The organism is Streptomyces sp. CT34 (assembly GCF_000805335.1).
Lineage (GTDB): Bacteria > Actinomycetota > Actinomycetes > Streptomycetales > Streptomycetaceae > Streptomyces.
Map to the genome: position 1 here is coordinate 4482911 of NZ_KN708638.1, position 56997 is coordinate 4539907.

Consider the following 56997-nt stretch of genomic DNA (forward strand, 5'->3'; position numbering starts at 1 on the left):
GCCCCGGTTTTACCCCTTCGGCTTCACATGCCTGCGGGCGAAGTCGAGTTCCAGGCGGACCTGCTTGATGCGTTCCTCCACCACCAGGGAGCCGTGGCCGGCGTCGTAGCGGTAGACCTCGTGGGGGTGGCCGCGGTCCTCCAGGCGCTGGACGTAGTTCTCGACCTGCTGGATCGGGCAGCGGGGGTCGTTGACGCCGGCGGAGATGTAGACGGGGGCGCGCACCGCGTCGACGTAGGTCAGCGGGGAGGACGCCTCGAAGCGCTCGGGGACCTCTTCCGGGGTGCCGCCCATGAGTGTGCGGTCCATGGCCTTGAGGGCTTCCATCTCGTCGTTGTAGGCCGTGACGTAGTCCGCCACCGGGACCGCGGCCAGGCCCACCGCCCAGGCGTCCGGCTGGGTGCCCAGGCCCAGCAGCGTCAGATAGCCGCCCCAGGAGCCGCCCGCGAGCACCAGCCGCTCCGGGTCCGCGAGGCCGGAGGAGACCGCCCACTCGCGCACCGCGGCGATGTCCTCCAGCTCGATCAGCCCGACACGGTGCTTGAGCGCGTCCGTCCAGGCGCGGCCGTAGCCGGTCGAGCCGCGGTAGTTGACGCGGACGACCGCGAAGCCGTGGTCGACCCAGGCGGCCGGTGAGGAGGCGAAGGCGTCGCTGTCGTGCCAGGTCGGGCCGCCGTGGATGTCGAAGACGGTCGGGAAGGGGCCCTTGCCGGGGGGCTGCTGCACCAGGGCGTGGACACGGCCGCCGGGCCCGTCCACCCAGGCGTCGGTCATCGGGACCGATCCGGGGGCCTTCATACCGGGCGGGTCCAGGACCACGGCGCCGCTCGTCGACCGGACCTCCGGGGGCCGGGCCGCGGACGACCAGAGGAACTCGACCGTCCCGTCCGGGCGGGCCGTCGCGCCGGAGACCGTGCCGGTGGGGGTCTCGACCCGGGCCATCACGGGCCCGCCGGTCCGGGCGCCGTCCGCGCTGCCCGGTGTGCCCAGGTCGTAGCGCCAGAGTTCGCTGCGGGCCTGGTATTCGTGCTCGATCAGCAGCGCCGATCCGTCCGGATACCAGTCCGCGCTCACATCGCCGGGGAGGTCGATGTCCAGGGCGGTCTCCACGCCCGTCAGCGGATCCCAGATCATCGGCTCCCAGTGGCCCCGCCGCTGATGCCCCACCAGGAGCCGGCTGTCACCGTCCACCGGCGCGAACCCCATTACCGACAGGCCCAGTTCCTCGGTGCCGCCGTGGGTGTCGTCCAGCTCGGCGACGGTCGAGCCGTCCGGGCGGACGACGCGGATGGCGGAGTGCATCGCATCGCCGTGCTCGGTGTGCTCCACGGCGATCAGCGAACCGTCGTGGGAGAGGTCGCCGACACCCGCCGATTCGCGGTGGCGGTAGATCTCCACCGGCGGCTCCCCGGGCCGTACGAGGTGGACCGTCGAGCCGTCCTCGTCCGTGGAGCGGCCGATGACCGCCGTGCCGTCGCGGCCGATGGCCAGCCCGCCCGGATACGAGGGGGCGAGCCCCGGCGCGGCCGGTTCGTCCGCGCCGCCCGCGAACGGCTGCCGCATCCACACGCCGAACTCGTCGCCGTCGGTGTCGGAGAACCACCAGATCCACTTGCCGTCCGGCGACAGCGTCCCGTCCGTGGTGCCGTGCGGGCGGTCGGTGGCCTGCCGCTGGCCGCCGGTCGTGCGGTCCCAGGCGTAGAGCTCGAAGGTGCCGGTGGCGTTCGAGACGAACAGGGAGCGGTCCGGGGCGTACTCGGCCCATTCCGGCAGCCCGATCCGCGGGGCGCGGAAGCGCTTCTCCCAGTCCGGCAGGCCGGCGGCCGGACCGGTCGACCCGGTCGAACCGTCAGCTGCGCCGCCGGCGCCACCCGGAGTCCTGTCCGCGGCGGTGGCGGCGGAATCGGGGGCGGGCGGGGGCGGATCGGCGGGGGTGTGGCCGGGGCCTGTGGTCTCGTCAGTCATGGGGCCATTCTGCGCCCGCCGCAGAAAATGCGTTGGCGGGGTCGACAGGCTGTGGATAACTTCGCGCTATGCGACATCACACGCCCGATGACTGGCGCGAGGTGAACCGTGCGAGATGGGACGAGCGGGTGCCTCTCCACACCGCGAGCGACTTTTACGACCAGGACGCGTTCCGGCGGACCCGGGACGTCATTCGCGATTTCGAGGCCGCGGAGGTCGGTGACGTCACCGGCCGGAGCCTGCTCCATCTCCAGTGCCACTTCGGCCAGGACACGCTGTCGTGGGCGCATCGCGGGGCGGACCGCGTCGTCGGCCTGGATTTCTCGGTACCGGCGATCGAGGCGGCCCGCGAACTGGCCGCCGAGTTCGGCTACGGCCCGGACCGTGCGTCATTCGTGGCCGCCGACGTCCATGACGCCGCGGAAGCCGTCCCCGACGCCGCGTACGACATCGTCTACACCGGCATCGGCTCGGTGAACTGGCTTCCGGACCTGGTCCGGTGGGCCGGGACCGCAGCGTCGCTGGTCGCCCCCGGCGGGTTTCTCTATCTCGCCGAATTCCACCCGTTGTGCGATGTGCTGGACGACAAGACCGGATCGCGGGTCAGCCATGACTACTTCCGCCTGGAGGCGTGGGACGAGGACGCTCCTGGCAGCTACACGGACTCCGGTGCGGTGACGGTCCACAACAGGGCCGTCGAATGGCAGCATTCGCTCGGGGATGTCATCAGCGCGGTGGCGGGTTCCGGACTGCGTATCGAATTCCTGCATGAGCACGACATGACGATGTTTCAGCGGTTCGACGAACTGCGAAGGGACGACGACGGGTTCTACCGGTTTCCGGAGGGCCGGCCCCGCATTCCGCTCATGTATTCCCTGAAGGCGACCAAGGCGACCAAGGCGGTCTGAGGCGGTTTGCGACGCGGTCTGCCACGTGTTCTGCGATGCGCTTCGCGACGTGTTCTGTGACGTGTTCTGTGACGTGTTCTGCGGGGCGGTTCGTGACGTGGTCGGTGGCGGTGGAATGCGCTGCGGGATGCTGCCCGTGGTCTGCCCCCGGGGGGTACCGGAATTGCTCCGGTGCCCGCCGGATACTGTGGTGGACGCCCCGGTCGGGTTTGTCCGGCCGCCGACAGCGGAACAGGACCGTCAGCGGATCAGGGCCGTGGGTGAGGCAGGACCGTCAGCGGCCGTGAGTGGGGCAGGACCGTCAGCAGGGCAGGGCGCGCAGGACGGTGCCCGCTCTGCGCGGCCGGCCACGCCGACGCCGACGGGCACTTCAGACAACCCCTTCGGACGACGGCTCCGAAGGACGACTTCACGGGGGTTCAGGTGCGCGTGCGCAGAGGGATGGCCGGTGCCGCGGGGGCGAGCGTGCTCATGCTGCTGGCCGCGGGATGCGGCGGCGCGTCCGCCGGCAAGGCGGCACCGGGGGCGTCGTCGCCCGCCGTCGTCCCCGCCAAGCCGCTCCCCATGGAGTCCGCGGCCCGTACGGCAACCTGGACCGATACCGACCACAAGGCGCACCCGCTGCAGCTCAAGCCGATCCGCCTGGCCCGCGGCGACCAGTCCGACCTCGCGCACATCCGGCTGGACGACGGCCTCAAGGGGAAGGTGCCGTACTACCTCACCTTCTCCTACTCCAACGCCGGCAAGGAGACCGTGAAGGGGCTGTACCCGGAGCGGAACATCTCGGTCACCGGGGCGGACGGCCAGGACGGCCGGCAGGTCTCGCTGTTCCGGACCAACCCGTTGGCCACCGACTCCGGCCTGCCGCCTGAGTGCCGGGAGCCGGGGAAGGCGGAGCTGGCCGCCGGTGAGACCACGGCCGAGTGCGTGATCTTCATGCTGTCCAAGGGCCAGAAGCCGGCAAACGTCTCCTACAAGGACGACGGCGGCGACACCGTGCTGTGGCAGATCGGCGGCGCCCAGGGGGGCGCGGCCGGCGTGCTGCCCGCCAACAAGCCCGCCGACGCGGCCACGACGGACAGCGAACGGCATACGGTCACGGTCCTGGCCACCCCGAAGAGCGTCCGCGCCGGGTCCCTGGCCGATCTGAGCCGCTTCAACCTGGACGCGGACCAGAAGAAGCTCGTCCCGTACTACGTGACGGTGGAGTACAGGAACACCGGCAAGTACGACCTGCTGCCGAGCATGAACGACAGCCTGACGCTGACCAGCGTCAGCCGTCAGCAGGCGCGGAAGATGATCCTGCTGGACATCGGCGGCCCCGGGGTCGCCCAGTGCCCCGAGGCCACGCCCCACAAGATGGTGAAGCCGGGTGCCACGGTGACCGAGTGCACCATCCACATGCTGCCGAAGGGCGATCCGCCGGCCTCGCTGACCTTCCAGGGGAACGGGGACGGTGACCAGCCGGTCACCTGGCGGGCGACACCGGACGGCGCGAAGTAGCGGAAAGAGAAGGAAAAGAGAAGGAGAAGCAGAGGGAGAGGGAGAGGTAGAGAGGTAGAGGGAGAAAAGTAGAAGGGTCCGTTCCGCCGGCCTCCCTGCGACGCCTCCGCCCTCCCCCTACTCCCCCCGGCTCTCCCCCTTCTCCCCCCCGGCTCTCCCTCTATTTCCCCTCCGCTACCCCTCAGCGCCCCGCCTCGCCAGCAGTGGTCCGATGTCCGGGGCATGGCCGACCACCGAGTGGAAGGCCGCCATCGGGTCGACGCTGTTGCCCCTGCTGAGCAGTTCGCGGCGGAAGATCTCGCCGCTCTCGCGGACCGTCCGGCCGTTCTCCCGGAACCAGCGGACCGTGTCCGCGTCCAGTACTTCCGCCCAGCGGTAGCCGTAGTAGCCGGCCGCGTAGTCGCCGCCGAAGACATGGGCGAAGTAGCCGGTCCGGTAGCGCGGGGGGATCGCGGGCCGGGCCAGGCCGTGGCGCTCCAGAGCGGCGGCCTCGAACGCCGCGGTGCCGTCCTGGTCCGGCAGTTCGGTGGCGGGGAGGGTGTGCCAGGACCAGTCCAGCAGCGCGGCGGCCAGGTGCTCGACGCTGTCGAAGCCCTCGCCGAACCGTTCCGCCTCGCGCAGCCTGGCCGGCAGTTCGGGCGGCATCGGCTCGCCGGTGCGGTGGTGCCGGGCGTAATGGGCGAGGACCTCGGGCCACTCCGCCCACATCTCGTTGACCTGGGACGGGAATTCGACGAAGTCGCGCGGCACCTTGGTGCCCGCCAGCAGCGGGTAGCGGACGTCGGAGAACAGCCCGTGCAGCGCGTGCCCGAACTCGTGGAAGAGCGTGATGACTTCGGGCCAGGTCAGGAGCACGGGTTCGCCGGCCGGCGGCTTGGGGATGTTCAGGTTGTTGACGACCACGGAGCGTTGGTCCAGCAGCCGGGACTGGAGCACCAGCTCGTTCATCCAGGCGCCGCCCCGCTTGGACTCCCGGGCGTGGAAGTCGCCGATGTACAGGCCGACGGGGCTGCCGTCGGCGTTGTGCACCTCGAAGACCCGGGCATCCGGGTGGTATGCCACCAGATCGGGGCGCTCGGTGAAGGTGACCCCGTAGACCAGGGTGGCGGCGTGGAAGACGCCGTCGCGCAGGACCCTCTCCAGCTCCAGATAGGGGCGCAGCGCGGCGGCGTCGAGGTCGAACCGCTCCTTGCGGACCCGCTCGGCGTAGTACTGCCAGTCGGCCGCGCGGATCTCCGGCACGCCCGCCGCCTCCGCCAGCGCGGCGCCCTCGCGCTCGGCGTGGGCCAGGGCCGGGCCGATCAGCCTGCCCAGCATCTCCTCGACGGCTTCGGTGGTGCCGGCGGTCTGGTCGGCGACCTGCCAGGCGGCGTGGTGCGGGTAGCCGAGCAGCGCGGCGCGCTCGGCGCGCAGCCTGGCCACCGCGACGGCGAGGGGCCCGTTGCCGGTGAGACCGCGCTCCAGGGAGGCGGTGAGCAGCCGCTCGCGCAGTGCCGGGTCCTCCAGGGAGGCGAGCTGCGGCGGGTTGCTGAAGTTGCGCAGGCCGAGGACGTAGTGGCCGTCGTGGCCGAGCTCCCGGGCGCTCTGGGCCGCGGCGGCGATCTCGTCCTTGGGCAGCCCGGCCAGCTCCTCGGCGCGTTCCACCACCAGCGCCGCCGCCGCGGTGTCGGCCCGCAGGTTCTTCCGGAACGCGGCACACAGGGTGGCGATCTCGGCGTTCAACTCCCGTAGCCGGCATTGCTGTTCGGGTGCCAGCCGGGCCCCGGCCCGGACCCGCAGGGTGTGGTGGCGCTCCAGCAGCCGCCGCTGCTCGCCGTCCAGCCCCAGGTGGTCGCGCTGCTCGTGGAGCGTCTCCAGCCGGGCGAACAGGGCGGCATCGAGGAGTACGGCGTCCTCATGGGCGGCCAGCCGCGGGACGATCTCGGCCTCCAGCGCCTGCGTGGCGTCATCGGTGTCCGCGTTCGCCTTGTTGAAGAACACCCGCGACACCCGGTGCAGCACCGCGCCGCTGCGCTCCAGCGCCTCCACGGTGTTCTCGAACGTCGGGGGCGCGTCGGCGCACCCGATGGCGGCGACCTCGGCCAGCTGGTCGGCCATGCCGCGTTCGAAGGCGGGCAGGTAGTGCTCGTGCCGGATACGGGCGAACGGCGGGAGTTCATAGGGAAGTTCACTCGGCACGAAGAAAGGGTTCGGCATCGGGGGAGCGGCATCGGCGCCCGCCGGCGCGGGGGCCGCGGAAGCCGGCGGGGAACTCTTCGCGGAAGTCATGACACGCGACACTACGCGCGGGAGCGGCGGCCGGTGGGGCGGTTGTGCACCGGCAGTTGGCGGCGCGTCGCGGGTCACCGGGGCCACCGGGACGGGGGCGGCCGGAGCGAACCCGTGGGCCGGGACGGCGGCGCCGTCCGGGGTGGCCACCGGGCGGGCGCCCCAGGGCGGTGGCGGCCAACACGCTTACCCCGGGGCTCGGTTCGGCCGCTGCGGCCGTCCTTTCCCTCCGACGGCGCGCAGCAGCGGCAGCTGCGTCGCGAGGACGAAGAGGCAGAAGAGCGTGATGGGGGTCAATCCGACGGGATGCAGCAGCAACGCCGGATCCCGGTGCACCTGCGGCCAGTTGAGGATCCAGTTCGCGGTGGCGTCCAGCACCATGACGCCGCCGGCCAGCGGCACGCCGGCCGGCCGCACCCGCGCCACCAGCACCACGAGCAGCGGATCGAGGACCAGCAGGCAGGCGAAGAACACCCGCAACGGGAGCGGGGCGAAGGCCGCATAGCCATGGATCCCGTCGCGCGCCAGGCCGACGATGTGGAAGCAGGCGGCCTGGAAGAAGCCGATCCCGTACACCGCGAGCGTTCCGCGCACCCACCGCGGCTGCTCCCGCCACCGTTCGCGTATCCCAGGTCTCACCGGGCCAACGTACCGGGCCAACGGACGGTATGCGGCTGCCGGGTGGGGCCGTCAGGCCGGTGGGCGGCCCTCCGGCGGGAGCAGGGTGGCGAGCCCGTCGAGGAGCCATTCCAGGACCTGCTCGAAGGACTGGGGTTCCGGGGCGTGGCGCCGCGGATCGGTGGCCCAGCTGATGAAGTGGGGGTGCTCGCCCGCGGCTGCGATGCGTTCGATGTAGGGGGCCGCGGCGGCCTCCAGGTCGCTGTCGGAGTGGAAGCCCACCCGGGCGCGCATGGTCTGTTCCTCCAGCAGCGCGAGCCCGGAACCCAGGACGTGGCCGAGCACGGTCTTGACGAACCCCATGCGGGTGGTCGCGTCGAGTCCGAACGGTGCGAGTTCGGCGAGCGCGGTGTCGTAGAGGCGGAGGGCGTTGGGCCCCATGGGGGGACGGCTGAAGGCGAGGCGGGCGAACCAGGGGTGGCGCTGCACCGCGTCCCAGCCGGTGCGGCCGAGTCCCTGGAGCGCGCGCCGCCAGCCGTGTCCCCGCGGCACCGTGATCTGGCCGTAGACCCGGTCGGTCATGAGGTCGACCAGGCCGTCCTTGCTGCCGACGTAGCGGTACAGGGCCATGGGGCTGCGGACGCCCAGCCGTGCGGCGAGCGCCCGCATGGTGATCTCGGCGGGCACCTGGTCGTCGGCCAGCTCCACCGCGGCGTTCACGATCCGCTCACGGCTGAGCTGCTCGGTGGCGCGCGGGGGCGCGGGCTCGTCGAACCACACCGGCCCGCCAGGAACGGGCCGGCGCTCGGAAGAAGTCATGGTGCTCCACTCTACCGTTGGTGTACGTTGTCCACCATGAGTGGACAACGTACACAGACTCGTGCACAGGCTCGTACGCGGACTTCTGAGGTACTCGTGGTGGGCGGCGGACTGGTCGGCCTCACCACCGCGTTGGTGCTGCGCCACCACGGGGTGGCGGTGACGGTGGTGGAGAAGCGGTCGACCACCTCGCCGCAGCCCAAGGCCCGCCGCTTCCACATGCGCAGCATGGAGATCTTCCGGGAACTCGGACTGGCCGAGCTGGTCCACCACGCGGCACGCGATCTCGCCGGCCACGACCGCATGGCCGCGGGACGGACACTCGCCGAGGCCGAGCAACTGCCGCCGTGGCAACCGGCGGGCCCGAACGGGGGCGTCGTCGACGTCAGTCCGGAGGGCGCCTGCCTGATCGCCCAGGACGTACTGGAACCGGTACTGCGCGAGGCCGCGGCCGAGGCCGGGGCCTCGGTGCGCTTCGACACCGAGCTGGTCGCCTTCGAGCAGCACGACGACGAGGTGGCCGCCGACCTTCTCGACCGCGGCAACGGGGACCGCTCGCGACTGCGGGCACGCTACGTGGTCGCCGCCGACGGCGCCCGCAGCCCCATACGCCAGGCACTGGGCATCGCCCGCTCGGGCCGCGGGCCCATAGGCGACCCGAGCGTGAACGTCTACTTCCACGCCGACCTCGGCGAGGTCGTCCGCGGCCGGGAGTTCAACCTCTGCCAGATCGAGCACCCCGACGCGCCCGGCGCACTGGCATCGGTCGACGGCCGGCGCCGCTGGGTGTTCATGGGCAGCGGCAACGCCACCGACCGGGACTGGCCCGCCGTGCTCCGCGCCGCCCTCGGCGTGCCCGCCCCGGACCTCGAAGTCCGCAGCGTCCTGCCGTGGCAGGCCGAAATGCTCGTCGCCGACCGCTACACCGCCGGCCGCGTCCACCTGGCCGGCGACGCCGCACACGTCATGCCGCCCTTCGCCGCCAGCGGTGCCAACACCGGAATCGCCGACGCACACAACCTCGGATGGAAACTCGCCGCGGTCCTCCGCGGCCACGCGGCACCGGCGCTGCTGGACAGCTACGACGCGGAACGCCGCCCGGCCGGCTGGTTCACCGCCGACCAGTCAAGTCGCCGCACTCTGAACCTCCGTGACTGGGCGTCGGCTCCCGACCCCGCACTCGCCCACCCCTACGTGCTGACCGTGGGCGGATTCCAGTACACACACGGGGCCCTCTTCAGCGCCCCCGAGCAGACCAACGACCCCGAACCCATCACCGAGTTCAGCCCCGCCGGCCGCGTCGGCACCCGCATACCCCACCGCTGGCTCGACCGAGCCCGCACCCGGTCGACACTCGACCTCGCCGGACCCGGCTGGGCCCTGCTGACCGGCAACCGCAGCCCGCAACCGCACCCCAAGCCCGGAAATCCCGGGCATCCCGGCCACCCCGGCCTCACCGTGCACCGCCACGACGTGGACTTCCTGCCCGCCGGACAGTCCCTGCTCATCAGGCCGGACCAGATCATCGCCTGGCGGGGCACGGACCCCGCCGCGGCCACCGAGGCGCTCACCGCCCTGCTGAACGGCCGGAGCAACGCACCCGAGCAGCTCGCCGGAACCCAGGCCCATGCGTTCGGCCACCCGTTCGCATCCCGGGCCAGGGAGGAAGAGCCGTGCGCCGAGTAACTCAGCCAGAGGGGAGGCGGCCAGGCGCTCTATGACGGAGGCGGGGCCCTTACCCGTTCCCGTGCCCCGAGGCGGGTCTCTGCCTGTTGGTAGAGGCGGGTCGTCCGTAAGGTGCAGGGGATCCCCGTACGAAGCCGCCGATAATCGACGGCATGTCGTCCAGCGCATCACCAGCTGCCGAGAACCGCCTGGCCCGCGGTCCCTTCGCGGGGCCCGATGAGCGGGGGTGGCAGTCGTGGCGGGCTGGGGGTGAGGCGGTTCTGGCCGCGGTGGTGGTGCTGCTCACCTACCTGGGCGAGTCGTGGATCGAGGCCAGGCTGGCGGGTCGGGTGCCGGCTCTGGCGGTCGTCGGCATCGCGTTGGTGGTGGTGCGGCGCCGTTTTCCGGTGGTCGGTGTGGTCGGGCTTGCGGCGCTGATGGGGGTGGCGCCCGCGGCGGCGTTGCTGACCGCGGTGGCGGCCTACACCGCGGCCCGCCAGCGGGAGACGCCGCGGCGGCGGGTGGGGCTGCTGCTCGGGGCGGCCGGGGGGGCGATGGTGGCGTGTGCGGTGTCCGCGCCGGTGCTGGGGGTGGGCAGTTGGGTGTTCGGTCTGGCGCTGGGTGCGGTGCTCGCGGTGACCACGGTCGTGTTGCCCGGCCTGGTGGGTACCGCCGCGGGGCAGCAGGACCGGCTGTTGCGGGCGTTGCGGGAGCGTACGGCCGCCGCGGAGGAGGCGCGGCGACTGGCGGACAGCGAGGCGCGGGTGCGCGAGCGGTCGCGGATCGCCGCGGAGATGCACGATCTGGTCGGGCACCGGCTGAGCGTGGTCTCGCTGTACTCGGACGGGCTGGAGCTGGCGCTGCGCAAGGAGGCGCCCGGGCTGCGGGACGAGGCCGTCGTGGTGGGCCGTGCCGCCCGTGAGGCGATGCGGGAGTTGCGGGAGGTGCTGGGGGTCCTGGGCCCGGTGGGGCGGGACAGCGGAGCCGACGCGCTGACGGATGCGACGGGTACGCGTGAGGACGTCGAGGCGCTGGTCGAGGAGTCGCGCCGCGGCGGCATCCCCGTCGAGTTCTGCTGGGAGGGGCCCGATCTCGATGGGCGGCCGGCCAGGGTGCGGCGGGCGGTGCACCGGGTGGTGCGCGAGGCGCTGACCAATGTCCACCGGTACGCGGTCGGAGCCCATGTGACCGTTTCCGTCCGCCACGCAGGTGAGCGGGTGGAGGTGCGGGTGCGCAACGGTGTGCCGCCCGTGGCGACCGCCGCGGTGACCGGGCTGGGCACCGGGCGGGGGCTGATCGGGCTGCGGGAGCGGGTGGCGCTGCTCGGCGGTGAGCTGGAGGCGGGGCGGACGCCTGGTGGCGGCTTCGCCGTGACCGCCGGCATCCCCGCCGAGCCCGCGCCCGGTGCGGAGCCCCCGGCGGCCGGGCCGTATGAGGAGGCGCCGGGCGCTGCGGTCGGGGAGTCCGGCCGCGGGCTGACCGCCTTCCAGCGGCGCCTGGGCGGTGCCGTCGTCGGGCTGGTCGGCCTGGCGGGGGTGGGCGTGATGATGCTGTTCGGGCTCGTTCTGGTACGCGGTGCACAGCTCGGTGCCCAGTATCGGAGCAACGAAAAGCCACGGGTGGGGATGGAACGGGAGCGGGTGGAGCGGGCCGTGGCCTTCGACTCCGGTACGGTGCGCGCGGCCGCCGCCGGGCGTGAGCCGGCGCGGCCGGCCTCCGCCACGGACTGCCTGTATCCGTACGTGGACGGCGAGCCCAGTGCCGGGCGGCTGGAGATCGTCCGCTACTGCTTCCGGGCCGACACGCTGATCGCGATCGACCGGTTCACCGTTCCGATGGTCACGGAGAAGTGACCGAACCGCCGCAGGGGAGAAGGACACATGACCGACCAGGCCAACTCCGCGGGCTCCGGGGCGGGTTCCGCGATCCGGGTGCTGCTCGCCGATGACGAGGAGATGATCCGGCACGGCATCCGGCTGATCCTCCGGCACACCGACGGCATCGACGTGGTGGGCGAGGCGGTCAACGGTGCCGAGACGGTCCGGCTGGCCGCCGAGCACCGGCCCGATGTGGTGCTCCTCGACATCCGTATGCCCGTCCTCGACGGGTTGGCGGCCATCGAACCGCTGATCGCGCTCGATCCCAGGCCGCAGGTCGTCATGCTCACCACCTTCGGCGACGAGGAGAACGTCACCCGGGCCCTGCGGGCGGGTGCCACCGGATTCCTGCTGAAGGACGAGGGTTCGCAGGAGCTGATCCGCGCGGTGCGGGCGGCGGCCGCGGGGGATGCCGTGCTCTCGCCCGGTGTCACCGGGATGGTGATCCGGCGGATGCTGAGCGGCGGCGGGGCCGGGGCCGCTGCTCCGGAGAGCCGGGTTGTGGGGCTGACCGGCCGGGAGCGGGAGGTGCTGGTCATGCTGGGCGAGGGGCTGTCGAATCCGGAGATCGGCAGGCGGCTCGGTATCGGTGTCGGGACGGTCAAGAGCCACGTCCGGTCGATCCTGGAGAAGACGGGGTGTGGCGGCCGGGTGCAGGCGGGAATGCTGGCGCATCAGGCCGGGCTCATGGGCTGAAGCACCGGCCGGGCTCATGGGCTGAAGCACCGGGCCGGGGCCGCCTGCTCTGCCAACAGACAGAGCAGGCGGCTCTGTCTGTTGGCAGAGGGGCCGTGGTCCGCGAGGGCGAGGCAGCGGCGGCCGTCTGCCCTGTTGACAGGCGGCGTATTCACGACCTCAGGGCGACGGATTCGGGTGGGTGCCGCGGCCACGATGGTCGGGAGTTCGCACCCCTTCCAGGAGCACCTATGCCGCAGCATGCCACGGCCGCCACCGGCCTCCGCGCCCCGTCCGTTGCCGCCCGCGCGACGGGGCTGACCAAGGTCTACGGCGAGGGCGAGACCCGCGTCATCGCCCTGGATACGGTGACGGTGGAGTTCGGGCGGGGCCGGTTCACCGCGATCATGGGCCCGTCCGGTTCGGGCAAGTCGACGCTGATGCACTGCATGGCGGGGCTCGACGCCATCTCCGGCGGGTCCGCTCGGATCGGTGACACCGAGCTGTCCGGGCTGAAGGACCGTCAACTCACCAGGCTCCGGCGGGAGAAGATCGGCTTCGTCTTCCAGTCGTTCAACCTGCTGCCCACGCTGGACGCCCTGGAGAACATCACGCTGCCGCTCGATATCGCCGGCCGCAAGCCCGACCAGGAGTGGCTGGAGCTGATCGTGGGGACGGTCGGTCTGGCCGGGCGGTTGCGGCACCGTCCGTCGCAGCTGTCCGGTGGCCAGCAGCAGAGGGTTGCCGTGGCCCGTGCGCTGGCCGGGCGTCCGGAGATCGTCTTCGCGGACGAGCCGACCGGCAACCTCGACTCCCGGTCCGGCGCGGAGGTCCTGGGCTTTCTGCGGGATTCCGTCAGGGAGTTGGGGCAGACGGTGGTGATGGTCACCCACGATCCGGTGGCCGCCTCCTACGCGGACCGGGTGGTCTTCCTCGCCGACGGACGCGTCACCGACGAACTGTCCGACCCCACCCCCGAGACCGTGCTGGACCGGATGCGGCTCTTCGACGCCCAGGGGCGGACGAGCTGACGCGGCCCGCAGCCGCTCACCGCCCCGTAGCCCGCAACCCGCACCCGCGCTCTGCCCCTCGCACCCAGGACGGAACCGACCACCATGCTGCGTACCGCCCTGCGCAACGTCCTTGCGCACAAAGCCCGATTGATCATGACCGCGCTCGCGGTCCTGCTCGGCGTCGCCTTCGTCGCTGGCACCCTCGTCTTCGCCGACACCACCGCGAACGCCTTCCGCAACGCCTCCGCCCAGAGCCTCAAGGGCGTGGCCGTCTCGGTGCGGGCGGATGAGGCCACCACCGCTCCCGACGTGGCTGTCCCCGATACGGCAGGCGGCAAGCCGACCACCGCCCTCGACACCGCGCTGGTGCGGAAGATCCGCCAACTGCCCGGCGTCGACTCGGTACGCCCCACCGTTCACGGCCAGGCCACCCTGGCCGGCAAGGACGGCCGGCCGGTCAACGCCGACACCAACGGGCAGAAGCTGGCCACCAATTACCAGCCCGGCCGGGACGGCAATGACGGCCACTACCCGCTGAAGGAGGGCCGCGGCCCCACCGCCGAGGGCGAGTTGGCGCTGGACGCCAAGACCGCCGCGAAGGCCGGCTACCGCATCGGCGACACCGTCCGCTTCGCCACCGACGGGCCCGCGCTGACCAAGAAGCTGGTCGGCATCGTCTCCACCGACGACCCCCAGGTCACCGCCGGCGGCACCCTCACCCTCTTCGACACCCGGACCGCGCAGCAACTGTTCCACCATCCCGGCCAGTTCGACGAGATCACGGTCTCGGCCACCCCGGGGACCGACGAGCATGCGTTGACCGACCAGGTCCGGGCGCTGCTCCCCGGCAACGGAGCCAGGGCCATCAGCGGCGCCGAACTGGCCGCCGAGCAGTCCGCCCAGATAGCCAAGAACACCGGTTACCTGACCAAGACGCTGCTGGTCTTCGCCGGAGTCGCGCTGTTCGTCGGCGTGTTCCTCATCGCCAACACCTTCACCATGCTGATCGCCCAGCGCAGCCGGGAGATCGCGCTGCTGCGGGCGGTGGGCGCCGCACGTCGCCAGGTCGTCCGCTCCGTCCTCATCGAGGCCGCCCTTCTCGGACTCGTCGCCTCCGCCGGCGGGTTCGTGCTCGGCCTGGGCATCGCCGCCGCCATGCGCCCACTGCTCAACACCACCGGTGCCGCGCTGCCCGACGGACCGCTGGTCATCACGCCCGCGGCCCCGCTGGCCTCGCTCGCGGTCGGCGTCGTCATCACCGTTCTGGCGGCCTGGCTGCCGTCCCGCAAGGCCGCGAAGATCGCCCCCGTGGCGGCGCTCAGCAGCGTCGACCAGGCACCGCCCGCCCGCGCCCTACGGGTCCGCAATGTGCTCGGCACGCTGCTCACCGGGGCCGGGGTGCTGGTGATGCTCTACGTCTCCACGCTCAAGGGCACCAAGGAGTCGAACCTGATGGCCGCGATGCTCGGCGGCGTACTGACCCTCGGCGGCGTGATTGTGCTGGCCCCGCTGCTCTCCCGCCCGGTGATCACGCTGGCCGGCAGGGTCACCACCCGCTTCTTCGGCGTCAACGGCAAGCTGGCCAGGCAGAACGCGCTGCGCAACCCGCGCCGCACCTCCGCCACCGCATCCGCCCTGATGATCGGGCTCGCCCTGATCACCGGCCTGACCGTCGGCGCCCACTCCGCCCAGCACGCCATGGCCAACGAGGCCACCGCGGGCCTGACCGCCGACTACAAGGTCAACTACAACACCACCCGGGGGCTCGACGCGGACGCCGTCGGCAAGATCGCCCGGGTACCGGGGGTCGCCGCGGCCGCCCCCGTCACCACGGCGCAGTTCGGCACGCATGGCGAGCACGCCGTCATCACCGGCACCGACCCGGAGGCGTTCGGCAAGACCGCACGGCTCGACTTCCACGCCGGCTCGCTGCACGACATCGGCCCCGGCAGGATCGCGGTCTCCGACGACTTCGCAGGGAGAGCCGGGCTCCAGGTCGGCGCCACCCTCGACGCCACGATGGGCAGCGGCATGGACAGCGGCAGCGGCAAGGCCACGAAGCGGAAGCTGACCGTCGTCGGCATCTACGCAAAGACCCGCACCGTCGACGACGCCCTGGGCACGCGCGCCGACGTCCTCCCGTACTCCGTGACCAAGCAGTTCGACAACGTGCTGGTCAAGGCCGAGCCCGGCAAGGCCGCCGGCCTTGAACGCACGATGCGCGCCGCGCTCGGCGACAGCCCGCTGCTGAAGGTCCGTTCCCAGGAGCAGCTGATCAAGGACAACAACGAGGAGGTCACCACGGTCCTCAGCATGATGTACGGGCTGCTCGGCATGGCCGTCGTCATCGCGATCCTCGGCGTCGTCAACACCCTGGCCATGTCGGTCTTCGAACGTACCCGCGAGATCGGGATGCTGCGCGCCATCGGTCTCGACCGCTCCGGCATCCGGCAGATGGTCCGGCTGGAGTCGGTGGTCATCTCACTGTTCGGCGCGGTCCTCGGGATCGGTACGGGCACCTTCCTGGCCTGGGCCGCGGGCGGCCTGACCACGACCTCGATGCACGACTACGAGACGGTCCTGCCGTGGGACAGGCTGGCCGTCTTCCTGCTCCTGGCCCTGATGATCGGCGTCCTGGCCGCCATCTGGCCGGCCCGCAGAGCCGCCCGCCTGAACATGCTGCGGTCGATCCAGGCGAGTTGAGCCCTTCAGTCCAGGGGAGCCACCCCGCCTGCGCGTCCGGCGGCGCGTGACCAGCCCCCTGAACAAGCCCTCGCACGCCCTCACAAGCCCTCTGAAGAGCGGCGCGGCCGACAGGCGGCCGACGCCCGAGAAGTTCCCAGCAAGTTCCCGACAAGTCAAGGAGATTCGCGTGTCCACCACACTGTGCACCACCCCTGCTCGTCGAGGCCGACGGAGGACCGCTCTGATCGCGGCCGCACTCGCCACCACCACGCTCACCGGCATATCGCTGGTCGGCTCGCCCAGCCCTGCCCACGCTGCCGACGGCAACACCTACTTCAAGTCCGAACAGCAAGTCATCGACTACCTCGGCAAGAGCCTGCCCTTGAACCAGAAGGAAGCCATCAAGGGCTACCCGGTCAACGGTCAGGACTCGGGGAAGGTCAAGCTCGACGATGTCGAGAAGGTCTACCCGCACGATCAGGCGCTGAAGGACGTATCGTCCAAGCTGGGCAGCGGATTCAACCTCCCGTCGTCCGTCCCCACCGAGGGCCCCGACATCCGCAAGAGCAGCAGCGACGACAAGGAGCCGTGGCTGAGCAACTGGGACGCCAAGTCGATGTGCGGCCAGCCCAATCACCACCCCGACGGTGAGTCGATGCCCTGCGGCTTCGTCGGCGTGCTGGAGCAGAAGTACCCGAGCATGCACCACTCGGTACCGTCGATGGGCAAGACGACGTTCGACTACAAGTTCGGGGCCACGGTCGGCCAGGACACCAGCCAGACCAGTGGCTGGTCCGCCGGTGGAAAGGTCACCTCGGAACTGACGACGCCCGGTGGGCCGGGCGGTGGCAAGGCCGGCACCGAGATCAACTTCACCTACAGCGAGTCGACCACGACCACCAACAAGTGGACGACCATGACCGAGCAGACCAACCACTACGACGTCCCTGACGGAGTGACCGGCTATGTCGATGGGCGTGCCAACGGCGGCAAGTACATCGGCTACATCGTCTACAAGCTCGACTTCACCGACGGCAGCGGCCACCGGAAGCAGAAGATGGTCCTCATCCCGGCCCGCGTCCTCATCCAGGCGCCCGGCAGCTCGACTCCGGAGACGTTCGTCAAGCGCCAGCAATAGCAGCGGCAGCACACCTCCCGTGAACTGACCGGTTCCCTGAACTGACAGGTTCCCTGGACTGACTGGCGGCCCCGCGCGCCCCTTGCGGACTGACCTCTGCTGCGGACTCACCTCTGCCGCGGATTCGCATGGCGCGGTGCCGGCGATCCAGCCGCGCGACACGGCACCGCCCTTCATACCCCGACAAGGGGCGCTCTTGGAGGGCGATGTCGTGCGCGGCTGGCATGAACCGACGACACTCTCCGGCGGCCGGGCCACGCCCGATGCCGCCACCGAGGGCACCCCGGGCGCACCGCGTACCGAAACCACGCGCCCGCGCGCAGACGCGGATGTCCTGGCGCGCCCTCGCCCTCCCCCACGTGAATTTCTGCCCCTTGGCGACCGCTGTCTACCGGTCTGTCTGGCACGGCACTGGCACGGCGGGCGATGCGGCCCCTGGCTCGGAGTCGTCGGGGCGGCCCTCCGGCGCCGCGGGACGCGTTTCACTTCGCGGTGTGTCCGCGGACCGTGTCGCGGAAGGTGATCGGGGTCTGGCCGGTGCGTTGGTGGAAGTACTTGCTGAAGTGGGTCGCGTTGGAGAAGCCGAGGCGGTCGGCGATGCGGGCGGCGGTCTGGTCGCTGTGGGCCAGGAGGCGCTTGGCCTCCAGGACGACGCGGCGGTCGATGAATTCCTTGGCGCCGAGGCCGGCGGCGGCGAGTGTGGCACGGGAGAGGGTGCGGGCCGAGTAGCCGAGCGTTTCGGCGTAGTCCTCCACCCGGCGGGTGCGCGGGAAGTCCTTTTCCACGGCATCGCGGAAGCGCAGGTAGGCGGCGTCGGGTTCGGGGGCGGGGCTGCCGGCGGGTGCGGTGAGGTGGGCCAGTCGCAGGACGAGGACCGCGAGCAGGTGGCGTAGGGCTGCGGTGTGGATCTCCAGGGGCAGGCGTCCAAGGGCGTGGAACTCGGTGGTGAGGTGGTCGGCGGCCAGCCGTAGGGCCGCTTCGTCGTCGGGTAGGGGGCGGCGCAGGATCGGAGCGTGCGGGTCTTCTATGCGGGCGCCGTGCGTGGTGGCCGGGTCGAGGAAGTCCTGGCGGAAGAGGATCAGGGTGCCGTCGGCGTTGGTGAGGTCGCCCCACTGCTGGACCTGGCCGGGGCGTACCCAGAGCCAGGAGCCGGGGTCGAGGGCGTAGGCGGTGAAGTCGACCGTGTGCCACAGGGTCCCGCCGGTGAGGGTGATCAGGTGGTGGAAGTCCGGGCGTTGGGGGGCCGCGAGCTGCTCTGCGGGAACCCGGTGGCGCAGGTCGGCCAGGGACAGCACTTCGACGCCGGTGGGGGTGCCGGCGGGCGCGGCGAAGGAGATCTCCGGGATGCCGCGATCGGCATCGTGTCGCTTTTTGGCCATCGTGAGTCGCCAGCGTATCCGATTCGGCCTTCTCACTGCCCATAACTTGGGGGTGTCAGCTCGTCCGAAGTCGAGCCGATGTCGGAAAGCAGTAAGACACGTCGGAAAGCAGTGAGAGAGGAGGAGTGTGGTGGCTTCGGTGGAGTGTGCCTCGCTGACGTACGCCTTCGACGCGTACTGCCCCTGGTGCTACGGCTTCGGCCCGGCGCTGCGGGACTTCGCCGAGGACAACGCACACCGCATCCGGCTCAGCGTCGTCTCAGCCGGCCTCCACACCGGTGCCCGGGCGCTGCCCGTGGCGGCCTATCCGCACCTGCCGGCCGAGCGTGGCCGGATAGCGCGGCTGACCGGTGTCGTCTTCGGCGCGGGCTACGACGGTGCGCTGGCGCGGGGCACGGCTGTGCTCGACTCGGTCGCCGCGGCGGCGGGGCTGGCCGCGCTGCGCGACCAGCCAGGCATCAGCGAACTGGACGCGGTCGAGGCCGTGCAGCGCGCGTGGTTCGTCGACGGCCGCAGCCTGTCGGACGCCGAGGTCTACCGAGACATAGCCGACGAGCTGGGTCTGGACGCGGACGCCGTGACCACGGCATACGCGTCCCCGGCCGGCCGGGTGAAGGCCCACGCCGACTTCCGGACGCTGCGCCGCCTGCGCGTCACCTCCTACCCGACGCTGCTGCTGCACACCGCACACGGCGCCGACCAGATGGGCGGCGCGGCCTCCACGGCCGCCTCCCTGACCGCCGCCCTCGACCAGCGCCTGACCACAACCATCCCCCAAGCCCCCATCCCACCCCTGACCTGACACCTGACCTCGCGAGGAGAACCGTCATGAGCAACGCCAAGAACACCGTCCTGACCGCAGCCGGCGAGCTGTTCGGAAAGAAGGACCCGAGCGCGGTGGACCGCTGGGTCGCCGCCGACTACCGCCAGCACAGCGCCCTGGCCGCCGACGGTCCCGAGGCTCTGCGCCGGCTGGTCGCCGGCCTGCCGGAGGGCTTCCGCTACGAGGGCGCCCGGGTGATAGCCGACGGCGACCTGGTCGCCCTGCACGGCACGTACCACGGCTTCGGCCCCGACCCGCTGGTCGCCTTCGACATCTTCCGCGTCGACGCCGACGGCAAGCTCGCCGAACACTGGGACGCCCTGACCCCGCTGGTCAAGGACACCGCCTCCGGCCGCTCGCAGACCGACGGCCCCACCGAGCCGGCCGACTTGGACAAGACCGAGGCCAACCGCGCCCTGGTCCTGGAGTTCGCCGAGAAGGTCCTCAAGGGCGCCGACTACTCGGTGCTGACCGACTACATCTCGACCGAGACCTACCACCAGCACAACCCGGAAGCGGCCGACGGCCTCGACGGCTTCGGCGCCGCCGCCGCGAAGTGGGCCGAGCAGGGCAAGAACCTCGTCTACAAGACCGTCCACAAGGTCATCGCCGAGGGCGACTTCGTCCTGCTCCAGTCCGAGGGCGAGTTCGGCGTTCCCGTCGCGTACTACGACCTCTTCCGCGTCCAGGGCGGCAAGCTCGTCGAGCACTGGGACGTCATCGCCCCCGTGCCCACCGAACTCCCGCACTCCAACGGCCTGTTCTGACATCCGACCGCCACCGGGAAGGGAAAGCGCGATGAGTGAGCTCACCTACGCCGGGAAGACCTTCGTCTTCCGTGTCGACAACGGGGTCGTCTTCCGCAACACCTACGCGGCCGACGGCACCACCCTGCACTACGAGACCCTGGAGGGCCCCACCAGGGGCGCCGAGGAGACCGTCACCCTCCACACCGCCGAGGTGGCCCCCGGCCTGTTCATGCTCGGCTGGGTCGAGACGTCCGGCATGACGGTCACCCACCTCATGAACCTCAACAGCCGTACCGTCCACGCCTTCTGGACCTACGAGGCAGGCGACGGCCGCGTCGCCGAACTGCACACCGGAACCCTCGAACCCGCCTGAAGGCGCTGACCACGCCGCCGTGCCCCACCAGCGAACGGGTGCGGGCACGACGGCGTGCCGTGCGGCAGACGTACCCCCTACGACTCCCTCTACGACCCGTCATGTGTCCCACCGCCCGGAGGACAACCGTGTACGCGACCGCACTGCCGCTCGCCGCCTACCGCGCCGCCGTCGCCTTGGACGAGCCGTTCCGGCCCGCCATCGGCCCTGATCCGGATCAGCGGTCCGCCGGCCTGGTCCGCGAGGCACTCGACCTGCTGAGCGACGACCCGGTGGCAGTGCGGGCCGGGCTACGCCCCGGCGCAGCGGACCGGCTCGACGATGCCGCCGCCCGGCGACTCCTGCGCACCGTGCTGACCATCTGGGCTCCGGAACCCCTGCCCACCGCGACCGCCCGCGTGCTGGACGCGCTCCTGTCCGGCGAACGCCTGGCGCGCGACACCACCGACGCCGCCTCGCTGCCCACCATCCGCGACACGCTTGCCCACACCACGTACCGGGCCGCCGACCGTACGGCGCTCTGGCAGGGCGACATCACCACCCTCGGCGCCGACGCCGTCGTGAACGCCGCCAACAGTGCTCTGCTCGGCTGCTTCGCCCCGATGCACCCGTGTATCGACAACGCCCTCCACGCCGCGGCCGGCCCCCGCCTGCGCGCCGACTGCCACACGATCATGGCCCTGCAGGGCCACCCGGAACCGACCGGCACCGCCAAGATCACCCGTGGTTACCACCTGCCCGCCCGCTACGTCCTGCACACCGTCGGCCCCATCGTCGACGGGCCCCTGCGCCCGGCACACGAGCGGGCGTTGGCGGCCTCGTACCGCGCCTGTCTCGACCTCGCCACCGAGGTCGACGGCCTACGCACCGTCGCGTTCTGCGGCATCGGTACCGGCGTCTTCGGCTACCCCAAGAAGCCCGCCGCCCGCACGGCCCTGGACACCGTGGCCGACTGGCTCCAGACCCACCCCGGACGCCTGGACCGCGTGATCTTCAACGTGTACGCCGACGACGACCACGCCGCCTACACCCACGCACTGACCGAAGGAACCCCGTCCCGATGAACCAGCCCACCTTCGACCCGGCAGCCGCCGTCGGCACGATACGCACCTGGCTCACCGAGGCCGACCGCGTCCTGATCACCGCCGGGGCCGGCCTGAGCGCCGCCGCCGGGTACGACTACGGCGACGAAGACCGCTTCCGGGAGCTCTTCCCCGCCCTGCACCGCCACGGCCTGCGCTCCCGCTACCTGGTCGGGGTGCCCCTGCCGCCGGCCCTGCTGTGGGGCTACTGGGCCGTCCATATCGACGACATTCGCTTCTCCACCGCCCCCAACCCCCTTTACCAGCGGCTGCGCGCACTGGTCGACGGCAAGGACCACTGGGTGATGACGTCCAACGTGGATGGTCTCTTCGCCCGGGCCGGCTTCGCCTCCGACCGGATCTTCACCCCGCAGGGCGACTACGGCCGCTACCAGTGCAGCACCCCCTGCGCTCCCACCACCTGGGACAGCCGCCCTCTCGTCAGTCAGCTCCTCGCCGCCTACGACCCGGCCACCGGCGCCGTCACCGACCCCGACGCCCTGCCCCGATGCCCGAACTGCAAAGGCGAGGCCGAGATCAACGTCCGCATCGGCCCCCAGTTCGTCGACACCCCCTACCTCCCCGCGGGCCACCGCCTCCAGGACTGGCTGGGCACGGCCCCCGCCGACACCCGCCTGCTGATCCTGGAGTTCGGCGCCGGGTTCAACACCCCCGGCGTGATCCGATGGCCTGGCGAACACCTCACCCGCCACTTCCCCGCCGCACGCCTCGTCCGTGTCAACCCCGACCGCCCTGAAACCCCCACCGACCTCGCCGATCGGGCCCTGCCCGTCCCCGCCGACGCCGACCACCTGCTCGACATACTCACCGCGCCGCACTCGGCGCTCGACCCTACGGTGGCACCATGAGCGACCCGGAGAAGAACAAGGCCGCGGCCAAAGCCTTCTACCACCTGATGTTCAACCAGTGCCGCCCGGCCGAGGCCATCGACCAGTTCGTCGGTGACGCCTACATCCAGCACAACCCGCACGTCGCCGACGGCAAGCAGGCGTTCATCGACTACTTCGCACGCATGGCCGCCGAGCATCCCGGCAAGCGCGTCGAATTCAAGCGCGCCTTCGCCGAAGGTGACCACGTCATCCTGCACTGCCACCAGATCTGGCCCGACGAGGAGTACGCCGGCATCGACATCTTCCGCTTCGACGCCGACGGCAAGATCGTCGAACACTGGGACGTCCTCCAGGTCATCCCGCCCACCTCCAAGAACGACAACACCATGTTCTAGAGGTGGGGCCCGGCATCGTGCGCGGGTTGGGGGTGGTGGTCGGCGTGGGGTCATGGCGTACGACGAGGTGCGGGCGGAGCGGGTCCGGGGGCTGCTGGAGCCTGACGGGGTGGTCGCCAAGAAGATGTTCGGCACGATCGTCCATCTCCGGCAGAGGAAGAACACGCCGGCCTGCGTGGCGGGCGATGGTCTGCTGCTGCGCGTCGGCCGGGAGACCTCTGCTCGGCGTCTGCGAATGCGCCCACCCACGGCGACTACGTGATGCCACACGTAAAACGCGTCTCACGATTCAAGGCAAGTCGGCCTGGATTACCTGGTGTTGGCGCCGCGATGACCCCATCGAGCTGGGTATTCGGTCGAGTTAGGAGACCCGGAGGGCACGTGGTCCCCGAGGGGCCTGGGCGACGAACAAGGCCCAGGTCCCCGACCTGGGCCTTCACTATGGAGCGGGTGACGGGAATCGAACCCGCGCTCTGAGCTTGGGAATCATAGGGGCTCTGGGTGCGTCGCCACAGGTAGGCGGCCCGTTGGGCGGTCAGGCGCGGCCCGTTGGGGCCGTCGTCTGTGCCCCGGTTGTCCGTGGCTGACCGCCTCTACTGGTGCGGTAGTGGTGCGGGGACGGGGGAATGTCGCCACGGGCGGGCTCGCTGGCCCCCGACGGGGTCTTCGAGGGACCTCGTTCACGGCTGGATATCCCTGGAGACCAGCTCGGGGCACTGGGTTATGGCCCTCACCGCCATCGTCTCGAGGCACACGGAGTACATGGGCCTGGCCGTCGACGAGCTGTGCCAAGGCCGGCCGCGAGGCGGACGCCGAGATCCTGGCTTCTCTTCCCTACCCGCTGATCCGCGGTGGATGACCGACTTCGGCGTCTCGGGGTCGGTCAGGTCCGTCGAGGTCTGGAGCAGCTCAAGACTGCATGGCGCGCGTGCAAGCGGACCGTTGCTTGCCCGTATGGAGTAGTGGGGGCTGCTGCTCCGGGACGTCAAGGGGAGGCTGGACCTACAAGGACCTCAGCCGCTCCGAGGAGGATGGCATGGCTCGCCAGTCACGTGATTCGTCCAACCCCCAGTCCCGTAGTTCGTCCGAAGCTGCTGCCGAAGAAGCAGGCCACGAGCCCAAGGGCAGGTCGACTAGGTTGCGCCAGGCAAAGAGTGCGCCCAGCAAGGAGGAGAAGCGGGAGCAAGCGCCCGGGAGCCTCTTTGGCGACGACGATATCGATACGAGCGACGACTGAGTCATTGGCTGCGAGGCCACGAGTGTCCGGTGCGGCTGATGTCTGCCCCCAGTCGTACCTCCGCAAGGTTCACCTTCCCTGGGCGGTCGGGGCGAGGCGGGTCTCGGCGAGGAAGCCTCCCGCTGCCGGGCCGCCCGCGTTCGCCCTGACCGGGGCTCCGCGTTCACCCCGTCGACCAGCCGAGGAGGAAGGCCCTGGGTCAAAACCTCACACAGACGCCAAAGGCACTGGCACTGGCATTGGCACTGGCATTGGCATTGGCCCTAAACCACCTCGCTAAGGCACAGGGCGCCGGGCATCCTGTACCCGGCGCCCGTCCCGTCCCGACCCGGCGCGGAGGTGTCGCGTGCGGTTGCCGCCCCTGCACGTCCAGCCACTCACCAGCCCTGCCACCGTGGAAAAGGAACTGGTCGCGATGGTGGCGGCGCACTACGACAATGAGCCGCTGATGCGCCTGGCCGGCGAAATCCACTTCGACGACGAGCTGAGCGACGCCGAGACCGAGGCCGTGGTACGCGTCCTGGACCGGCCGCTGACGCCACTGGCGTATCTGCCGTGCTGCGGCACACTGCGGCATGCGCGCCCGCTGCTGGAACGGGGCGCGGAGCGGGTGATCGCCGTGGACCTGTCCGGCCACAGCCTCCAGCTCGGCCTCGCCCGCAACGTCCCCGCGATGCGGCGCCCACAGGTCGCGGCCTTCCAGGGCGACGTCCGCAACGCCATCGAAGTACTTCCGCGCACGGGAGCGGATTTCGCCTTCATGGGCGGCAACAGCCTCGGCGACATCACCGCTCCAGAAGGCCACCTGCACTTGCTGAAGGCGATCGCGGATTCGCTGGCCGAGGACGGGGTGTTGGTCTTCGACTACGTCGGCGACCGGTACGAGCCGGGCCCGGAAGACATGTCGTCGGAGTGGCCCCAGGTGTGGCACGGCGTGGCGGGGGGAGGGCCCGGCGCCTCGGCAGCCGCGATGCGGTCGTGCGGGAGATCGCGAAGGCGAGGCAGCGGGAGAGGCGGGCGCCCGCCCGACCCGCTAATTCCCTGACAACAGAGCTGAGTTGGCTGGAAGCCTGGTAGTGCGGCGCTGGTATCTCTCCAGCAATCCGGGCACCTGCTCGCGGAAGGTCTGCCTCGGACACCCCAGCACCGGGCAGACCAGGCGCCGCACTCGCACCGACACCACCACCCGCCGGCCGTCCACCGGCAGGTCCGCCACCGTACGCCCATGGAAACCATGCACCCTCGCGGTCGGCGTCCCGCACATCGGGCACGGCACCGGAACCTCCGGGGTCCGCGCGGACAGGCGGATCACCTCGCCTGCGTCTGCCACATCCTCGACGACCAGCACCGACAGCCCCGAAAACACAGTTGCCACAAGGGAGTTGAGATCCTGCATGACATGTCAACGACCCCGATCACGCTTGGCCACCACCGATTACGGGACAGAGCCGAACGCCTTACGGTCCCGCGTCAGGCGCACCAGCGGGCCGAGGAGTTCCTCGCCCAACGACAGGACGCCATCCACCGAGCGCGAGGAGCCCTCCAGCTGATCGCCGAGACGTGGGCCACCGTCCAAGATCCTGCCGCCCGACTCGACACCCCCTACGCGCGAGACATCCTCGACGGCCTCACCCCCGAAGTCCGCTCCCTCGCCCAAAGCCTGACCACCCTGGCGTGACAGGGCACTCACCTCTTGGGGCTGGCGCCCAGTCTCCGAAGGGACAGAAGTGGGAGCCATCCGGGAGCCGCTTCCGAAGTCGGCTCCCAAATGGCTCCCAAGAGGATCAGGAAACGAGTCAGGGGCCCGATCCACTCTCGCGGATCAGGCCCCTGACCTGTTGTTTCTTCAGTCGGGGTGGCGGGATTTGAACCCACGACCTCTTCGTCCCGAACGAAGCGCGCTGCCAAGCTGCGCTACACCCCGAAGCAACGAGCTCTACTTTAGCGGACTGATCCCCGTAGGTGAAATCCGGTTCCGGGGAGGCCGGGGCCGGGGTGGCGGGAGGGCCCCGGCCGGCGGCCTTCGGGGGTGGTCAGTCGTGGGGGGTGAGGGTGAGCAGGGTGGCTTCCGGGGGGCAGGCGAAGCGGACGGGGGTGTAGCGATTGGTGCCGCAGCCGGCGGAGACGTGGAGGTAGGAGGTGTGGCCGTCGGCGGTGTGGCTGGAGAGGCCCTTGGCGCGCCGGGTGTCGATGTCGCAGTTGGTGACGAGGGCGCCGTAGAAGGGGACGCAGAGCTGGCCGCCGTGGGTGTGGCCGGCGAGGATCAGCGGATAGCCGTCGCCGGTGAAGGCGTCCAGGGAGCGCAGGTACGGGGCGTGGACGATGGCCAGGGAGAGGTCGGCGCCGGATTCCGGGCCGCCGGCGACCTCGGCGTAGCGGTCGCGCTTGATGTGCGGGTCGTCCAGGCCGGTCAGCGCGATCTCGGCGCCCTCCAGCTTGAGGCGCCCGCGGGAGTTGGAGAGGCCGACCCAGCCGGCCGCGTCGAAGGCGTCGCGCAGGTCTTCCCAGGGGTTGTGGACGGCGCCGACGACGGGCGCGTTGCCGTTCAGGCCGTGCCGGCCCTGGGCCTTCTCGATCAGATAGCGGGCGGGGTTGCGCAGCCGGGGGCCGTAGTAGTCGTTGGAGCCGAAGACGTAGGCGCCGGGGAACTCCATCAGGGGGCCGAGGGCGTCCAGGGCCTCGGGCACGGCCTCGGGGTCGGAGAGGTTGTCGCCGGTGTTGACGACGAAGTCGGGGCGGAGCCCGGCGAGCGACTGGAGCCAGCGCTGTTTCTTGCGCTGCCCGCTGACCATGTGGATGTCGGAGACCTGGAGGACGCGCAACGGCCGCATACCGCGGGGCAGTACGGGCACGGTGACGCGCCGCAGGCGGAAGGAGCGGGTTTCGAAGCCGGCGGCGTAGGCCAGGCCGGCGGCACCGACTGCGGTCAGGGACAGGGGTACTCCGTATCGCGCGCGCATGTGTCCATGGTCGCAGAGTGGCGGTGGGGCGGGGAGGGGTCCTTGATCGCCGGGAAGGGGGATGGAGGGGGGGGGGGGACGGTGTGCGGGGGCGCGGCGGGGGAAAGGCGCGGCGGTTGCCGGTGGCTGGGGGCATACTCGACGGCATGACCAAGCTCAAGGCCAAGCTCCAGGACGACCTCACCGCCGCGATCAAGGCGCGTGACGAGCTGCGTTCCGCCACCCTCCGGCTCACGCTGACCGCCATCCACAAGGAGGAGGTGGCCGGCACCGAGGCGCGTGTGCTGTCCGACGGCGAGGTCGAGAAGATCATCGCGCGGGAGGCGAAGAAGCGCCGGGAGGCCGCGGAGGCGTTCGACAAGGGCGGCCGGGCCGATGCCGCGGAGCGGGAGCGGGCGGAGGGCGAGGTGCTCGCCGGGTATCTGCCCAAGCCGCTGACCGATGACGAGCTGGAGCGGCTGGTCGCCGCGGCGGTGGCGGAGGCCAAGGAGGCCGGTGCCGAGGGGCCGCGCGCGATGGGCGCCGTGATGAAGATCGTCAACCCGCAGGTGGCGGGCCGGGCCGACGGTGGCCGGGTCGCCGCGGCGGTGAAGAAGCTGCTCGCCGGCTGAGAGCGGAGAGCCCACCGAGAGCCCACCGAGAGCCGACCGAGAGTCGGGAGCCGTACGGAAGAGAAGAGCGGAAGGGGCGCCCTCGGGATGAGGGCGCCCCTTCTGTATGCCGTGGTGGAGTACCGGAGGAGGGCCGGGCCGTCCGGTGGGTTACCAGCCTCCGTTGAGGCCGCCCAGGATATCGGGGAAGCCCGGAATGTGCCAGCCGCCTCCGGGCTTGTTGTCGCCGCCGTGGCCGGGGTTCGGCTTGGGCTTGGGCTCGTCCTGCCCCTTGTTCTTGTCGCCGTCGCCGCCTCCGGGGTCGTCGATCGGGGCGATCGGCAGCGCCGGCGCGGGGCGGCCCGCCAGCGCGCCGGTCATCGCGTCGCGCCAGATGGGGCCGGGGGTGTCCGCGCCGTAGACCTTGTCGTGCGAGACGCCGCCGATGGTGATGTTGTACATCTGGCGCTGGTGCCGCGGGTCGCCGACCCAGACCGCGCCGGCCGCGTTCGGGGTGTAGCCGACGAACCAGGCGGCGTAGCGGTAGTCCGTCGTACCGGTCTTGCCGGCGCTGTCGCGGCCCTTGAGTCCGGCCTCCTTGCCGGTGCCGTCCTCGACGACGCCCTTGAGGAGGGCGTTGACCGTGTCCGCGGTCTTCTTGGACATCGCGCTGTGGCAACTGGTCTGCGGGACCTTCAGCGACCGGCCCTGGGCGTCGGTGATCGACTCGATGGCGACCGGGGAGCAGTACGTGCCCTCGTTGGCGAAGGTGGCGTACGCCCCGGCCATGGTCAGCGGGGACATCTCCTGGCCGCCGAGGGCCATGGAGGGAACCTGCTTCAGCGGCCTGCCGTCGGCCCGCTGAATTCCCATCTTCTCGGCCATCTTGACCGCGGGGCAGACGCCCATGTCACTGATCAGCTGCACGTAGTAGGTGTTGACCGACTTCGCGGTCGCCTCCTTCATGGCGTACGGGCCGTGTTCCTGCGGGTTCTCGTTCTCGGCCACGTCGTGGCCCTGCCACTCGCCGGTGCAGGTCTGGACCGGACTCGGGTACGGCATCTTGTACGGCGAGGGGTACTCCTGGTACGGGCTGGTGCCCTGCTCCAGGGCCGCCGCCGCGATCACCGGCTTGAAGGTCGAGCCGGGCTGGTAGCCGGCGCCGCCGCCCATGCTGTGGTTGACCGAGAGGTTGATCTGGGTCTGGTTCCGGCCGAAGCCGTAGGGCCGGGACTGGCCCATGCCGAGGATCTTGCCGGTGCCCGGTTCGACGACGGTCGCGGCGGCGGCCACCGGGTCGTCGTCGTGGACGTGCTTGCTCAGCGACGCCTGGATCGCCTTCTGGGTCTGCGGATCGAGGGTGGTGCGGATGGTCAGCCCGCCCTCGTTCCAGCGCTGCGAGCGGATCGCGCGGGTCTTGCCGAACGTCTTGTCGTTGAGCAGCACCTCGCGGACGTAGTCGCAGAAGAAGCCGGCGCCGTCGCCGGCGGTGATGCAGCCGTTCTGCGGGCGGCTGACCTGCAGTTGGATCGGCTTCGCGGCGGCGGCGACGGCCTGCGCGCGGGTGATGTCCTTGAGGTCGGCCATCCGCCGCAGCACGGTGTTGCGGCGCACGGTCGCCTCGTGCAGGTGGTTGACCGGGTCGTAGCGGCTCGGCGACTGCACGATGCCGGCCAGCAGGGCCGACTCCTCCAGGTTCAGGTCCTTGGCGTGCTTGCTGAAGTAGCGCTGGGCCGCGGCCTCGATGCCGTACGCCTGCTCACCGAAGAAGGTGATGTTGAGGTAGTTCTGGAGAATTTTGCGCTTGCCGAGCTTCTCCTCCAACTGGATCGCGTACTTCAGCTCCTTGACCTTGCGGCCGATCGTCTGCTGGGTGGCCTGCGCGACCTTGTCCGGGTCGTCGCCGGCCTCCTCGATGAAGACGTTCTTCACGTACTGCTGGGTCAGCGTGGAGGCGCCCTGGGCGACACTGCCGGACTGGGCGTTCTTGTTGACCGCGCGCAGGACGCCCTTGAGGTCGACGGCGCCGTGCTTGTAGAAGCGGGCGTCCTCGATCGCGACGATCGCCTGCTGGATGGAGGGCGACATGTCCTTGAGGCCGACGACCGTGCGGTCGCGGGAGTAGACCTTCGCGATCTCGCCGCCGTCGGCGTCCAGGATGGTGGTGCGCTGACTGAGCGGCGGCGTCTTGAGGTCGGCCGGGATGTCGTCGAAGCCCTGGACGGAGGTCTTGGCCGCGAGGCCGAGCGCGCCGGCCGCCGGGAGCGCGATGCCGGCCAGTACCGCTCCGGCGAGGACGCTGACACCGAGGAACTTGGCGGCCTGCTGGGTCCTGGACCGCCCCCCGCCCACGCGCTTCTTAGCCATGAGGTGCAGCCTACGTTCTCAATCGCCGGACAGGGGCGCACCTGTTCGTTTAGCCTGTTCCCATCCGCCACAGCGGAACGGCCACATCGCAGTTCGTCAACCCCTACTCCTCCCTCGGGCTGTGCCCCACATGCCCGCTGTGTGCCAGAAATCCCTTGCCATCACAGCGAAGTGTCCCGCTTGGGAGGTAAGTGACGTATGTCGTGCGGTCACTCCGTTGGGTGATCTGCCGCGTACGCATAGTCCGTTCGGGCCATTCAAGATTGGGCCCGAAGGGGGTGTTGCGCCCTCCCTGCCTTCCGTAACGTCCTCAACTGGCAACGGTGAATATGCCGTTTGGGCCGTGGGGGAGCCTCGATTCGGGAGAGGACGGCGCCAGCATGGGCTGGGTAACCGACTGGAGTGCACAGGCAGCGTGCCGCACTACCGATCCGGATGAACTGTTCGTGCAAGGGGCGGCGCAGAACCGCGCCAAGGCGGTGTGCACCGGGTGTCCGGTGCGCACGGAGTGCCTGGCCGATGCCCTGGACAACCGGGTGGAGTTCGGAGTGTGGGGCGGAATGACCGAACGCGAGCGGAGGGCGTTGCTGCGCCGCCGCCCGACCGTGACGTCATGGCGCCGCCTGTTGGAGACAGCACGTACGGAATACGAGCGCAGCACCGGCATCCTGCCGGTGGACTGCGAGGACGAGGTGTTCGACGACGAGTACGCCGCGGTCGGATAGGCCGCCCGCCGGACCGCTCGGGCGGTCCGCACGTCACCGCCGCGGCCGATCGCCGCTGCGGTCAGGCGTCGGCGTCGTCGGGCCGCAGGGCCAGGCGGTCGCCGATCGCACGCAGGCCCGCGAGGTCGTGGACGTCACCGGGCAGCGCCGCGATCTCCGCTACCGGGACCTCGGGATGCAGCGCGGTGAAGCGGTCGCGGGTGCGCCGTTCGCGCGCGAGGACCTGCATACGTTCCGCGTGCAACCGCAGCAGCCCGGCGGCCAGTTGCGCTGCCGAGGCCGAAGGTGATGACGCGTGCTCCGCCGCGGCAGCGGGGGAGAGGCCGCCGGCGGTACGTGATCCATTCTTCCCGCCGCCGAGATCCACAATGCCGCCCGGCTCAAGATTTTCGCCGGCCGGGGAACTCGGGTCGTCGGGAGGGGAGTTGGGGGCGGACTCGCCGGAGGGCGGGCCGGCTTCCGCGGCTTCCGGATCCGCGGGCGGGTCACCGTCCGCGTCCCCGTCCGCGACCAGCGTCTCCGTGAGGGCCTCCGCGGCGGCCAGCGCGCGCTCGGCGCTCAACTGGGCCGCGCCGCTGCCGTGCACCCGGTTCAGTACGAGACCGGCCAGCGGCATCTGCTCGGCGGCCAGCCGCTCGACGAAGTACGCCGCCTCGCGCAGCGCGTCCCGCTCCGGCGCGGCCACCACCAGGAACGCCGTACCGGGCGCCTGGAGCAGCCGGTAGGTGGCGTCCGCGCGGGTGCGGAAGCCGCCGAACATGGTGTCCATGGCGGCCACGAACGTCTGGACGTCGCGGAGGAGTTGGCCGCCCATCAGCTTGCTGAGGGTGCCGGTCATCATCGACATGCCGACATTGAGGAACTTCATGCCGGCCCGGCCACCGACCTTCGCGGGCGCCATCAGGATCCGGATGAACTTGCCGTCCAGGAAGGAGCCCAGGCGCTTGGGCGCATCGAGGAAGTCCAGCGCGGAACGGCTCGGCGGGGTGTCGACGACGATCAGGTCCCACTCGTCGTTCGCGCGGAGCTGGCCGAGCTTCTCCATGGCCATGTACTCCTGGGTGCCCGCGAAACCGGCCGACAAGGACTGGTAGAAGGGGTTCTCCAGGATGGCGCGGGCCCGCTCGGCGTCCGCGTGGCCCTCGACGATCTCGTCGAAGGTGCGCTTCATGTCCAGCATCATCGCGTGCAGTTCGCCGCCCGCGGCCTCGTCGACGCCCTTGACCCGGCGCGGGACGTTGTCGAGCTCCGAGATGCCCATGGACTGTGCCAGCCGCCGGGCCGGGTCGATGGTGAGCACCACGACCTTCCGGCCGCGCTCGGCGGCGCGCACGCCCAGCGCCGCGGCGGTGGTGGTCTTGCCGACGCCGCCCGAGCCGCAGCACACCACGATGCGGGTGCGCGGATCGTCGATCACGGCGTCGACCTCCAGCCACGGGGCCGAGGCGTCCAGCGTCGTGTCGTCCGAGGTCATATGGGCCCCTGTCTCCGCAGGTCTCTGGCCAGGCCGTAGAGCCCGGCGAGGTCCACTCCCTCGGGGAGCAGCCCCAACTCGTAGGTGGGCAGGCCGAGCGCGGTCAGCTCGGCGTACTCGGCGCGCTCCAGCTCGACCCGCTCGGCGTGCTCGCGCGCCTGCTCCAGCAGGGGGTCGATCAGACGCTCCGCGAGACCGCCGCGGCGGGCGCCGCCCAGCCCGGCCTGGGACAGCGCCTTGGCGATGCCCGTACGGGCCCCGCGGGCGGCGATGTCGAGGTCGCCGTTGTCCAACAGGGCGGGCCGGGTCATGTTGATGACGACGCCGCCCACCGGGATGCCGGCGGTGCGCAGCTCGGCGATGCCGTCGGCGGTCTCCTGGACGGGCATCTCCTCCAGGAGGGTCACCAGATGCACCGCGGTCTCGGGCGACTTGAGGACCCGCATCACGGCCTGCGCCTGATTGTGGATCGGGCCGATCTTCGCCAGGCCGGCGACCTCGTCGTTCACGTTCAGGAACCGGGTGACCCGGCCGGTGGGCGGGGCGTCCATCACCACCGCGTCGTAGACGAACGCGCCGCTCTTGTCCTTGCGGCGGACGGCCTCGCACGCCTTTCCCGTGAGCAGCACATCCCGCAGGCCGGGCGCGATGGTCGTGGCGAAGTCGATCGCGCCGAGCTTCTTCAGGGCCCGGCCGGCGCTGCCCAGCTTGTAGAACATCTGGAGGTAGTCCAGGAGGGCGCGCTCGGCGTCGATCGCGAGGGCGTGCACCTCCCCGCCGCCCGGGGCCACCGCGATCTTGCGCTCCTCGTAGGGAAGCGCCTCGGTCTCGAACAGCTGGGCAATGCCCTGCCGGCCCTCGACCTCGACCAGGAGGGTACGGCGCCCTTCGGTGGCCAGGGCGAGGGCGAGGGCAGCGGCGACCGTGGTCTTGCCGGTGCCGCCCTTGCCGCTGACGACATGGAGCCTGCTCACGCCAAGGAGCCTAACCAGTCCGCGTCGCGGCTACGCACGGGATACGCCTGGGACTACCCGGAGATCCGCCGCGGGCCTGTCGGGGACGGCGTCGGGGATGTGCCCTAGGGGCTCCGCGGTCGGGCCGGGGGCGGGGCGGGGACGGGCGGGCGCCGCGGCCGGGGTCGGGCGGCGGCGTCGCGGCCGGGTACAGGCATTACGCTCGGCCCATGACCAAGTGGGAATACGCAACCGTGCCGCTGCTCGTGCACGCGACCAAGCAGATTCTGGACACCTGGGGCGAGGACGGCTGGGAGCTGGTCCAGGTCGTGCCCGGCCCGAACAACCCCGAGCAGTTGGTGGCCTACCTGAAGCGGGAGAAGGCGTGAGCGGCGTAGAGGACAAGATCGCGTCGCTGGGCCTGAAGCTGCCGGAGGTGGTGCCTCCGCTGGCCACGTACCAGCCCGCGGTGCGCTCCGGCGCGTACGTCCACACCTCCGGCCAGCTGCCCATGGTGGCCGGCGCGCTGCTCGCCACCGGCAAGGTCGGTGCCGAGGTCGGCCCCGAGCAGGGCAAGGAACTCGCCGCGACCTGCGCGCTGAACGCGCTGGCCGCCGTGAAGTCCGTCATCGGCGACCTCGACAAGATCGTGCGGGTCGTGAAGGTCGTCGGGTTCGTGGCCTCCGCGCCGGACTTCACCGGGCAGCCGGGCGTCGTCAACGGCGCCAGCGAGCTGCTCGGCGCGGTCCTGGGCGACAAGGGCGTGCACGCCCGTTCCGCGGTCGGTGTGGCGGTGCTGCCGCTGGACGCGCCGGTCGAGGTGGAGATCCAGGTCGAGATCGCCGACTAGGGCCTGCTCCGGCGGGCCAGGGCCGGAAAGGCCCTGGCGGTTCGCCCGTGGTGCGCTCGCGTCCGGATGCCGCCCTCGCCCCCGAGGGGCACTCGAACATCCGCGCGCGAGCGCATAGCATCCGGCCATGTCGTCGACGACCAATGGCCAGTGGTATCCGCCGGAATGGCCGGACCGCATCCGGGCGCTCGCCAACGGCGAGCTGACCCCGCCCGCGCCGCGCAGGGCCGCCACGGTCCTGCTGCTGCGGGACACCGGTACCGGCGGCCCCGCCGTCCACATGCTGCGCAGACGCGCCTCCATGGCCTTCGCCGGAGGCGCGTACGCCTATCCGGGCGGCTCCGTCGATCCGCGTGACGAGCGCCCCGTGGAGTGGGCGGGGCCCTCGCGCGCCGAATGGGCGGTGCGGCTGGGCGTCGAGCCGGCCACCGCACAGGCCATCGTGTGCGCCGCGGTGCGCGAGACCTTCGAGGAGGCGGGCGTGCTGCTCGCCGGGGACTCGGCCACCACGGTCGTCGCGGACACCACCGGCGAGGACTGGGAGGCGGACCGCGCGGCGCTGGTCGCCCACGAGCTGTCGTTCGCCGAGTTCCTGGGGCGCCGCGGGCTGGTCCTGCGGTCCGACCTGCTGGCCGCCTGGGCGCGCTGGATCACCCCGGAGTTCGAACCGCGCCGCTACGACACGTTCTTCTTCGTCGCCGTGCTCCCGGAGGGCCAGCACACCCGGAACGCGTCCACGGAGGCGGACCGCACGGTGTGGATCCGGCCCGGGGAGGCCGCCGCCGGCTACGACTGCGGCGAGCTGCTGATGATGCCGCCGACCATCTCCACGCTGCGCTCGCTCCAGCCGTACGCCGCCGCCGCGGACGCGCTGGCCGCGGCGGCGGCGCAGGACCTGACGCCGGTGCTGGCGCAGGCCCGGCTGGCGGGTGACGAGATCGTGCTGAGCTGGCCGGGACACGACGAGTTCACCAAGCACATCGCGACGACGGACGACGGGCCGTCATCCACCAACGGCCCCTCGGGAGGAACCCCCGCATGACCGAAGCAGCCGCCCTCCCGGGCCAGCCCCGCGGCGGAGTCGTCTCGGGCCGGGCCACCGCGCGCGCGTACTGCGTCCTGGCCCCGAACCCGTCCGCGATGACGCTGGACGGCACCAACACCTGGATCGTCGCCGAGCCGGACTCCGGCCTCGCCGTCGTCATCGACCCCGGGCCGCTCGACGAGGGGCACCTGCGCGCCGTCATCGACACCGCCGAACGGGCCGGGCAGCGCGTCGCGCTGACCCTGCTCACCCACGGGCACCCCGATCACGCCGACGGGGCCGCGCGCTTCGCCGAGCTGACCGGCAGCTCCGTACGGGCGCTGGACCCGGCGCTGCGCCTGGGGGACGAGGGGCTCGAAGCGGGCGATGTCATCACCACCGGGGGCCTGGAGCTGCGGGTGGTGCCCACCCCGGGGCACACCGCGGACTCGCTCTCCTTCCATCTGCCCGCCGACGGCGCGGTCCTGACGGGCGACACGATCCTGGGGCGCGGCACCACCGTGGTCGCGCACCCCGACGGCCGGCTGGGCGACTACCTGGACTCGCTGCGCCGGCTGCGCTCCCTCACCGTCGACGACGGCGTCTCCACGGTCCTGCCGGGCCACGGGCCGGTGCTGAACGACGCCCAGGGCGCGGTGGAGTTCTACCTGGCGCACCGGGCCCACCGGCTCGCCCAGGTGGAGACCGCGGTCGAGGCCGGCCACCGTACCCCCGCCGAGGTCGTGGCGAGCGTGTACGCGGACGTCGACCGCTCCCTGTGGCCGGCCGCCGAGCTGTCGGTGCGGGCCCAGCTGGACTACCTGGACGAGCACGGGCTGATCTAGGTCCTGTCGTCACACTCCCGCCTGCTGGGCGGCGCCCCGGACGCGCCCCCGCCCGAACCGCCTTCGCATGGCTCGGGCGGGGGACCCCCTTCGCCGCACCTGGCAACGACCCCAGTACGCCAAGTACAGGGGCCGTCGCCCGGCACGCCGAGAGCACGCACCGGACGCCGCCCGGCCCGCCCTTCGGGCGGACGACGGGAGTGTGACGACAGGACCTGGGCGTGGTGTCCGGGGGCAGCCTGCGGGCCCGCAGCCTCCCGTTTCGTTCGCCTCGGGGCGTGAGCCCGGGGCGGAGGCCGCGTCAGGGCGCCTGCGGGCGGGGGGTCTTCGCACCGTGGACGGCCAGGTACTCCTCCGCGAGCCAGGGGGCGAGTCCGGAGAGCAGCTCGGTCAGCAGCCCCGGGTACGCGGCGGGCGTCCGGGCGGCGCGTGCCGCGGCGCGCATCTGCTCGGCGTGCGCCGGGTAGTAGCGGCCGAACACCTCAGCGGACTCGGTGAGGTCGCTGGTCCAACCGCCCCAGCGCGGCATCACCAGGGTGAACCCGGTCCGTACCAGGTTCCGGGCCACCCCACGGGTCAGCCGGGCGCGTTCCTCCTCGGACGCGACCGCGGCGGCCCGTTCGCGCAGGCCGGGCAGCCGGCGGAAGAGGTCGCCGTTGGTCTCCCGGGCGAGGAGCGAGGTGGGGCGGTAGCGGGGCAGCCCGGCCGTCAGGTCCGGGCCGCTGAGCGGGGTGCACAGGCAGGCCACGAACCAGGCCATGTCGTACCGCTCCTGCTCGCCGAGCAGCCGGTCCGCCCCGATCAGCAGGATCCCGGCTCCGTCGATCTGCGGGAAGGCGGCGTCCAGTTCCGCCTCGACGGCACGGGCGGCGGCCCGATCGGCGTCGCCGGGCTCGTCCCGTAGGACGAGGAGTGCGTCGAGGTCGGACACCCCGGGGACGGCGGTGCCGCGCGGGATGCTGCCGTAGAGATAGCTGCTGACCACTCTTCCGGGAGGGAAGCGGGCGGTCAGCCGCGCGGTCAGCTCCGCCACCACCGGTGCGAACTCTGCCGGCACCCGGTCCAGGTCCCCTTCCCGTACGAAGCAGCCGTCCTGGTCGAGTCCCGGGCCGTGGGGGCCCCTGCCGCCATCCATGGCCGCCACTATGGCGGGGCGGCGCGGCGGGCCGCGAGCGCATTATCCGGCGCGCGTACGGCCAAGGGCCCTGCCGGAGCGGGGCCCTTGGTGTGGTGGCGTGGACGGGAGGCGTCAGCGCGAGCGCTTGGCCAGCCGCTCGACGTCCAGCAGGATCACGGCGCGCGCCTCCAGGCGCAGCCAGCCGCGGCCCGCGAAGTCCGCGAGCGCCTTGTTGACGGTCTCCCGGGAGGCGCCGACCAGCTGGGCCAGCTCCTCCTGCGTCAGGTCGTGCACGACATGGATGCCTTCCTCGGACTGCACGCCGAAGCGGCGCGACAGGTCGAGCAGGGCGCGCGCCACGCGGCCCGGCACGTCCGAGAAGACCAGGTCGGACATCTGGTCGTTGGTCTTGCGCAGCCGCCGGGCGACCGCGCGCAGCAGAGCGGTGGCCACCTCGGGGCGGGCGTTGAGCCAGGGCTGGAGGTCGCCGTGGCCCAGGCCGAGCAGCTTGACCTCCGTGAGGGCGGAGGCGGTGGCCGTACGCGGGCCCGGGTCGAAGAGCGAGAGCTCACCGATCAGCTCACCGGGGCCGAGCACGGCGAGCATGTTCTCCCGACCGTCCGGGGAGGTGCGGTGCAGCTTCACCTTGCCCTCGGTGACCACGTAGAGGCGGTCGCCGGGGTCCCCTTCGTGGAACAGGGCGTCGCCGCGGGCGAGCGTGACCTCTCCCATCGAGGCGCGCAGCTCGGCCGCCTGCTCGTCGTCGAGCGCCGCGAAGAGCGGGGCGCGCCGCAGAACGTCGTCCACGAGATCTCTCCTTGTCGACATGCTCCGGGGGACTGTGGTCCCCATCATGCCGGAATGCAAAACAGTGCGATCAATCACAAGTTTGCCGGACCCGTGGCCCAAGCCATACGGCAGGGGGCCGATTGGGGTCACGAATCCTGGTGATCGGGTCGGATGTCAGTGGGTGGCCTTAGTCTGGCCGAGTGTCCAATACGCCGGTGAGAGCAGAGGACTGGGGGGCCGACGGAGTGAGCCCAGGACGCGATTCCGCTGTGGGCGAACACCGGCCCACAGGCGTCTTGAATACAGATAAAAGTAACAAATCGCCCTCCAGGGTGACGACCGGGCGTAGGCCGGCGGAGCGCCGGTCCGGCGCGTCGCAACCCGAGGCGAAGGAGACGGTCGTGAAGGAATCCCCCGCGAAGTCGGCAGCGGCCAGGAAGGCCGGCGCGAAGCAGGCCGCGGCCGAGAAGGCGCCCACGAAGAAGGCCGCGGCGTCGGCCGCGGCGCCCGCCAAGAAGGCTGCGGCGAAGAAGGCTGCGGCGCCCGCCAAGAAGACGGCGGCGAGGAAGGCCGCGGGCGCCGCGGCCCCGGCCGGGAAGGCCGCCGCGCGCAAGCCGGAGTCGCGGGTGGCGATGGTGCGGCGGGCCCGCCGGATCAACCGCGAGCTGGCCGAGCTGTATCCGTACGCCCATCCGGAGCTGGACTTCACCAACCCCTTCGAGTTGCTGGTCGCGACGGTGCTCTCCGCGCAGACCACCGACCTGAGGGTCAACCAGACCACCCCGAGGCTGTTCGCCGTCTGCCCGACGCCCGAGGACATGGCCGCGATCGCCCCGGAGGAGCTGGAGGAGCTGATCCGCCCGACCGGCTTCTTCCGTGCCAAGGCGAAGTCCCTGATCGGACTCTCCACCGCGCTGCGCGACCGCTTCGGCGGCGAGGTCCCGGGCCGCCTGGAGGATCTCGTCACGCTCCCGGGGGTCGGCCGCAAGACCGCCAATGTGGTGCTCGGCAATGCCTTCGGCGTTCCCGGGATCACCGTCGACACGCACTTCGGCCGACTGGCGCGCCGGTTCGGCTGGACGACCGCGCAGGACGCGGAGAAGGTCGAGGCCGATGTCGCCGCGATCTTCCCCAAGAGCGAGTGGACGATGCTGTCGCACCGCCTGATCTTCCACGGCCGCCGCGTCTGCCACTCCCGCAAGCCCGCCTGCGGGGCCTGCCCCGTCGCCCCGCTGTGCCCCGCGTACGGCGAGGGGGAGACGGACCCGGACAAGGCGAAGAAGCTGCTCAAGTACGAGCTGGGCGGCCAGCCGGGACAGCGGCTGAAGCCGCCGGCCGGCTATCCGGGGCAGCCCGCGCCCCCGCTGGCGAGCGCGTAACGGCGCGTGCCATGACCGAGCGCCATGACCGCAGGGACCGCGGGGTCCGCTTCACGAGGGGACACCGACCATCGACGCGATGCCTGAGGGGGCGCGTGTGACGAGTGCACGGGAGCAGTACGGCGAGTCGGCAGCGGCCCGCGCGGCGGCCGGCCGGGAGGCCACGGTCACTGTCGAGGGCCTGCCCGAGTGGCTGGTCCCGGTGGCCCGTGCGGCGGCCACGATGGAGCCGCGCCAGCTCAGCCGCTTCCTGCCGCCGGAGGACGGCGGCCGGCAGTCCGCCGTGCTGGTCCTCTTCGGCCACGGCGCCCGAGGGCCGGAGGTGCTCCTGATGGAGCGGGCCGGCACCCTGCGCTCCCATGCGGGCCAGCCCTCCTTCCCCGGCGGCGCGCTCGACCCGGAGGACGGCGACCCGGAGGGGCCCGGCCCGGTGCGGGCGGCGCTGCGGGAGGCCCAGGAGGAGACCGGCCTCGATCCGTCCGGGGTCCAGGTCTTCGGGGTGCTGCCGCGGCTCTACATCCCGGTCAGCGGCTTCGTCGTGACGCCCGTCCTGGGCTGGTGGCGCACGCCGAGCCCGGTGGGTGTGGTGGACCGGGCGGAGACCGCGCGGGTCTTCACGGTTCCCGTGGCGGATCTCACGGATCCGGCGCATCGGGTCACCACGCGCCACCCCAGCGGCCACATCGGCCCGGCGTTTCTTGTCGAGAACGCCCTGGTCTGGGGTTTTACCGCCGGAGTGATCGACCGGATCCTGCACTACGCGGGCTGGGAGATTGCATGGGACCGCGACAAGCAGGTCCCGCTCGACTGGCGCTCGTGAGACGGTGTCCGGCGTGAACGTCCTGGACATTCTGCTGCTGATCGCGGCTGTGTGGTTCGCGATCGTCGGATACCGGCAAGGCTTCGTCGTCGGCATCCTGTCCGTGATCGGCTTCCTCGGGGGCGGTCTGATCGCGGTGTATCTGCTGCCCGTGATCTGGAACGAGGTCACCGGCGACGCCAAACCCGGTACCTTCGCGGCCATCGCGGCGGTCGCCATCGTGATCGTCTGCGCGTCCGTGGGCCAGGCGCTCACCACCCACCTCGGCAACAAACTCCGCCGCCACATCACGTGGACACCGGCGCGGGCGCTGGACGCGACCGGCGGCGCGCTGGTCAACGTCCTGGCGATGCTGCTGGTCGCCTGGCTGATCGGCTCCGCCCTCGCCGGGACGTCCCTGCCGACGCTCAGCAAGGAGGTCCGCAACTCCAAGGTGCTGCTGGGTGTCTCCCGGGTCATGCCGCCGCAGGCCAGCACCTGGTTCGCGGACTTCTCCTCGGCGCTCGCGCAGAACGGCTTCCCGCAGGTCTTCACGCCGTTCTCCAACGAGCCGATCACCTCCGTCCCGGCGCCCGACCCGCAGCTGGCCAACGGCCCGGTGGCGGCGGACGCCAAGCACAGCATCGTCAAGATCGTCGGCAAGGCGCCCAGCTGCGGCAAGGTCCTGGAGGGCAGCGGCTTCGTGTTCGCGCCGCACCGGGTGATGACCAACGCCCATGTCGTCGGCGGGGTCAGCGATCCCAAGGTCCAGGTGGGCGGCGAGGGGCTGCCGCTGAACGCCAAGGTCGTGCTCTACGACTGGGAGCGCGACATCGCCGTTCTGGACGTTCCGCATCTGCGTGCCCCGGAGCTGAAGTTCGCCACGAAGGACGCCGCCACCGGCAACAACGCCATCGTCGCCGGCTTCCCGGAGAACGGCTCCTACGACGTCCGCCCGGCCCGGATCCGCGGACGTATCCAGGCCAACGGCCCGGACATCTACCACCGCGGCACGATCGGCCGCGATGTCTACTCCCTCTACGCCACGGTCCGGCAGGGCAACTCCGGCGGCCCGCTGCTCACCACGAAGGGCGAGGTCTACGGCGTGGTCTTCGCGAAGTCGCTGGACGACTCGCACACCGGCTACGCGCTGACGGCCGACGAGGTCCGCCAGGACATCGCCAAGGGGCGTCGGGCGACCCGGCAGGTCGACACGGAGGGCTGCGCGATCTGAGGCCGGGGCCGGGGCCGCGAACCGATCCGGTGGGGACGGGGCGCGGCCCGCTGCGGGCGGCGCTCGCGCGGCGCGCGCCGGCGCGGGTCAGCTGCGGGGATGCCGCAGCCGCGCGCTCATCCAGCGTGCTCTGCGGCGCAGGATGCGCGGGATGCCCATCGGGTGCGCCGGGTCGGGGGACGGACCTGACCTGAGGTCCGGGGCGCCCCTGTCCTGAGTGCCCACTGCAGCGGCACTGCTGCGGCGGTTGCGTGCCACGTCACGGTAGTCGTGCGTCCAGCCCATACCTTCGACTCTGCCCGTGGCCCATGGTCCGTAACCGCCTCGGAGGGGGCCAATCGGCCTATGCGCGAGGCAATTGGCTGTTCGTCAGACGAACGTTCGCGGCGCTCCGGCGGGGTGTTCGCTCAGCGGTTCCCGGCGTTCGCCCGGCGGACCCGGCGGGCTCCGTCAGCGGTCCGGCTCCGGGTCCTTGAGCCAGTTGACCAGCTCCGTGGAGAAGGCCGCCGGGTCCTCCTCGTGGGGCCAGTGCCCGAGGCCGTCGAAGAGCCGCCAGCGGTAGGGGGCTTCCACGTATTCGCCGGATCCGGCGGCGCTGCGGGTGCGCATCACCGGGTCCAGCGAGCCGTGCAGATGCAGGGTCGGGACCCGTACGGGCAGTTTCATCCGGCGGTTGAACTGGATGCCGTCGGGGCGGGCCAGCGAGCGGACCATCCAGCGGTACGGCTCGATCGAGCAGTGCGCGGTCGACGGGATGCTCATCGCCCGCTGGTAGACCGCGACCGTCTCGTCCTCCGGGAGCCGGGGGCCGGACCAGTCGCGGATCATCCGGCCGACCAGCGCCGCGTCGTCGGCCAGCAGCCGGCGCTCCGGCAGCCAGGGCCGCTGGAAGCTCCAGATGTGCGAGCTGCGCGCGCTCTGCCGGACGTCGGCGAGCATCGCGGCGCGCCACCGCCGTGGGTGCGGCATCGACGCCACCGCGAGCCGGCGCACCAGCTTGGGCCGCATCACCGCGGCCGTCCAGGCCAGGTAACCGCCCAGGTCGTGGCCGACGAGCGCGGCGTCCGGCTCGCCGAGCGAGCGGATGACGCCGGTGATGTCGAGCGCGAGGTTGGCCGGGTCGTAGCCGCGCGGGGTGCGGTCGCTGCCGCCGACGCCGCGCAGGTCCATGGCGACCGCGCGGAACCCCGCGTCGGCCAGCACCGGGAGCTGGTGCCGCCAGGTCCACCAGAACTGCGGGAAGCCGTGCAGCAGTAGCACCAGCGGGCCGTCGCCCATCTCGGCGATGTGGAAGCGCGCGCCGTTGGCCGCGACGTCCCGGTGCGTCACCTCGCGCTCACCGGGGACGTCGAGCTGCACGACCGAGGCGGTGCTGTCAGGGGCTGTCATGACTACGAGCGTGTCACAGTCTCCAGGACCGGGTGGTCCGGGAGCTCTTCGCGGGGGTGCGGCTTCGCCTTCTGGAGGACGGCCGCGGTCTCCTTGGCGGAGGCGATCGACTTCTCCGGCTTCTTGATCTTCTTGAGCTTGGCCAGCGCGATGAGGATCAGCAGTGCGGCGATGGCCAGGAAGGCGCCGCCCACGATCAGGAACGACCAGGCGAGGCCGAGCCCCAGGTTGTGGATGCCGTACGCCGCCGCGAAGCTCAGTACCGGCAGCGCGAACAGCGCCAGCGCGCCCGCCACGACGAACGCGGCGCTGCCGATGCCCGCCCGCTTGGCGTCCTGCCGCAGCTCGGCCTTGGCCAGTGCGATCTCGTCGTGCACCAGCGCGGACATCTCGGCGGTCGCCGTGGCCACCAGCTGCCCGAGGCCGCGTTCCGCACTGTCGTCGGCTGCGCTCATCGCCGTCTCCCTCTTCTCTTCACCTGGATGCAAAGCCTCTCAGATCATGCCGGACCATCGTCCACGGCGCGGGCGCCGGAGGCCACTTCGGCCAGACGCCGGTGCTCCGCGGCCTTGGCTTCGAGGATCTGGGCCATCCGCAGGTGGTACTCCGGCTTGTCGAGTTCGTAGATGTCGGGGATGCCGTCCTGGTCCTCGTCGCGCTCCTCCTCTTCGCAGAGGCGGCGGTACTTGTTGTTGCGGATCTTGAGGAGGATGCCGGCGAGGAGGGCCGCGAGCAGCGAGCCGATCAGGACCGATGCCTTGATCTCGTCGGCCAGTGCCGGGTTCTTGGCGAAGGCCAGCTCGCCGATGAGCAGGGAGACGGTGAAGCCGATGCCGGCCAGGGAAGCGACGGCGAAGACGTCCGGCCATCTGAGGTCGGGGTTGAGTTCGGCCTTGGTGAAGCGGGCGGTGCACCACGTACCGCCGAATATCCCGAGCGCCTTGCCCACGATCAGGCCGAGCACCACACCCAGCGTCTCGGGCCGGGTGAAGACGTCGTGGACCGCGCCGCCGGATATCGACACCCCGGCGGAGAACAGCGCGAAGAGCGGCACCGCGAGGCCGGCCGACAGCGGGCGCACCAGGTGCTCGATGTGCTCACCGGGCGACTGCGTCTCGCCGTCGCGGCGGTGGCAGCGCAGCATCAGGCCCATGGCGACGCCGGCGATGGTGGCGTGCACCCCGCTGTTCTCCATCAGGGCCCAGATCACCACGGCGAGCGGGACGTAGACGTACCAGCCGCGGATGCCCTTGCGTAGCAGCAGGTAGAAGATCACCAGGCCGACGGCGGCGAAGCCGAGCGCCAGGAAATTGATCTTCGAGGTGAAGAAGATCGCGATGATCAGTATCGCGAAGAGGTCGTCGACGACGGCGAGGGTGAGCAGGAAGGCGCGCAGCGCGGACGGCAGGGACGTGCCGATGACGGCGAGGACGGCGAGCGCGAAGGCGATGTCGGTGGCGGTGGGGACCGCCCAGCCCTTGAGGGAGCCGCCGCCGATGACGTTGACGGTGAAGTAGACGACGGCGGGCGTGGCCATGCCGCAGATGGCGGCGATGACGGGGAGGGCGGCGGCCTTGGGGTCGCGCAGTTCGCCGGCGACCAGTTCGCGCTTGAGCTCGATGCCGGCGACGAAGAAGAAGACCGCGAGCAGTCCGTTGGCGGCCCAGTGCTGGAGCGAGAGGTCCAGGCCGAGCGAGGCCGGGCCGATGTGCAGGCCGCGGACCGCCTCGTAGCTGCCGCCGAGGGTGTTGGCCCAGATGAGCGCCGCCACGGCGGCCACGAGGAGCAGGACCCCGCCCACGGTCTCGGCGCGCAGCGCGTCGGCGATGAAGTTCCGCTCGGGCAGCGGCATCCGGCCGAGGAATATGGAGCGGCGGTTGCTGGGCGCAGTCACGCGGTTGACCTCCGGCAGCTGTGAACGGCAGTAGCAGTTGCCGACCAGACTTCCCGGCGCACCCAGAGTTTCTTAGCGCGTCATTGACGCGGTGCCCACTTTACCGGCCGGGTGCAAGGGGTGAGGGCGTGGGGTTAACTTTACGGGTATTTCGGGCGGGCTGCCGGGGGCGGTGGCCCACAAACGCCGGAGGGGGCACCGGCCGCGACGGCCGGTGCCCCCTCCGTGAAGGCAGGGAGGCAGCTCGGACAGCTCAGTCCTCGCTTGCCGCGCTCGGCAGCTTCGCCTGGATCAGGTCCATGACGGAGGAGTCGGTGAGCGTGGTGACGTCGCCGAGGTCGCGGTTCTCGGCGACATCGCGCAGCAGCCGCCGCATGATCTTGCCGGAGCGGGTCTTGGGCAGCTCCGCGACCGGCAGGATCCGCTTGGGCTTGGCGATCGGCCCGAGTTGCCGGGCGACGTGTGCGCGCAGCTCGTCGACCAGGCCCGCGTCCTCCGCCGCGCCGCCGCGCAGGATGACGAAGGCGCAGATGGCCTGGGTGGTCTGCGGGTCGGTGGCGCCGACCACCGCGGCCTCGGCCACCTTCGGGTGCGCGACCAGCGCGGACTCCACCTCGGTGGTGGAGATGTTGTGGCCGGACACCAGCATCACGTCGTCCACCCGGCCGAGCAGCCAGATGTCGCCGTCCTCGTCCTTCTTCGCGCCGTCCCCGGCGAAGTACTTGCCGGGGAAGCGGGACCAGTACGTGTCCAGGTAGCGCTGGTCGTCGCCCCAGATGGTGCGCAGCATCGCCGGCCACGGCTCGGTCAGCACGAGGTAGCCGCCGGATCCGTCCGGGACCTCGTTGGCGTCGTCGTCGACGACCGTCGCGGCGATACCGGGCAGCGGCAGCTGCGCCGAGCCGGGCTTGGTGTCCGTCACGCCCGGCAGCGGGCTGAGCATCATCGCCCCGGTCTCGGTCTGCCACCAGGTGTCCACGATCGGTGCCGTGTCCGCCCCGATGTGCTTGCGGTACCACATCCACGCCTCGGGGTTGATCGGCTCGCCGACCGACCCCAGGACGCGCAGCGAGGACAGGTCGAACTTCGCCGGGATGTCGTCGCCCCACTTCATGCAGGCACGGATCGCGGTGGGCGCGGTGTACAGGATCGTCACGCCGTACTTCTGGACGATCTCCCACCAGCGGCCCTGGTGCGGGCTGTCCGGAGTGCCCTCGTAGAGCACCTCGGTCGCGCCGTTGGCGAGCGGTCCGTAGGTGATGTACGAGTGGCCGGTCACCCAGCCGACGTCGGCGGTGCACCAGTAGACGTCGGTCTCCGGCTTGAGGTCGAAGACCGCGTGGTGGGTGTACGCGACCTGGGTCAGGTAGCCGCCGGTGGTGTGCAGGATGCCCTTGGGCTTACCCGTCGTCCCGGAGGTGTAGAGGATGAACAGCGGGTGCTCGGCGTCGAACGCCTCGGGGGTGTGCCGGTCGCTCTGCCGGTCGACGAACTCGTGCCACCACACGTCCCGTCCGTCGGTCCAGCCGATGTCCTGCTGTCCCGTACGGCGCACGACCAGGACGCTGCGGACGTCCTCCGTACCGGGCCGGCTCAGCGCCTCGTCGACGGCCGGCTTGAGGGCGGACGGCTTGCCGCGGCGGTAGCCGCCGTCGGCGGTGATCACCACCCGGGCGTCGGCGTCCTGGATACGGGTGGCCAGCGCGTCCGCGGAGAAGCCGCCGAAGACGACGGAGTGCGGGGCGCCCAGCCGCGCGCAGGCCAGCATGGCGACCACCGCCTCCGGGATCATCGGCAGGTAGATGGCGACCCGGTCGCCGCTGCGCACTCCCAGGGCGGTCAGCGCGTTGGCGGCCTTGCACACCTCGCGCCGGAGCTCGGCGTAGGTGATCGTGCGGGTGTCGCCCGGCTCGCCCTCGAAGTGGATCGCGACCCGGTCGCCCAGGCCGTTCTCCACATGGCGGTCCACGCAGTTGTAGGCGACGTTGAGTTTGCCGTCGGCGAACCACTTGGCGAACGGTGGGTTGGACCAGTCAAGGGTCTCGGTCGGCTCGGTCGCCCAGGTCAGGCGCTTGGCCTGGGTGGCCCAGAAGCCGGGCCGGTCCGCCGCGGCCTCGTCGTACGCGGTGGCTGTGACGTTGGCGTGCGCGGCCAGGTCGGCGGGCGGCGCGAACCGCCGCTCCTCCTTGAGCATGTTGGAGATGGAAGGACGCTTGTCCATGTCGACGGCTCCCGAGGACGCAGTGGTGTAGACCAATAGGCCGGTAGGCCAAATGCTCAATGATCAAGCGGAGGTTGGTCAACCCCCATCGATCCTGGCACTAACGACGCGCCTGGTACAGCGTCACTCGGGGGCGGCGTGTGCACCCCGGCGCGACGGGGCGTCCGCCGGGCCGTCCTACGGGTCAGACCCGGGCCATCCGCGCATCGGCGTGGACCGCGTGGAACCACCCGCTGGGCTCGTCGAGCACATACGCCTGGGCCTCGGCGACGTGGAAATACATGCCGTGCAGCGTGAGCGAGCCCTCCGCCATCCGGCGGGCGACGGACGGATGCGCCCTGAGGTGGTCGAGCTGCTGGCGGACGTTGACCAGCGCCAGCCGCTCCTGGTCGTCGGCCACCGGCCGTTCGCCGAGGGCGACTTCGCCCCTGCCCAGCCGCCCGATGCGCGCCATACGGGCCAGGCTCGGGCGGCCGTGCCGCAGCCAGCGGGCCAGCGGGGTCGCCGCGGCCGGCTCCGCCGGGGAGCCGAGCAGTGCCGCCATGGCGCCGCACCCCGAATGCCCGCAGACGGTGATCGAGCCGACCCGCAGCACGTCGACCGCGTACTCGATCGCCGCGCCCACCGAGTCGCAGGAGGCGTCCGAGCCGGGCGGCGGCACCAGATTGCCGATGTTGCGGACGGTGAACAGGTCGCCCGGACCGCTCGACGTGATCATGCTCGTCACCAGTCGGGAGTCGGCGCAGGTCAGGAAGAGCTGGGTGGGCCGCTGCCCCTCCCTGGCCAGCCGGGCCAGCTCCTCGCGCACCAGCGGTGCGGTGTGCCGCTGGAACGCGCTGATACCGCCCAGCAGTTGGCTGCCGCTGCTCTCGTGGGGCGTCGCACGGTCCGGGGCGGGCCGGGTGCAGTGGTGGTTGCGCCAGGGCGTCCACGGGTGGCAGGCGTGTGCGCCGGCCGGCTCGGCGACCGGGCGGCCCGAGTGGCCCCCGAGGCTCACCCGGCCGCCGCTCGCCCGATGGGTGGCCGACCAGGACTGGAGCGCCTCGTAGGCGGTGTGGTCCATGAACGAGCCGCACAGCTCGACGGCGGCGTGGGCGCCCGGTGGCACCAGGGCCAGCGCCCGGGTCAGCCGCGGCACCGCCAGGAACGTCAACTGCCCGCTGACGCGCACCCGGTGGCCGCCGTCCTCCTCCGTCACCGCGACCCGGGTGCGGGTCAGCCGGCGCAGCGCCAGGAAGACCCCGACGGCGATGCCGGTCAGTACGCCCTGGAGCACACCGAGGAGCACCACCGCGCCCAACGTGGCGGCGTACACCGGGAATTCGCGGTGCCGCTGGACATGCCGGAGGTGCGCGAAACCCACCATCCGTACGCCGGCGACCATCACCAACGCGGCGAGCGCGGTCAGCGGGATCAGCTCCAGCACCCCGGCCAGCAGGCCCGCGCACAGCAGCACCCAGACGCCGTGCAGCACGGTCGCCCGGCGGGTGGCCGCACCGGCCCGCACGTTCGCCGAACCGCCGATCGCGCCCCCGGAGACGGGCAGCCCGCCCACCAGCCCGGAGACGATGTTGGCCACCCCCTGGCCGGCCAGCTCGCGGTTGAGCTGCGGCCGTGCCGCCGGGGCCCCGGGCCGTTCGGTGGCGAGCCGGTCCACGGCCGCCGCGGACAGCAGCGACTCCGTACTGGCGACGAGGGTGACGGTCAGGACCGCTGCGGCGACGGCCGCCACGGACGCGTCCGGCAGCACCGGCAGCTCGGGCAGCCGCCAGGACGGCAGTTGGACACTCCCCCAGCTACCGCCGGGGGTACCCCCAGGCACCGTCGCCGCGGCGACCGCGGTCGCGGCCAGCACCGCGGCCAGAGGGGCCGGCAGCAGCCGCGCCCAGCGCCCGACGCGTCCCGGCAGCCGCGGCCAGCCGGCCAGTACGGCGACCGTGACGGCGCCGATGGCGAGCGCGGCGGCATGCGGATGCGTCAACTGGCCGGGCAGCGCCACGGCGTTGTCGACGGCCGAGCCGTCCGGGCCGCCGCCGAGCACCACATGGAGCTGTCCGACGGCGATGGTGACGCCGATACCGGCGAGCATGCCGCGCACGATCGCCGGGCTGACCGCCAGGGCGGCGCGGGCCACCCGTACTGCCCCCAGGGCGAGTTGGGCGAGGCCGGCCAGGACCGTGATCGCGCAGGTGGCGCGCCAGCCGTAGCGCTGGACGAGGTCGGCGGTGACCACCAGGAGGCCGGTGGCCGCGCCGCTCACCTGGAGCGGGGCGCCGCCGAGCAGGCCCGCGACGATCCCGCCGACCGCCGCGGCGACCAGGCCGGCCTGGAGCGGGGCACCGGTGGCCAGGGCGATGCCCAGCGACAGCGGGACGGCGAGCAGGAAGACGACGACGGAGGCGGAGATGTCGCCGCGCCAGGCCGCGCACCGGGCTCCTTCTCGGCGGCGGGGGCCGGGCACGGCGGGCGTACCGGGCCCGGGAGGGAGCTCGGTCCGTGGCGGCTGCGGCGACTTCTGGATCTGCGACATTCCCGTCTCCTCCGGGGCGGCGCGCCCGCGCGGGGTGCGGGCGTGGGGCGGCGGTGTACTGCGGCGGGACGCGAGCCGGCCGGCGGACGTCGCGATGGGCAACGTGCCGGTGACTCTCAAGCATCGGTAAATGAATCGTAATGGAGCGTAAAGCCTCCGAGCGGCTATTTCGGGCATACGGGTCGCGCGTTCCGTCTATCGAGTGAATAAGGAGACGGCCGCCTTGCCGCTTTACTCATTTGTCAAGGCATATAGAGATTTAGGAGTGGTTTTTTCGATAAATCACCCCGAGGGCGCGCCGGCACCAGGAATGAGGTGGCTGATGGCGGCCATATCGAAGACGACGGCACGCCTTGCGGTCGCGGTGGTGCTGGCGGCGGTAGCCGGCTGTACCGGGGCAGCCCGGGGAGGGCCGCCGCAGGGCACCAGAAGGGGGCGGGCGGAGCCGCCCGGGACCCCGCCCGCACGGTCCGCCTCATAGGCGACGGCTCGACCGCGTACACCGGGGCGCAGCCGCACCAGCCGCGGCCCCAGCGCATCGAGCCGGGCGGGAAACCACCGCAGTTCGTGGTCTTCTCCTGGGACGGGGCGGGGGAGGACGGGCAGAAACTGTTCTCGCACTTCCGGGCCGTCGGCAAGAAGTACGGCGCGACGATGACGTACTTCCTCAGCGGCGTCTACCTGCTCCCCGGCGACAAGGCGGAGCTCTACGAACCGCCCCGGCACGAGCCCGGCACCTCGGCGATCGGCTTCAACGACATCCAGGGGATCAGGGACACCGTGGCCCAGCTGCGCGGCGCCTGGGAGGACGGCAACGAGACAGGCACCCACTTCAACGGCCACTTCTGCGGCCCCGACGGGGGCGTCAGCAGCTGGACACCGGAGGAGTGGCGGAGCGAGATCGAACAGGCCGTGTCCTTCGTCCGGAACTGGAAGGCCAACTCCGGCCTCCGGCACGAGCCGCCGCTCCCGTTCGACTACGCCAGGGAACTGGTGGGGGGCCGCGCGCCCTGTCTGGAAGGGCAGCGCAATCTGATACGTGCACTGCGTCAGCTTCAAGCAGCTGAGCGACTGGCTGGACGCCCAGGAGCCTCAGGTGCTGGCGCGGTTGCAGGAGCTGCCGGTGGGTCAGGAGCCGAAGGAGGGCTGGGTGGCGTACCTCTCCGATCCCCGCGAGGCGCCCGGCCCGGAGCAGGCGGCCCGGGTCAGGCCGGTTGCGGGGTAGCCGTCCCCTCGAAGAGCACGAAGGCGGGGTCGACCTGGGCGGCCAGGTCGGCGCCGGTCCGGGCGTTGCCCCAGCTCTCCGCGTTCTTCAGGTGGAAGTGCACCATCTGGCGCGTGTAGCGCTCCCAGTCGCGGCCCTCGTAGGACGCGTCGGCGGCGTCGTGCAGCGCCTCCAGGGCGCGGCGGTTGGCCTCCTCCAGCAGCGCGAAGGGGGCCGGGCGGCCCTTCTCCACGGCGCGCACCCAGTCGGAGTGCCCGACGCTCACCAGCAGGTCGTCGCCCACCTCGGCGCGCAGGAACGCCAGGTCGTCGGGGCCCTGGACCTTGTTGCCCACCACCTTCAGCGGGACGCCGAAGTCCTGGGCGTACTCCTTGTACTGGCGGTAGACGGCGACGCCCTTACGGGTCGGCTCGGCGACCAGGAACGTCATGTCGAAGCGGGTGAACATCCCGGAGGCGAAGGAGTCCGAACCGGCGGTCATGTCGACCACGACGTACTCCGCGCGGCCGTCCACGAGGTGGTTCAGGCACAGCTCGACCGCACCGACCTTGGAGTGGTAGCAGGCAACGCCCAGATCGGACTCGGTGAACGGGCCGGTGGCCAACAGCCGCACGGCTCCGTCATCGAGGGTCACGGTGCGGGCGCAGGCGTCGTAGACAGGGTTGTCCTCGCAGATCCGCAGCAGCCGCGAGCCCTCGCCGGGCGGCGTCGTCTTGATCATCGTCGCGGTGGACGGGATCCGGGGGTTGGCACCGCGCAAGTAGTCCTTGATCAGCGGGAGATGAGCGCCCATCGCGGGCAGCGCGGCGGCCTCCGCCTCGTGCAGGCCGAGCGCGACGCCCAGGTGCTGATTGATATCGGCGTCCACCGCGATGACGGGGACCCGGGCCGCGGCCAGCTGCCGGATGAACAGCGAGGACAGGGTGGTCTTGCCGCTGCCGCCCTTGCCTACGAAAGCGATCTTCATGTTCACCAAGCGTAGGTGCGAGATAGCGCTCCGCAAGAGGTTTACGTGAAGAAGACCACTCCTTCGAGGGGTCCGGCCTCGTGGTGCGTAGGGTCGTCCTCATGGCTGGAATCTCCGGGGGGACGACCCCCGAACCCCCGAAGGCGAGCGCCGATCCGCTCGCGGCGCTGGCGACGCTCCCCGGCGTGACCGACGCCGTGGACTCCGTACGCAAGGCCGTCGACCGGGTCTACGGGCACCGGATCATGCGGCGCCGCAGCACCGAGATCACCGCCGAGGCGGCGCTGCGCGGAGCCCGTGCCTCCGCGGCTCTCTCGGGGGCCGACTGGGCGCTCGAAGAGGTCCGGCGGCGTAGCGATTTCGGTGTGCCGGGCGAGCCGTGGACGGTCGGTGCGGCGCTGCGGCTGACCGCCGAGGCGGGCCAGCTGCTGAGCGTGTGGCGGCAGTCGCCGCTGCGGGTGCTGGCGCGGCTCCATCTGGTCGCGGCTGGCGGCGGCGCGGCGGACGAGACCGTGGGCCGGCCCCGGCTGGGCACCGAGCCGGTCGACGAGCCGCTGGTCGAGCTGGAGCTGCCGGACGCCGACGAGGTCGCCGGGCGGCTGGACGGACTGGCGCGGCTGCTGCTGGCGGGCACCGAGGCGCCGGCCCTGGTGACCGCCGCGGTGGTGCACGGCGAACTGCTGGCGCTGCGGCCCTTCGGTTCGTACAACGGGCTGGTCGCGCGGGCGGCGCAGCGCCTCGTACTGGTCGGCAGCGGGCTGGACCCGAAGGCCGTCTGCCCGGCAGAGGTGGGCCACGCCGAACAGGGGAGTGCGGCCTACGCGGCGGCCCTCCAGGGCTACGCCTCGGGGACGCCGGACGGCGTCGCGCAGTGGATCGCGCACTGCGGGCGCGCTGTCGAGCTGGGCGTACGGGAGAGCACCGCCGTCTGCGAGGCCCTGCAGCGCGGCGCGGCGTGAGCGGCGCTCAGCGCCCCTGAAACTGGTTGCGGCGGTACCAACCCTGAGGTACCGCCGCTGGCACGTCCGCCGAGTTACCAAGCGTGCACGATATTTGCCCATCAGGTCGGAATCGTTGTCCGGTTACCTGGTGCGGCTGGCCCGTAATCGACGGGTCGGCGTCGCGTGGGTGCTCGGCATTCATGCATCGGTCCGTGGGCCTTGATGCGTTAAAGGTGTTCCTCTCGGATGTCCTTGGTCTCGCGGGCCGTTACACCCTTTGTACTACTCATGGGGAGCAATCGGAACCCCAGCCCCCAGATCTTTACGTTTGGCCACAAATGCGGGCATTAGGACGCGGTGTTTCTTTCCGGTATTGCGGCGGTTCGCGTACCACACCAGGGTCGCGGTCGCGGCAGCCGCGCCCACCGCGGCGACGGCGGCGAGCACCGGCCGCGAGGGCATCGACAGCGACGGCAGCCGCTGCTTGAGCGGCACCGGCCGGCTGAAGGTGCGCACCGGCCAGCCGCGGGCGACCGCCTCGCGGCGCAGCGCCCGGTCGGGGTTGACCGCACAGGGGCGGCCGACCGTTTCCAGCATCGGCACGTCGGTCACCGAGTCGCTGTACGCGTAGCAGCGCCGCAGGTCGTATCCCTCGGAGGCGGCCAGCTCCCGGACGGCCTCCGCCTTGGTGGGTCCGTAGGCGTAGTACTCCACCTCTCCGGTGAACCGGCCGTCCTCGCCGACGACCATCCTGGTGGCCACGACCCGGTCCGCGCCCAGGAGTTCGCCGATCGGCTCGACGACCTCGGCGCCGGAGGTCGAGACGATCACGACGTCCCGCCCGGCCGCGTGGTGTTCCTCGATGAGCGAGGCGGCCTCGTCATAAATGATCGGGTCGATGAGATCGTGCAGTGTTTCGGCGACGATCTCCCGGACCTGTGCCACATCCCAACCGCGGCACAGTGAGGAGAGATATTCGCGCATCCGCTCCATCTGGTCGTGATCCGCGCCGCCCGCGAGGAACACGAACTGGGCGTACGCGGTGCGCAGTACGGCCCGCCGATTGATCAGGCCGCCTTGGTAGAACGACTTGCTGAAGGTCAGCGTGCTCGACTTTGCAATGACGGTCTTGTCCAAGTCGAAGAACGCGGCAGTACGGGGAGTCGAGTGAGGCACGGAGTGGTTTTCCACGGGGCGAGCATAGGCGCCCACCATTCGGCGTAAGGTGTGGCGCGTGGGTTTGCCTGAGAAGGCTCTCGGGTACACCATGGAAGTCACGGATCGTTCGCGACCGTGCTAACCCGGTCCGGCTCCTCCCCCCCCGAGTCGGCCGTGGGGACGACCCCCGCTCTCCCCCCCGGCGGGGGTCGTCGCATGTCCGGACGCCTTTTGCGTCGTGGGCCCCCGATCCACCGGCCGTGCGGGCATACCCCTGCGGCATCGCTTGTCATGCATACGCCATCACCCACCGTAGTCGTCGGACTGCTCAGCGGAGGCTTCTCTCACGCCTCAGAAGTCCCCGTTCGTCGCTGGAATAGGTGACAGGGATATTCACAACCGCGGAGTTGTCCACAGTTTTGGGTCAAGATCCACGGAGATTTCCCGATCGCTGCACCGTAAAAGTCCGCGGAGTTCGCGGAGGTGTGAGTTGTGTAGCGATAGGGGGACAGAACGTGTCCGGATCATCTACTTCCGACCAGCCGGTGCGAAGTGGTGAAGAGCGGGACGGGCCGCTGCTGATCACCGAGGACGAAGAGCTCCTCGACGACCTTCTGCGGCTGTGCGCGGCGGCCGGTGCACTGCCCGAAGTGGGTTCCGTCCTTCCGGTCGGTAAATCGGGCGGAGAATCCGCGCCGCTGCTGATCGTCGGCGCGGACTGCGCCGCCCGGTTATCCGGTGAAGGGCGCCGCGCGGGCGTCATTCTCGTCGGCCGGGACGCGGACGACACCGCGCTGCTGCGCCAGGCGGTGGCCATCGGGGCGGAGCGGGTGCTGGCGCTCCCCGAGGGCGAGCGCTGGCTGGTGGACCGGATCGCCGACGCGGTCGAGGGAGTGGGGCCGCCCGCCCTGACGGTCGGCGTCATCGGCGGGCGCGGCGGCGCCGGGGCGAGCACGCTGGCCGGTGCGCTGGCGGTCACCGCCGCCCGTACGGGGGAGCGGACCCTGCTCGTGGACGGCGATCCGCTGGGCGGCGGGATCGACGTGCTGCTGGGCGGCGAGAAGGAGAAGGGGCTGCGGTGGCCCGCGTTCGCCGAATCGCGCGGCCGGGTGGCGGGCGGCGCCCTGGCGGAGTCGCTGCCGCGGATGCACTCCCTGCGGGTGCTCAGCTGGGACCGGGGCGCCGAGGTCGCCATCCCGCCCGCGGCCATGCGCGCGGTGCTGGCCGCCGCGCGGCGGCGGGGCGGCGCGGTGGTCGTGGACCTGCCGCGCCGGATCGACGACACGGCGGCGGAGGCGCTGGCCCAGGTGGACCTGGGGCTGCTGCTCGTTCCCGCGGAGCTGCGCGCGGTGGCGGCGGCGCGGCGGGTGGCCGACGGGGTGCGGATGGTGCTCCGCGATGTGCGGGTGGTGGCCTGCGGTGCCCCCGGGCTCCAGTACGGCGGCGGACTGCCGGCGGCGGAGGTGGCCCGGCTGATGCGGCTGCCGCTGGCGGGTGAACTGCCCTGGGAGGACGGGGTGGTGGAGGACCTGGCGCGTGGTGCGGTGCCGGGGGCGGACGCGCGGGGGCCGCTGGCGCGGTTCTGCGCGGGGTTCTGGGGACGGGTGCGGGGCGGCGGCGTCGGGGATACGGGGGCGGCGGCCGGCGGGGACGCAGGGCCCGGCGGAGCGCAGGGGGGTGTGCCGGTATGAGGCGGCGGCTGCGCGGTGCGGTGCGGTGGTGGCCGGCGGGGGCCGGTGGTGCCGCGGTCGGGTGCCGGTCCGGAGGCTGGTGGCGGGACGGGCTCCGGTGCGGTGCGGGGTGGTGGTCCCGTAGGGGCCGGGGTGCCGGCCGTTCATCGGGCGCCGGATGGCTCGGGGCTGCCGGCGGGGGCGGTGTCCTCGTATGAGCCAGGAACTGCTGGAGGTGGTGCGCCGGCGGCTCGCCGAGGCCGGGGCGGAGGCGACGCCGGCCCGGGTGGCGGTGGCGCTGCGCGAGGCGGGGCGGCTCCTCGGGGACGCCGAAGTGCTGGGCGTGGTGGGCGCGTTGCGGTCCGAGATGGTGGGCAGCGGGCCGCTGGAGCCGCTGCTGGCCGCGCCCGATGTGACGGATGTGCTGGTGACCGCTCCGGACGCGGTGTGGGTGGACCGGGGCAGCGGACTGGAGCGTACGGATGTCCGGTTCCGGGACGCGGCCGAGGTGCGCAGACTGGCTCAGCGGCTGGCGGCGGTCGCCGGGCGGCGGCTGGACGACGCCCGGCCGTGGGTGGATGCCCGGCTCCCGGACGGCACCCGGCTGCACGCCGTGCTGCCCCCGGTGGCGGTCGCCGGGACGTGCCTGTCCCTGCGGGTGCTGCGGCCCCGGGCCTTCGCCCTGCCGGAGCTGGTGGCGGCCGGGACGGTCCCTCCCGGCGGCGAGCGGCTGCTGGTGGCGCTGCTGGCGGCCCGGCTGTCCTTCCTGGTCAGTGGGGGTACGGGCTCCGGCAAAACCACGTTGCTGAGCACGCTGCTCGGATTGGTCGGCCCGGCCGAGCGGATCGTGCTGGCCGAGGACTCGGCGGAGCTGCGGCCGGACCATCCCCATGTGGTGCGGCTGGAGACCCGGCCGGCCAATCAGGAGGGTGTCGGCCGGGTCACCCTGCGGGATCTCGTGCGGCAGGCGCTGCGGATGCGCCCGGACCGGCTGGTGGTCGGCGAGGTGCGCGGCCCCGAGGTGACCGATCTGCTGGCGGCGCTCAATACGGGACACGAGGGGGGTTGCGGGACGGTCCATGCCAATGCCGCGTGCGACGTCCCGGCCCGGCTGGAGGCGCTCGGGTCGACCGCGGGGCTGGACCGGGCGGCGCTGCACAGCCAGTTGGCGGCTGCGCTGTCCGTCGTGCTGCATCTCGTACGGGACCGGGCCGGCCGGCGGCGGATCGCCGAGGTCCATGTCCTGGAGCGGGATCGCGACGGCCTCGTGGTGACCGTGCCGGCCGCGGTCTGGGGTCCGGACGGGTTCCAAGAGGCGCGCGGCTGGGGGCGGTTGACGCGGCTGTGCGAGAGGGGTGGGGAGGGGTGCTGACGGCTGGGGCGGGGCCGGTGGTGGTCGCCGTGCTGGGTGCCGGGGGCGCGGTCCGGGCGGCCGCCGGTTGCCGGCGGGACGCGGCGCTGCGGAGGCGGGTGGCTGCGGTGCTCGACGGCGGAGCGGCGGTGTCCGATTCGGCGGCGCGGTGGCGGGCCCGGTGGCGCGCGTGGTGGGCGGGTCGGGTGGTCGACGGGGCGGCGGGGCGGCGGTGGCGGCTCGGTCGCCGGGACGGGGTCGGGGCGGAGCTCTGGTGCCTGCCGGCGGGCATCGGGTTGGGACTGCTGGGGCGGTCGGTGCTGCCGGTGGTGGCGGCGGTGGCGGGCGTGGTCGTCGTACGGCGGTGGTTGGCCGCGCGGGGGATACGGCGGCAGGCGGACCGGCGGGCGGCGGCGGTGATCGCGCTGTGCACGGCGGTGGCGGGGGAGCTGCGGGCCGGGCAGCAGCCGGACCGGGCCCTGGTCGCGGCCGGGGCGGAGGAGCCGGGGCTGGGGGAGGCGG

At 71.8% G+C, this 56997-nt stretch carries 49 protein-coding genes, 1 tRNA gene and 2 pseudogenes (1 of these 52 running past the window's edge); 31 read left to right on the plus strand and 21 right to left on the minus strand.

Going from position 1 to position 56997, the window contains the following annotated elements; genetic code table 11:
- Positions 1–9: 9 nt before the first annotated feature.
- Positions 10–1965: a S9 family peptidase gene (locus RZ84_RS19605; protein ID WP_241777770.1), complete on the minus strand. Its 1956-nt coding sequence runs from the start codon at positions 1963–1965 to the stop codon at positions 10–12.
- 68 nt (positions 1966–2033) lie between these two features.
- Here RZ84_RS19605 and RZ84_RS19610 point away from each other — a divergent pair, with 68 nt between their 5' ends.
- Positions 2034–2873 carry a class I SAM-dependent methyltransferase gene (locus RZ84_RS19610; RefSeq protein ID WP_043265383.1) on the plus strand — a complete coding sequence of 280 codons (840 nt, stop codon included), beginning with the start codon at positions 2034–2036 and terminating at the stop codon, positions 2871–2873.
- A gap of 423 nt (positions 2874–3296) precedes the next feature.
- A complete protein-coding gene (locus RZ84_RS19615) occupies positions 3297–4376 on the plus strand; it encodes a hypothetical protein (protein ID WP_241777771.1) in 1080 nt (359 codons plus the stop codon).
- Between the two features lie 174 nt (positions 4377–4550).
- Here the strand turns inward: RZ84_RS19615 and RZ84_RS19620 are convergent, their stop codons facing one another.
- The 3 genes from RZ84_RS19620 to RZ84_RS19630 all read right to left on the minus strand — a co-directional run bounded on the left by RZ84_RS19620 (position 4551) and on the right by RZ84_RS19630 (position 8081).
- Complete coding sequence (locus RZ84_RS19620) at positions 4551–6572, minus strand: M3 family metallopeptidase (protein ID WP_107068141.1); 2022 nt, start codon at positions 6570–6572, stop codon at positions 4551–4553.
- A 258-nt stretch (positions 6573–6830) separates the two neighbouring features.
- A complete protein-coding gene (locus tag RZ84_RS19625; RefSeq protein ID WP_052230034.1) occupies positions 6831–7283 on the minus strand; it encodes a hypothetical protein in 453 nt (150 codons plus the stop codon).
- A gap of 51 nt (positions 7284–7334) precedes the next feature.
- The gene (locus RZ84_RS19630; protein WP_043265385.1) at positions 7335–8081 is read right to left on the minus strand and encodes a TetR/AcrR family transcriptional regulator; all 747 of its coding nucleotides are present in this window, start codon (positions 8079–8081) and stop codon (positions 7335–7337) included.
- Between the two features lie 36 nt (positions 8082–8117).
- Between RZ84_RS19630 and RZ84_RS19635 the strand changes: the two genes are divergently transcribed.
- The 6 genes from RZ84_RS19635 (at position 8118) to RZ84_RS19660 (ending at position 17134) form a co-directional block, all read left to right on the plus strand.
- Positions 8118–9767, plus strand: coding sequence for an FAD-dependent monooxygenase (locus RZ84_RS19635; RefSeq protein WP_277816878.1), 1650 nt, complete (start codon positions 8118–8120; stop codon positions 9765–9767).
- Between the two features lie 152 nt (positions 9768–9919).
- A complete protein-coding gene (locus tag RZ84_RS19640) occupies positions 9920–11599 on the plus strand; it encodes a sensor histidine kinase (protein ID WP_043265386.1) in 1680 nt (559 codons plus the stop codon).
- A 27-nt stretch (positions 11600–11626) separates the two neighbouring features.
- Positions 11627–12319, plus strand: coding sequence for a response regulator (locus tag RZ84_RS19645; RefSeq protein WP_043265387.1), 693 nt, complete (start codon positions 11627–11629; stop codon positions 12317–12319).
- A 230-nt stretch (positions 12320–12549) separates the two neighbouring features.
- Positions 12550–13329 (plus strand): ABC transporter ATP-binding protein, encoded by a 780-nt coding sequence (locus RZ84_RS19650; RefSeq protein ID WP_043265388.1) that lies wholly within the window; start codon positions 12550–12552, stop codon positions 13327–13329.
- A gap of 84 nt (positions 13330–13413) precedes the next feature.
- Positions 13414–16014, plus strand: coding sequence for an ABC transporter permease (locus RZ84_RS19655; RefSeq protein ID WP_043265389.1), 2601 nt, complete (start codon positions 13414–13416; stop codon positions 16012–16014).
- A 169-nt stretch (positions 16015–16183) separates the two neighbouring features.
- The gene (locus RZ84_RS19660) at positions 16184–17134 is read left to right on the plus strand and encodes a hypothetical protein (protein WP_043265390.1); all 951 of its coding nucleotides are present in this window, start codon (positions 16184–16186) and stop codon (positions 17132–17134) included.
- 482 nt (positions 17135–17616) lie between these two features.
- Here the strand turns inward: RZ84_RS19660 and RZ84_RS19665 are convergent, their stop codons facing one another.
- Positions 17617–18513, minus strand: a complete 897-nt coding sequence (locus RZ84_RS19665; RefSeq protein ID WP_043265391.1) for a helix-turn-helix transcriptional regulator — start codon at positions 18511–18513, stop codon at positions 17617–17619.
- A gap of 130 nt (positions 18514–18643) precedes the next feature.
- On the opposite strand from RZ84_RS19665, the gene RZ84_RS19670 reads away from it, so the two are divergent.
- From RZ84_RS19670 to RZ84_RS39850, 8 genes are all read left to right on the plus strand, one after another.
- Positions 18644–19315, plus strand: coding sequence for a DsbA family protein (locus tag RZ84_RS19670; RefSeq protein ID WP_241777772.1), 672 nt, complete (start codon positions 18644–18646; stop codon positions 19313–19315).
- 26 nt (positions 19316–19341) lie between these two features.
- The gene (locus RZ84_RS19675; RefSeq protein ID WP_043265392.1) at positions 19342–20103 is read left to right on the plus strand and encodes a nuclear transport factor 2 family protein; all 762 of its coding nucleotides are present in this window, start codon (positions 19342–19344) and stop codon (positions 20101–20103) included.
- A 31-nt stretch (positions 20104–20134) separates the two neighbouring features.
- Entirely contained in the window at positions 20135–20458 is a 324-nt protein-coding gene (locus RZ84_RS19680; RefSeq protein WP_052230035.1) for a MoaF-related domain-containing protein, read from the plus strand.
- A 128-nt stretch (positions 20459–20586) separates the two neighbouring features.
- Entirely contained in the window at positions 20587–21522 is a 936-nt protein-coding gene (locus RZ84_RS19685) for a protein-ADP-ribose hydrolase (protein ID WP_043265393.1), read from the plus strand.
- Positions 21519–22409 (plus strand): SIR2 family NAD-dependent protein deacylase, encoded by an 891-nt coding sequence (locus RZ84_RS19690; protein WP_043265394.1) that lies wholly within the window; start codon positions 21519–21521, stop codon positions 22407–22409. Before RZ84_RS19685 ends, RZ84_RS19690 begins: the two co-directional genes overlap by 4 nt.
- A complete protein-coding gene (locus tag RZ84_RS19695; protein WP_043265395.1) occupies positions 22406–22786 on the plus strand; it encodes a nuclear transport factor 2 family protein in 381 nt (126 codons plus the stop codon). Before RZ84_RS19690 ends, RZ84_RS19695 begins: the two co-directional genes overlap by 4 nt.
- A gap of 52 nt (positions 22787–22838) precedes the next feature.
- Complete coding sequence (locus RZ84_RS19700) at positions 22839–23048, plus strand: hypothetical protein (protein ID WP_043265396.1); 210 nt, start codon at positions 22839–22841, stop codon at positions 23046–23048.
- Positions 23049–24369: 1321 nt separating this feature from the next.
- On the plus strand, positions 24370–25068 hold the full coding sequence (locus RZ84_RS39850) for a class I SAM-dependent methyltransferase (protein WP_043265397.1): 699 nt from the start codon (positions 24370–24372) through the stop codon (positions 25066–25068).
- Here RZ84_RS39850 and RZ84_RS36805 read toward each other — a convergent pair.
- Positions 24965–25389: pseudogene (locus RZ84_RS36805) on the minus strand (transposase family protein); the annotation flags it as partial. The gene RZ84_RS39850 and the pseudogene RZ84_RS36805 sit on opposite strands and share 104 nt — an antisense overlap.
- 33 nt (positions 25390–25422) lie before the next feature.
- On the opposite strand from RZ84_RS36805, the gene RZ84_RS19710 reads away from it, so the two are divergent.
- Entirely contained in the window at positions 25423–25701 is a 279-nt protein-coding gene (locus RZ84_RS19710) for a hypothetical protein (protein ID WP_043265398.1), read from the plus strand.
- Between the two features lie 172 nt (positions 25702–25873).
- Here RZ84_RS19710 and RZ84_RS19715 read toward each other — a convergent pair.
- A tRNA-Pro gene (locus RZ84_RS19715) sits at positions 25874–25947 on the minus strand.
- A 109-nt stretch (positions 25948–26056) separates the two neighbouring features.
- Positions 26057–26983, minus strand: a complete 927-nt coding sequence (locus RZ84_RS19720; RefSeq protein WP_043265399.1) for a metallophosphoesterase — start codon at positions 26981–26983, stop codon at positions 26057–26059.
- Between the two features lie 146 nt (positions 26984–27129).
- Between RZ84_RS19720 and RZ84_RS19725 the strand changes: the two genes are divergently transcribed.
- Complete coding sequence (locus RZ84_RS19725; RefSeq protein ID WP_043265400.1) at positions 27130–27594, plus strand: GatB/YqeY domain-containing protein; 465 nt, start codon at positions 27130–27132, stop codon at positions 27592–27594.
- Between the two features lie 150 nt (positions 27595–27744).
- Here the strand turns inward: RZ84_RS19725 and RZ84_RS19730 are convergent, their stop codons facing one another.
- Entirely contained in the window at positions 27745–29940 is a 2196-nt protein-coding gene (locus tag RZ84_RS19730; RefSeq protein WP_043265401.1) for a transglycosylase domain-containing protein, read from the minus strand.
- A gap of 380 nt (positions 29941–30320) precedes the next feature.
- On the opposite strand from RZ84_RS19730, the gene RZ84_RS19735 reads away from it, so the two are divergent.
- Positions 30321–30665: a WhiB family transcriptional regulator gene (locus tag RZ84_RS19735; protein WP_043265402.1), complete on the plus strand. Its 345-nt coding sequence runs from the start codon at positions 30321–30323 to the stop codon at positions 30663–30665.
- A gap of 61 nt (positions 30666–30726) precedes the next feature.
- Here the strand turns inward: RZ84_RS19735 and RZ84_RS19740 are convergent, their stop codons facing one another.
- Together RZ84_RS19740 and RZ84_RS19745 are read right to left on the minus strand one after the other, a co-directional pair.
- On the minus strand, positions 30727–32139 hold the full coding sequence (locus RZ84_RS19740; protein WP_043265403.1) for an ATPase BagB: 1413 nt from the start codon (positions 32137–32139) through the stop codon (positions 30727–30729).
- Positions 32136–33113 carry an ATPase BagA gene (locus tag RZ84_RS19745; RefSeq protein WP_043265404.1) on the minus strand — a complete coding sequence of 326 codons (978 nt, stop codon included), beginning with the start codon at positions 33111–33113 and terminating at the stop codon, positions 32136–32138. Before RZ84_RS19745 ends, RZ84_RS19740 begins: the two co-directional genes overlap by 4 nt.
- Before the next feature lie 209 nt (positions 33114–33322).
- Here RZ84_RS19745 and RZ84_RS38205 point away from each other — a divergent pair, with 209 nt between their 5' ends.
- The 4 genes from RZ84_RS38205 to RZ84_RS19760 all read left to right on the plus strand — a co-directional run bounded on the left by RZ84_RS38205 (position 33323) and on the right by RZ84_RS19760 (position 35811).
- Positions 33323–33481: a DUF4177 domain-containing protein gene (locus RZ84_RS38205; protein WP_003967454.1), complete on the plus strand. Its 159-nt coding sequence runs from the start codon at positions 33323–33325 to the stop codon at positions 33479–33481.
- Positions 33478–33942 carry a RidA family protein gene (locus tag RZ84_RS19750; protein WP_043265405.1) on the plus strand — a complete coding sequence of 155 codons (465 nt, stop codon included), beginning with the start codon at positions 33478–33480 and terminating at the stop codon, positions 33940–33942. The genes RZ84_RS38205 and RZ84_RS19750 overlap by 4 nt, the downstream gene beginning before the upstream one ends.
- Before the next feature lie 127 nt (positions 33943–34069).
- Positions 34070–34984 (plus strand): NUDIX hydrolase, encoded by a 915-nt coding sequence (locus tag RZ84_RS19755; protein ID WP_043265406.1) that lies wholly within the window; start codon positions 34070–34072, stop codon positions 34982–34984.
- Positions 34981–35811 carry an MBL fold metallo-hydrolase gene (locus RZ84_RS19760; RefSeq protein WP_043265407.1) on the plus strand — a complete coding sequence of 277 codons (831 nt, stop codon included), beginning with the start codon at positions 34981–34983 and terminating at the stop codon, positions 35809–35811. The genes RZ84_RS19755 and RZ84_RS19760 overlap by 4 nt, the downstream gene beginning before the upstream one ends.
- Before the next feature lie 301 nt (positions 35812–36112).
- Here RZ84_RS19760 and RZ84_RS19765 read toward each other — a convergent pair whose 3' ends face one another.
- Both RZ84_RS19765 and RZ84_RS19770 read right to left on the minus strand, forming a co-directional pair.
- Complete coding sequence (locus RZ84_RS19765) at positions 36113–36946, minus strand: nucleotidyltransferase domain-containing protein (protein WP_043265408.1); 834 nt, start codon at positions 36944–36946, stop codon at positions 36113–36115.
- A gap of 114 nt (positions 36947–37060) precedes the next feature.
- Positions 37061–37735, minus strand: a complete 675-nt coding sequence (locus RZ84_RS19770) for a Crp/Fnr family transcriptional regulator (RefSeq protein ID WP_006604164.1) — start codon at positions 37733–37735, stop codon at positions 37061–37063.
- 383 nt (positions 37736–38118) lie between these two features.
- Between RZ84_RS19770 and nth the strand changes: the two genes are divergently transcribed.
- From nth to RZ84_RS19785, 3 genes are all read left to right on the plus strand, one after another.
- A complete protein-coding gene (gene nth / locus RZ84_RS19775) occupies positions 38119–39096 on the plus strand; it encodes an endonuclease III (protein WP_043265409.1) in 978 nt (325 codons plus the stop codon).
- 97 nt (positions 39097–39193) lie between these two features.
- Positions 39194–39916 carry an NUDIX hydrolase gene (locus tag RZ84_RS19780; RefSeq protein ID WP_043265410.1) on the plus strand — a complete coding sequence of 241 codons (723 nt, stop codon included), beginning with the start codon at positions 39194–39196 and terminating at the stop codon, positions 39914–39916.
- Between the two features lie 13 nt (positions 39917–39929).
- Positions 39930–41129 (plus strand): MarP family serine protease, encoded by a 1200-nt coding sequence (locus tag RZ84_RS19785; RefSeq protein WP_043265411.1) that lies wholly within the window; start codon positions 39930–39932, stop codon positions 41127–41129.
- A gap of 87 nt (positions 41130–41216) precedes the next feature.
- Here the strand turns inward: RZ84_RS19785 and RZ84_RS41420 are convergent, their stop codons facing one another.
- The 6 genes from RZ84_RS41420 to RZ84_RS19810 form a co-directional block, all read right to left on the minus strand.
- The gene (locus RZ84_RS41420; protein WP_078893990.1) at positions 41217–41414 is read right to left on the minus strand and encodes a hypothetical protein; all 198 of its coding nucleotides are present in this window, start codon (positions 41412–41414) and stop codon (positions 41217–41219) included.
- Positions 41415–41579: 165 nt separating this feature from the next.
- The gene (locus tag RZ84_RS19790; RefSeq protein WP_043265412.1) at positions 41580–42518 is read right to left on the minus strand and encodes an alpha/beta fold hydrolase; all 939 of its coding nucleotides are present in this window, start codon (positions 42516–42518) and stop codon (positions 41580–41582) included.
- Between the two features lie 2 nt (positions 42519–42520).
- Positions 42521–42973 (minus strand): phage holin family protein, encoded by a 453-nt coding sequence (locus tag RZ84_RS19795; RefSeq protein WP_043265413.1) that lies wholly within the window; start codon positions 42971–42973, stop codon positions 42521–42523.
- Between the two features lie 44 nt (positions 42974–43017).
- Positions 43018–44370: a Na+/H+ antiporter NhaA gene (nhaA, locus tag RZ84_RS19800; RefSeq protein WP_241778076.1), complete on the minus strand. Its 1353-nt coding sequence runs from the start codon at positions 44368–44370 to the stop codon at positions 43018–43020.
- Positions 44371–44665: 295 nt separating this feature from the next.
- Positions 44666–46633 (minus strand): acetate--CoA ligase, encoded by a 1968-nt coding sequence (gene acs, locus RZ84_RS19805; RefSeq protein WP_043265415.1) that lies wholly within the window; start codon positions 46631–46633, stop codon positions 44666–44668.
- A gap of 184 nt (positions 46634–46817) precedes the next feature.
- On the minus strand, positions 46818–49163 hold the full coding sequence (locus RZ84_RS19810) for a bifunctional SulP family inorganic anion transporter/carbonic anhydrase (RefSeq protein ID WP_043265416.1): 2346 nt from the start codon (positions 49161–49163) through the stop codon (positions 46818–46820).
- Between the two features lie 322 nt (positions 49164–49485).
- Between RZ84_RS19810 and RZ84_RS19815 the strand changes: the two are divergent.
- Positions 49486–50388 (plus strand): annotated as a pseudogene (locus RZ84_RS19815) (hypothetical protein).
- On the opposite strand, the gene RZ84_RS19820 reads toward RZ84_RS19815, so the two are convergent.
- Positions 50369–51355: an ATP-binding protein gene (locus RZ84_RS19820; protein ID WP_043265417.1), complete on the minus strand. Its 987-nt coding sequence runs from the start codon at positions 51353–51355 to the stop codon at positions 50369–50371. The pseudogene RZ84_RS19815 and the gene RZ84_RS19820 sit on opposite strands and share 20 nt — an antisense overlap.
- 101 nt (positions 51356–51456) lie before the next feature.
- On the opposite strand from RZ84_RS19820, the gene RZ84_RS19825 reads away from it, so the two are divergent.
- Positions 51457–52314 (plus strand): Fic family protein, encoded by an 858-nt coding sequence (locus tag RZ84_RS19825; protein ID WP_052230036.1) that lies wholly within the window; start codon positions 51457–51459, stop codon positions 52312–52314.
- Between the two features lie 264 nt (positions 52315–52578).
- Here the strand turns inward: RZ84_RS19825 and RZ84_RS19830 are convergent, their stop codons facing one another.
- The gene (locus RZ84_RS19830) at positions 52579–53511 is read right to left on the minus strand and encodes an HAD family hydrolase (protein ID WP_043265418.1); all 933 of its coding nucleotides are present in this window, start codon (positions 53509–53511) and stop codon (positions 52579–52581) included.
- A gap of 458 nt (positions 53512–53969) precedes the next feature.
- Here RZ84_RS19830 and ssd point away from each other — a divergent pair, with 458 nt between their 5' ends.
- The 3 genes from ssd to RZ84_RS39855 form a co-directional block, all read left to right on the plus strand.
- Complete coding sequence (gene ssd / locus RZ84_RS19835; RefSeq protein ID WP_052230037.1) at positions 53970–55145, plus strand: septum site-determining protein Ssd; 1176 nt, start codon at positions 53970–53972, stop codon at positions 55143–55145.
- A gap of 193 nt (positions 55146–55338) precedes the next feature.
- Complete coding sequence (locus RZ84_RS19840) at positions 55339–56496, plus strand: TadA family conjugal transfer-associated ATPase (RefSeq protein ID WP_043265420.1); 1158 nt, start codon at positions 55339–55341, stop codon at positions 56494–56496.
- Positions 56490–56997 carry part of the coding region annotated (locus RZ84_RS39855) for a hypothetical protein (RefSeq protein ID WP_052230038.1) on the plus strand (this coding region is incomplete at its 3' end). 117 nt of the annotated region lie beyond the right edge of the window, so 508 of the 625 annotated nt are shown. The genes RZ84_RS19840 and RZ84_RS39855, both read left to right, overlap by 7 nt.

Coding starts and splice junctions, on each gene's coding strand:
- RZ84_RS19605 (WP_241777770.1), bottom strand. CDS start 1,965: ATGACTGACGAGACCACAGGCCCCGGCCACACCCCCGCCGATCCGCCC.
- RZ84_RS19610 (WP_043265383.1), top strand. CDS start 2,034: ATGCGACATCACACGCCCGATGACTGGCGCGAGGTGAACCGTGCGAGA.
- RZ84_RS19620 (WP_107068141.1), bottom strand. CDS start 6,572: ATGCCGAACCCTTTCTTCGTGCCGAGTGAACTTCCCTATGAACTCCCG.
- RZ84_RS19630 (WP_043265385.1), bottom strand. CDS start 8,081: ATGACTTCTTCCGAGCGCCGGCCCGTTCCTGGCGGGCCGGTGTGGTTC.
- RZ84_RS19635 (WP_277816878.1), top strand. CDS start 8,118: ATGAGTGGACAACGTACACAGACTCGTGCACAGGCTCGTACGCGGACT.
- RZ84_RS19640 (WP_043265386.1), top strand. CDS start 9,920: ATGTCGTCCAGCGCATCACCAGCTGCCGAGAACCGCCTGGCCCGCGGT.
- RZ84_RS19645 (WP_043265387.1), top strand. CDS start 11,627: ATGACCGACCAGGCCAACTCCGCGGGCTCCGGGGCGGGTTCCGCGATC.
- RZ84_RS19650 (WP_043265388.1), top strand. CDS start 12,550: ATGCCGCAGCATGCCACGGCCGCCACCGGCCTCCGCGCCCCGTCCGTT.
- RZ84_RS19655 (WP_043265389.1), top strand. CDS start 13,414: ATGCTGCGTACCGCCCTGCGCAACGTCCTTGCGCACAAAGCCCGATTG.
- RZ84_RS19665 (WP_043265391.1), bottom strand. CDS start 18,513: ATGGCCAAAAAGCGACACGATGCCGATCGCGGCATCCCGGAGATCTCC.
- RZ84_RS19675 (WP_043265392.1), top strand. CDS start 19,342: ATGAGCAACGCCAAGAACACCGTCCTGACCGCAGCCGGCGAGCTGTTC.
- RZ84_RS19680 (WP_052230035.1), top strand. CDS start 20,135: ATGAGTGAGCTCACCTACGCCGGGAAGACCTTCGTCTTCCGTGTCGAC.
- RZ84_RS19690 (WP_043265394.1), top strand. CDS start 21,519: ATGAACCAGCCCACCTTCGACCCGGCAGCCGCCGTCGGCACGATACGC.
- RZ84_RS19695 (WP_043265395.1), top strand. CDS start 22,406: ATGAGCGACCCGGAGAAGAACAAGGCCGCGGCCAAAGCCTTCTACCAC.
- RZ84_RS19700 (WP_043265396.1), top strand. CDS start 22,839: ATGGCGTACGACGAGGTGCGGGCGGAGCGGGTCCGGGGGCTGCTGGAG.
- RZ84_RS19710 (WP_043265398.1), top strand. CDS start 25,423: ATGTCAACGACCCCGATCACGCTTGGCCACCACCGATTACGGGACAGA.
- RZ84_RS19720 (WP_043265399.1), bottom strand. CDS start 26,983: ATGCGCGCGCGATACGGAGTACCCCTGTCCCTGACCGCAGTCGGTGCC.
- RZ84_RS19725 (WP_043265400.1), top strand. CDS start 27,130: ATGACCAAGCTCAAGGCCAAGCTCCAGGACGACCTCACCGCCGCGATC.
- RZ84_RS19730 (WP_043265401.1), bottom strand. CDS start 29,940: ATGGCTAAGAAGCGCGTGGGCGGGGGGCGGTCCAGGACCCAGCAGGCC.
- RZ84_RS19735 (WP_043265402.1), top strand. CDS start 30,321: ATGGGCTGGGTAACCGACTGGAGTGCACAGGCAGCGTGCCGCACTACC.
- RZ84_RS19740 (WP_043265403.1), bottom strand. CDS start 32,139: ATGACCTCGGACGACACGACGCTGGACGCCTCGGCCCCGTGGCTGGAG.
- RZ84_RS38205 (WP_003967454.1), top strand. CDS start 33,323: ATGACCAAGTGGGAATACGCAACCGTGCCGCTGCTCGTGCACGCGACC.
- RZ84_RS19755 (WP_043265406.1), top strand. CDS start 34,070: ATGTCGTCGACGACCAATGGCCAGTGGTATCCGCCGGAATGGCCGGAC.
- RZ84_RS19760 (WP_043265407.1), top strand. CDS start 34,981: ATGACCGAAGCAGCCGCCCTCCCGGGCCAGCCCCGCGGCGGAGTCGTC.
- RZ84_RS19765 (WP_043265408.1), bottom strand. CDS start 36,946: ATGGATGGCGGCAGGGGCCCCCACGGCCCGGGACTCGACCAGGACGGC.
- RZ84_RS41420 (WP_078893990.1), bottom strand. CDS start 41,414: ATGGGCTGGACGCACGACTACCGTGACGTGGCACGCAACCGCCGCAGC.
- RZ84_RS19790 (WP_043265412.1), bottom strand. CDS start 42,518: ATGACAGCCCCTGACAGCACCGCCTCGGTCGTGCAGCTCGACGTCCCC.
- RZ84_RS19795 (WP_043265413.1), bottom strand. CDS start 42,973: ATGAGCGCAGCCGACGACAGTGCGGAACGCGGCCTCGGGCAGCTGGTG.
- nhaA (WP_241778076.1), bottom strand. CDS start 44,370: ATGCCGCTGCCCGAGCGGAACTTCATCGCCGACGCGCTGCGCGCCGAG.
- acs (WP_043265415.1), bottom strand. CDS start 46,633: ATGGACAAGCGTCCTTCCATCTCCAACATGCTCAAGGAGGAGCGGCGG.
- RZ84_RS19810 (WP_043265416.1), bottom strand. CDS start 49,163: ATGTCGCAGATCCAGAAGTCGCCGCAGCCGCCACGGACCGAGCTCCCT.
- RZ84_RS19820 (WP_043265417.1), bottom strand. CDS start 51,355: ATGAAGATCGCTTTCGTAGGCAAGGGCGGCAGCGGCAAGACCACCCTG.
- RZ84_RS19825 (WP_052230036.1), top strand. CDS start 51,457: ATGGCTGGAATCTCCGGGGGGACGACCCCCGAACCCCCGAAGGCGAGC.
- RZ84_RS19830 (WP_043265418.1), bottom strand. CDS start 53,511: ATGGTGGGCGCCTATGCTCGCCCCGTGGAAAACCACTCCGTGCCTCAC.
- RZ84_RS19840 (WP_043265420.1), top strand. CDS start 55,339: ATGAGCCAGGAACTGCTGGAGGTGGTGCGCCGGCGGCTCGCCGAGGCC.